The 57671-nt window shown below is 66.7% G+C and carries 45 protein-coding genes and 2 tRNA genes; 33 read left to right on the forward strand and 14 right to left on the reverse strand.

Annotation, left to right across the window (positions count from 1 at the left end; translation table 11 throughout):
- On the forward strand, window positions 1–403 hold a 403-nt coding region (locus DIE11_RS06120), incomplete at its 5' end, for an aminotransferase class III-fold pyridoxal phosphate-dependent enzyme (protein ID WP_124622273.1).
- A gap of 160 nt (window positions 404–563) precedes the next feature.
- Here DIE11_RS06120 and DIE11_RS06125 read toward each other — a convergent pair.
- Window positions 564–638, reverse strand: a tRNA-Val gene (locus DIE11_RS06125).
- Window positions 639–721: 83 nt separating this feature from the next.
- Window positions 722–1204, reverse strand: coding sequence for an Lrp/AsnC family transcriptional regulator (locus DIE11_RS06130; protein WP_124622276.1), 483 nt, complete (start codon window positions 1202–1204; stop codon window positions 722–724).
- A 191-nt stretch (window positions 1205–1395) separates the two neighbouring features.
- On the opposite strand from DIE11_RS06130, the gene DIE11_RS06135 reads away from it, so the two are divergent.
- The 4 genes from DIE11_RS06135 to DIE11_RS06150 all read left to right on the forward strand — a co-directional run bounded on the left by DIE11_RS06135 (window position 1396) and on the right by DIE11_RS06150 (window position 5708).
- Window positions 1396–2610: an amino acid aminotransferase gene (locus DIE11_RS06135; RefSeq protein WP_124622677.1), complete on the forward strand. Its 1215-nt coding sequence runs from the start codon at window positions 1396–1398 to the stop codon at window positions 2608–2610.
- Window positions 2611–2640: 30 nt separating this feature from the next.
- Window positions 2641–3027 carry a RidA family protein gene (locus tag DIE11_RS06140; protein WP_124622277.1) on the forward strand — a complete coding sequence of 129 codons (387 nt, stop codon included), beginning with the start codon at window positions 2641–2643 and terminating at the stop codon, window positions 3025–3027.
- 102 nt (window positions 3028–3129) lie between these two features.
- A complete protein-coding gene (locus tag DIE11_RS06145) occupies window positions 3130–4197 on the forward strand; it encodes a porin (RefSeq protein ID WP_226115657.1) in 1068 nt (355 codons plus the stop codon).
- A gap of 92 nt (window positions 4198–4289) precedes the next feature.
- Window positions 4290–5708, forward strand: coding sequence for an amino acid permease (locus tag DIE11_RS06150; protein WP_059608434.1), 1419 nt, complete (start codon window positions 4290–4292; stop codon window positions 5706–5708).
- Between the two features lie 21 nt (window positions 5709–5729).
- Here DIE11_RS06150 and DIE11_RS06155 read toward each other — a convergent pair whose 3' ends face one another.
- Window positions 5730–6632: a LysR family transcriptional regulator gene (locus tag DIE11_RS06155; RefSeq protein WP_059608433.1), complete on the reverse strand. Its 903-nt coding sequence runs from the start codon at window positions 6630–6632 to the stop codon at window positions 5730–5732.
- Window positions 6633–6805: 173 nt separating this feature from the next.
- On the opposite strand from DIE11_RS06155, the gene DIE11_RS06160 reads away from it, so the two are divergent.
- The 3 genes from DIE11_RS06160 (at window position 6806) to DIE11_RS06170 (ending at window position 11366) form a co-directional block, all read left to right on the forward strand.
- Window positions 6806–8560 (forward strand): acyl-CoA dehydrogenase family protein, encoded by a 1755-nt coding sequence (locus tag DIE11_RS06160; protein ID WP_124622281.1) that lies wholly within the window; start codon window positions 6806–6808, stop codon window positions 8558–8560.
- 14 nt (window positions 8561–8574) lie between these two features.
- On the forward strand, window positions 8575–9777 hold the full coding sequence (locus tag DIE11_RS06165) for a CaiB/BaiF CoA-transferase family protein (protein WP_124622679.1): 1203 nt from the start codon (window positions 8575–8577) through the stop codon (window positions 9775–9777).
- Between the two features lie 176 nt (window positions 9778–9953).
- On the forward strand, window positions 9954–11366 hold the full coding sequence (locus tag DIE11_RS06170; RefSeq protein ID WP_124622283.1) for an MFS transporter: 1413 nt from the start codon (window positions 9954–9956) through the stop codon (window positions 11364–11366).
- A gap of 170 nt (window positions 11367–11536) precedes the next feature.
- Here the strand turns inward: DIE11_RS06170 and DIE11_RS06175 are convergent, their stop codons facing one another.
- Both DIE11_RS06175 and argA read right to left on the reverse strand, forming a co-directional pair.
- Window positions 11537–11812 (reverse strand): oxidative damage protection protein, encoded by a 276-nt coding sequence (locus DIE11_RS06175; RefSeq protein WP_006478357.1) that lies wholly within the window; start codon window positions 11810–11812, stop codon window positions 11537–11539.
- 53 nt (window positions 11813–11865) lie between these two features.
- Complete coding sequence (gene argA / locus DIE11_RS06180; protein WP_044847668.1) at window positions 11866–13245, reverse strand: amino-acid N-acetyltransferase; 1380 nt, start codon at window positions 13243–13245, stop codon at window positions 11866–11868.
- Window positions 13246–13268: 23 nt separating this feature from the next.
- On the opposite strand from argA, the gene hrpA reads away from it, so the two are divergent.
- The 5 genes from hrpA (at window position 13269) to DIE11_RS06205 (ending at window position 21354) form a co-directional block, all read left to right on the forward strand.
- On the forward strand, window positions 13269–17453 hold the full coding sequence (gene hrpA, locus DIE11_RS06185) for an ATP-dependent RNA helicase HrpA (RefSeq protein ID WP_124622285.1): 4185 nt from the start codon (window positions 13269–13271) through the stop codon (window positions 17451–17453).
- Between the two features lie 169 nt (window positions 17454–17622).
- Window positions 17623–18612, forward strand: coding sequence for a beta-propeller fold lactonase family protein (locus tag DIE11_RS06190; protein ID WP_059608430.1), 990 nt, complete (start codon window positions 17623–17625; stop codon window positions 18610–18612).
- Window positions 18613–18628: 16 nt separating this feature from the next.
- Window positions 18629–19603: a sterol desaturase family protein gene (locus DIE11_RS06195; RefSeq protein WP_124622287.1), complete on the forward strand. Its 975-nt coding sequence runs from the start codon at window positions 18629–18631 to the stop codon at window positions 19601–19603.
- Between the two features lie 111 nt (window positions 19604–19714).
- Window positions 19715–20542: an EI24 domain-containing protein gene (locus DIE11_RS06200; protein ID WP_124622289.1), complete on the forward strand. Its 828-nt coding sequence runs from the start codon at window positions 19715–19717 to the stop codon at window positions 20540–20542.
- Window positions 20539–21354: a molybdopterin-binding protein gene (locus tag DIE11_RS06205; protein WP_124622291.1), complete on the forward strand. Its 816-nt coding sequence runs from the start codon at window positions 20539–20541 to the stop codon at window positions 21352–21354. The genes DIE11_RS06200 and DIE11_RS06205 overlap by 4 nt, the downstream gene beginning before the upstream one ends.
- A gap of 137 nt (window positions 21355–21491) precedes the next feature.
- Here the strand turns inward: DIE11_RS06205 and DIE11_RS06210 are convergent, their stop codons facing one another.
- Complete coding sequence (locus DIE11_RS06210) at window positions 21492–21956, reverse strand: rhodanese-like domain-containing protein (protein WP_124622293.1); 465 nt, start codon at window positions 21954–21956, stop codon at window positions 21492–21494.
- 406 nt (window positions 21957–22362) lie between these two features.
- On the opposite strand from DIE11_RS06210, the gene glnA reads away from it, so the two are divergent.
- The 4 genes from glnA (at window position 22363) to DIE11_RS06230 (ending at window position 28864) form a co-directional block, all read left to right on the forward strand.
- The gene (glnA, locus tag DIE11_RS06215) at window positions 22363–23778 is read left to right on the forward strand and encodes a type I glutamate--ammonia ligase (protein ID WP_059678739.1); all 1416 of its coding nucleotides are present in this window, start codon (window positions 22363–22365) and stop codon (window positions 23776–23778) included.
- Between the two features lie 161 nt (window positions 23779–23939).
- Complete coding sequence (gene glnL, locus DIE11_RS06220; RefSeq protein ID WP_059608424.1) at window positions 23940–25082, forward strand: nitrogen regulation protein NR(II); 1143 nt, start codon at window positions 23940–23942, stop codon at window positions 25080–25082.
- A 46-nt stretch (window positions 25083–25128) separates the two neighbouring features.
- Entirely contained in the window at window positions 25129–26658 is a 1530-nt protein-coding gene (gene ntrC / locus DIE11_RS06225; RefSeq protein ID WP_124622295.1) for a nitrogen regulation protein NR(I), read from the forward strand.
- Between the two features lie 79 nt (window positions 26659–26737).
- On the forward strand, window positions 26738–28864 hold the full coding sequence (locus DIE11_RS06230; RefSeq protein WP_124622297.1) for a prolyl oligopeptidase family protein: 2127 nt from the start codon (window positions 26738–26740) through the stop codon (window positions 28862–28864).
- Window positions 28865–28891: 27 nt separating this feature from the next.
- Here the strand turns inward: DIE11_RS06230 and xth are convergent, their stop codons facing one another.
- Window positions 28892–29668 carry an exodeoxyribonuclease III gene (gene xth / locus DIE11_RS06235; protein WP_221622450.1) on the reverse strand — a complete coding sequence of 259 codons (777 nt, stop codon included), beginning with the start codon at window positions 29666–29668 and terminating at the stop codon, window positions 28892–28894.
- A gap of 181 nt (window positions 29669–29849) precedes the next feature.
- Here xth and DIE11_RS06240 point away from each other — a divergent pair.
- A tRNA-Met gene (locus DIE11_RS06240) sits at window positions 29850–29926 on the forward strand.
- An 82-nt stretch (window positions 29927–30008) separates the two neighbouring features.
- Here the strand turns inward: DIE11_RS06240 and DIE11_RS06245 are convergent.
- On the reverse strand, window positions 30009–30701 hold the full coding sequence (locus tag DIE11_RS06245) for an aspartate/glutamate racemase family protein (protein WP_124622301.1): 693 nt from the start codon (window positions 30699–30701) through the stop codon (window positions 30009–30011).
- A 166-nt stretch (window positions 30702–30867) separates the two neighbouring features.
- Here DIE11_RS06245 and dinB point away from each other — a divergent pair, with 166 nt between their 5' ends.
- The gene (gene dinB / locus DIE11_RS06250) at window positions 30868–32073 is read left to right on the forward strand and encodes a DNA polymerase IV (RefSeq protein ID WP_124622303.1); all 1206 of its coding nucleotides are present in this window, start codon (window positions 30868–30870) and stop codon (window positions 32071–32073) included.
- Window positions 32074–32136: 63 nt separating this feature from the next.
- Here the strand turns inward: dinB and DIE11_RS06255 are convergent, their stop codons facing one another.
- The 4 genes from DIE11_RS06255 to fixL all read right to left on the reverse strand — a co-directional run bounded on the left by DIE11_RS06255 (window position 32137) and on the right by fixL (window position 38731).
- Window positions 32137–34224, reverse strand: a complete 2088-nt coding sequence (locus DIE11_RS06255) for a M3 family metallopeptidase (RefSeq protein ID WP_124622305.1) — start codon at window positions 34222–34224, stop codon at window positions 32137–32139.
- A 254-nt stretch (window positions 34225–34478) separates the two neighbouring features.
- Window positions 34479–35336: a bifunctional methylenetetrahydrofolate dehydrogenase/methenyltetrahydrofolate cyclohydrolase FolD gene (gene folD / locus DIE11_RS06260; protein WP_124622307.1), complete on the reverse strand. Its 858-nt coding sequence runs from the start codon at window positions 35334–35336 to the stop codon at window positions 34479–34481.
- 243 nt (window positions 35337–35579) lie between these two features.
- Window positions 35580–36218, reverse strand: coding sequence for an oxygen response regulator transcription factor FixJ (fixJ, locus tag DIE11_RS06265; RefSeq protein WP_006493245.1), 639 nt, complete (start codon window positions 36216–36218; stop codon window positions 35580–35582).
- Window positions 36215–38731, reverse strand: a complete 2517-nt coding sequence (fixL, locus tag DIE11_RS06270) for an oxygen sensor histidine kinase FixL (RefSeq protein ID WP_124622308.1) — start codon at window positions 38729–38731, stop codon at window positions 36215–36217. Before fixL ends, fixJ begins: the two co-directional genes overlap by 4 nt.
- A gap of 273 nt (window positions 38732–39004) precedes the next feature.
- Between fixL and aceE the strand changes: the two genes are divergently transcribed.
- The 3 genes from aceE (at window position 39005) to lpdA (ending at window position 45465) form a co-directional block, all read left to right on the forward strand.
- Window positions 39005–41701 (forward strand): pyruvate dehydrogenase (acetyl-transferring), homodimeric type, encoded by a 2697-nt coding sequence (gene aceE, locus DIE11_RS06275; protein ID WP_124622310.1) that lies wholly within the window; start codon window positions 39005–39007, stop codon window positions 41699–41701.
- A 70-nt stretch (window positions 41702–41771) separates the two neighbouring features.
- A complete protein-coding gene (gene aceF / locus DIE11_RS06280; RefSeq protein ID WP_124622312.1) occupies window positions 41772–43418 on the forward strand; it encodes a dihydrolipoyllysine-residue acetyltransferase in 1647 nt (548 codons plus the stop codon).
- 277 nt (window positions 43419–43695) lie between these two features.
- Window positions 43696–45465, forward strand: a complete 1770-nt coding sequence (gene lpdA / locus DIE11_RS06290) for a dihydrolipoyl dehydrogenase (protein WP_124622314.1) — start codon at window positions 43696–43698, stop codon at window positions 45463–45465.
- A gap of 207 nt (window positions 45466–45672) precedes the next feature.
- Here lpdA and DIE11_RS06295 read toward each other — a convergent pair whose 3' ends face one another.
- Entirely contained in the window at window positions 45673–46239 is a 567-nt protein-coding gene (locus DIE11_RS06295) for a phasin family protein (RefSeq protein ID WP_059608412.1), read from the reverse strand.
- A gap of 655 nt (window positions 46240–46894) precedes the next feature.
- On the opposite strand from DIE11_RS06295, the gene pbpG reads away from it, so the two are divergent.
- The gene (gene pbpG / locus DIE11_RS06300) at window positions 46895–48043 is read left to right on the forward strand and encodes a D-alanyl-D-alanine endopeptidase (protein ID WP_124622316.1); all 1149 of its coding nucleotides are present in this window, start codon (window positions 46895–46897) and stop codon (window positions 48041–48043) included.
- Window positions 48044–48144: 101 nt separating this feature from the next.
- Here pbpG and DIE11_RS06305 read toward each other — a convergent pair whose 3' ends face one another.
- Entirely contained in the window at window positions 48145–48954 is an 810-nt protein-coding gene (locus tag DIE11_RS06305) for an IclR family transcriptional regulator (protein WP_059608410.1), read from the reverse strand.
- 183 nt (window positions 48955–49137) lie between these two features.
- On the opposite strand from DIE11_RS06305, the gene DIE11_RS06315 reads away from it, so the two are divergent.
- The 10 genes from DIE11_RS06315 to hscA all read left to right on the forward strand — a co-directional run bounded on the left by DIE11_RS06315 (window position 49138) and on the right by hscA (window position 57599).
- Window positions 49138–49860: a (Fe-S)-binding protein gene (locus tag DIE11_RS06315; protein WP_059535864.1), complete on the forward strand. Its 723-nt coding sequence runs from the start codon at window positions 49138–49140 to the stop codon at window positions 49858–49860.
- Window positions 49861–49894: 34 nt separating this feature from the next.
- A complete protein-coding gene (locus tag DIE11_RS06320; RefSeq protein WP_124622318.1) occupies window positions 49895–51307 on the forward strand; it encodes a lactate utilization protein B in 1413 nt (470 codons plus the stop codon).
- Window positions 51308–51434: 127 nt separating this feature from the next.
- Window positions 51435–51662, forward strand: coding sequence for a hypothetical protein (locus tag DIE11_RS06325; protein WP_059608408.1), 228 nt, complete (start codon window positions 51435–51437; stop codon window positions 51660–51662).
- Between the two features lie 101 nt (window positions 51663–51763).
- On the forward strand, window positions 51764–52246 hold the full coding sequence (locus DIE11_RS06330; protein WP_124622320.1) for a low molecular weight protein-tyrosine-phosphatase: 483 nt from the start codon (window positions 51764–51766) through the stop codon (window positions 52244–52246).
- A 117-nt stretch (window positions 52247–52363) separates the two neighbouring features.
- Window positions 52364–52903 carry a Fe-S cluster assembly transcriptional regulator IscR gene (gene iscR / locus DIE11_RS06335; protein WP_009691731.1) on the forward strand — a complete coding sequence of 180 codons (540 nt, stop codon included), beginning with the start codon at window positions 52364–52366 and terminating at the stop codon, window positions 52901–52903.
- Between the two features lie 63 nt (window positions 52904–52966).
- Entirely contained in the window at window positions 52967–54190 is a 1224-nt protein-coding gene (locus DIE11_RS06340; protein ID WP_124622322.1) for an IscS subfamily cysteine desulfurase, read from the forward strand.
- 68 nt (window positions 54191–54258) lie between these two features.
- A complete protein-coding gene (gene iscU, locus DIE11_RS06345) occupies window positions 54259–54666 on the forward strand; it encodes a Fe-S cluster assembly scaffold IscU (RefSeq protein ID WP_009691729.1) in 408 nt (135 codons plus the stop codon).
- Between the two features lie 64 nt (window positions 54667–54730).
- A complete protein-coding gene (iscA, locus tag DIE11_RS06350) occupies window positions 54731–55054 on the forward strand; it encodes an iron-sulfur cluster assembly protein IscA (RefSeq protein ID WP_011885413.1) in 324 nt (107 codons plus the stop codon).
- Between the two features lie 94 nt (window positions 55055–55148).
- Window positions 55149–55676: a Fe-S protein assembly co-chaperone HscB gene (gene hscB / locus DIE11_RS06355; RefSeq protein WP_034176899.1), complete on the forward strand. Its 528-nt coding sequence runs from the start codon at window positions 55149–55151 to the stop codon at window positions 55674–55676.
- A 54-nt stretch (window positions 55677–55730) separates the two neighbouring features.
- Complete coding sequence (gene hscA / locus DIE11_RS06360) at window positions 55731–57599, forward strand: Fe-S protein assembly chaperone HscA (RefSeq protein WP_124622324.1); 1869 nt, start codon at window positions 55731–55733, stop codon at window positions 57597–57599.
- Window positions 57600–57671 lie beyond the last annotated feature (72 nt).

Below are 57671 nucleotides of genomic sequence, written 5' to 3' on the forward strand. Positions count from 1 at the left end.
CCATCCGGTCGCGGCGGCGGTGGCGGTCGCGAACCTGAAGCTGCTGCGCGACGAAGGGATCGTCGAGCGCGTGAAGCGTGACATCGGGCCGTATTTCCAGCGTCGGCTGCGGGAAGCGCTCGGCGATCATCCGATCGTCGGCGAGATCGCGGGGGCGGGGCTGGTCGCGGGGGTCCAGCTCGCACGCGATCGCTCGCGGCGCGAGCGGTTCGACGCCAGCGTCGACGTCGGCACGATCTGCCGGGACTTCTGCTTCAACGGCAATCTGATCATGCGTGCGACCGGCGACCGGATGCTGCTGTCGCCGCCGCTCGTGATCCGGGAGGCGGAGGTCGACGAGATCGTCGACAAGGCGAAGCGCGCGTTCGATGCGACGGCGCAGCGGGTGAGGCGGGCAGGGTAGTCAGTCGTCGCGACGCTTCGATTGCATGTGGTCGAAGCGTCGCTGCCCGTCGAACTTGTTCGCGAGCGCAAGGAAGCGTGCAGGGGAGGCGCGCCGCAGCAGAAAGGCGGCCGCAAAACGAAAAGGGCCTGCGTCGTGAGACGCAGGCCCTTGAATTCTTTGGTGGGCGGTACTGGGATCGAACCAGTGACCCCTGCCGTGTGAAGGCAGTGCTCTACCGCTGAGCTAACCGCCCAAAGAAGCTGAAATTATGTCAGAGCTTTTCGGGTTCGTAAAGCACTTTCTTCAAATATTTTTCAGGCCGGTGCAAACAGTTCGTCAGCCGGCCGTCGACGGTTCGACGAGATCGAGGATCGAGCCGTCGCGCTTGAGCGTCGCGAGCACGATGCTCGAATTGATCGACATCACACCTGTCGCGCGGTGCAGGCGGTTGATCACGAAGTCGGAGTAGTGGTCGAGGTCGCGCGCCCGAACTGTCAGCACGTAGTTCGAGCCGCCCGTCACGATCTGCGCGGCGATGACTTCCGGCCACTGCTGGATCGCCTCCACGAACCGGTCGTGCCATTCGGGTACGTCCGGCCGCATCGACACATGCACGAGCGCCTCGAATGCGACGCCGACCTTCTTCGGCTCGATCGTGCAGCGGTAGCCCGAAATGACGCCGCGTTCCTCGAGCAACTTCACGCGCCGCAGGCACGCCGACGGCGACAGCGCGACCGCGTTCGCGAGGTCCTGATTGCTGATGCGTCCGTCCCGCTCGAGATGCCGGAGGATTCGCATGTCGGTTCGATCCAGATTCATTTCGCAGAATCCCGTAATTTTTGAGATGACAAGCGCAGACTCTACTGCAATGGCGGCGATTCGTCATCGAAAAGTGAAGCTCATTCTATTTCGTCCTCGATAACATGCGCCCCATGCCTCGACCGCACGGCCTGACGCGCTGTCACGCCGCCGGCCGTATCGCCGCCTTCAACTCCTACCGTCATTGCATCATGTACGAACACATTCCCGCCTATCCGGGCGACCCGATCCTGTCGCTGTTCCAGGCGTTCCAGCAGGATGCCCATCCGCACAAGGTCAACCTCAGCATCGGTCTCTACTACGACGACGCGGGCCGCATCCCCGTGCTGGAGAGCACGCGTCTCGCGGCCGAGCGCGTGCGCGAAGCCGGTGCGCCGCATACCTACCTGCCGATGGAAGGGCTTGCCGCGTATCTGCAGGGCGTGCAGCGCCTCGTGTTCGGCGCCGACTGCGCGGCGCTCGCGCAAGGGCGCGTCGCGACGCTGCAGACGCTCGGCGGCTCGGGCGCGCTGCGGCTCGGCGCGGAATTCGTGAAGCGCTATTTCCCCGACAGCGCGATCTGGGTCAGTGATCCGACGTGGGACAACCATCGCGTGATCTTCGCGGCGGCCGGCCTCGACGTGCACACGTATCCGTATTACGACGCAGCGCGCAACGACCTGCGCGTCGACGCGATGCTCGCAGCGCTCGACGCGCTGCCCGCGCGCAGCATCGTGCTGCTGCAGCCGTGCTGCCACAACCCGACGGGCCTCGATCTCGGCCGCGACGCGTGGAACGCGGTGATCGACGTGCTCGCGCGCCGCGGACTGATTCCGTTCCTCGACATGGCGTACCAGGGCTTCGGCGACGGGCTCGACGACGACGCATGGGCCGTGCGCGCGATCGTCGAGGCGGGACTGCCGGCGATCGTCAGCAACTCGTTCTCGAAGAACTTCTCGCTGTACGGCGAGCGCGTCGGGGGGCTGTCGATCGTCTGCGCGAGCGCGGGCGAAGCGGCGACGGTGCTGAGCCAGTTGCAGGCCGGCGTGCGCCGCACCTATTCGAGCCCGCCGCTGTTCGGCGCGCAGCTCGTGTCGGCCGTGCTGAACGACGACGTCCTGCGTGCGTGCTGGGAAGACGAGGTGGCCCAGGTGCGCACGCGCATCAAGCGGATGCGCGGCGCGCTGAAGGCGCGGCTCGACGCGCGCCTACCGGCGCCCGCGTTCGATGCGCTCGTCACGCAGCGCGGCATGTTCAGCTACACGGGCATCGCCGCGGGCGACGTGGACCGGCTGCGCGCGTCACACGGCGTCTACCTGCTGCGCTCGGGCCGTATGTGCATCGCGGGCCTGAACGACGCGAACGTCGACCACGTCGCGAACGCGATCGCCGACGTGCTCGGCGGCACGTCGCGCCAGGCCGCTTGAGCGGCCGATCCCGAACCGAAGGAGGACACGATGGCAGACACCATTCCCGTCGACTTGCCCCAGCTCGCGCAGCCGTTCTCGTGGGCGACCCGCGCAGGCGGGCTGATGTTTACCGGCCATGGGCCGGTCGATGCGTCCGGCGCGATCGCCGGCGACACGATGGCCGAGCAGGCGCGCATCACGCTCGGCAATCTCGCGAAGGCCGTCGCGGCGGCGGGCGCGACGATGGACGACGTCGCGCAGGTGCTCGTCTACCTGTCCGACGTGAAGGCGATGCCCGAATTCGATGCCGAATACCGGCGCCACTTCCACGAACCGTACCCGAACCGCACGTGCGTGGGCGTGCAGGGCTTCGCGCACCCTGACATGCGCGTCGAACTCGTCGCGTATGTCGCGCTGCCGGCGGCACGCGGCTAGCCGGCACGCGACTTCGCGACGATTGCAGCACCCACGATTACCGACAAGCACCAACCCCCCCGACAAACATCAAATATTCAGACAAGGATGGAGACGAAGAAGATGAGTATCAATCGATTCGCACTACCGACGATAGCGGGCCTGCTCGCCGCAAGCGGCGCGATGGCGCAGAGCAGCGTGACGCTGTACGGCATCGTCGACCAGAGCATTCGCTACACGACGCATGCGAACGCGTCGAATGACGCGAGCGTGCAGATGACCAACGGCGCGATCACCAACAGCCGCTGGGGCCTGAAGGGCAGCGAAGCGCTCGGCGGCGGCCTGAAAGCGATCTTCCAGCTCGAGAGCGGCTTCGAGCCGCAGAACGGGCAGCTCGACGGCGCGCTGTTCGGCCGCTATGCGTATGTCGGCCTGGCGAGCGACTGGGGCACCGTGAGGCTCGGCCGGCAGGCGACCGAGGCGTTCAACCTGTTCGGCGATCTCGATCCGCTGACGGTCGGCAACTACACGGCCAACATGTGGCCGTACTTCCTCACGCAGGGCCGTGCGAGCAACGTGGTCAGCTACGACGGCACGTTCGGCGGGCTGAACGTCGGCGCGAGTTACGGCTTCGGCGGCGTCGCGGGCAGCCTCGGCGCGAATGCGTACTGGGGTACGCACGTGTCGTACACGCTCGGCGGGCTCATGGTCGGCGCGACCTACCAGCAGGTGCGCGACCTGAACAGCCGTGCGCAGCAGGCATGGGGCGCGGGCGCGCGCTACGCGTTCGGCGCGGCGACGCTGTACGCGGGCTATCTCGGCGGCATCGATCGCACGGGCATGCTCGACCGGCAACTGCTGAACGCGCCGGGCCGCGACGTGACCTACGGTTCGTTCGCCGACAATCCGCGCCGCGACGCGATCTTCTATACCGGTGCGAGCGTGAAGGTCACGCCAGCGGTGTCGGTGACCGGCGTCGCGTACTACGACGACATCCGCAACGTCAACGGCATCGCAGGTAACGGCGGCAAGCGCTATACGGGCGTGCTCGAGGCCGAGTACGCTCTGTCGAAGGCCACGCAGGTCTACGCGACGGTCGACTACAACCGCGTGACCGGCGGCGCGTTCACCGAAATGCCCGGACGCGGCAACCAGACGGGTATCGCGGCCGGCTTGCGCCACATGTTCTGAGCACGCGGCGCGCGGTGGCCGGTGCGGTCCGGCACCGGTCCGTGCGCCGTCGACGTTTCGACCGGACACACGCTTTCGAACGAGGTCATTCGATGCAACCAGAAGGGCAATTCCAGCACATCGCGGCGCGCGAGCAGGGTCTGCGCCGCACGCTTTCCGCACGGCAGATGGCGATGATCGCGATCGGCGGTGCGATCGGCACGGGTCTCTTTCTCGGCAGCGGGTTCGCGATCGGCTTTGCCGGCCCGAGCGTGCTCGTCAGCTACGCGATCGGCGCGTTCATCTCGCTGTTGCTGATGGGCTGTCTCGCGGAGATGACGGTCGCGCACCCGACCTCCGGGTCGTTCGGCGCGTACGCCGAACATTACGTGAGCCCGTGGGCCGGGTTCCTCGTGCGCTATGCGTACTGGGCGTGCATCGTGCTTGCGGTCGGCACCGAAGTCACCGCGATCGCTTTGTACATGAAGTACTGGTTCCCGGGCGTGCCGGGCTGGCTGTGGATCGTCGGCTTCTCGGCGCTGCTCGTGTTCGTCAACGCGCGCAGCGTCGACGTGTTCGGCGCGGTCGAATACGGCTTCTCGGTCGTGAAGATCGCGGCGATCGTCGGCTTCATCGTGCTGGGCGCTTACGTCGTGTTCGGTAATCCGGCGCTGGTCGGCGACGGCGCGGCCGGCGCGGGCTTCCACCATTACACCGAGCATGGCGGCTTCTTCCCGAAGGGGATGTGGGGGATGTGGGTCGCGGTGATCGTGTCGATCTTCAGCTACCTGAGCATCGAGATGATCGCGGTCGCGGCGGGCGAGGCGGAAGATCCCGAGCGTGCGGTGACGCGCGCGTTCCGCTCGACGATCGTGCGGCTCGTGCTGTTCTACCTCGTCACGCTCGCGCTGATGCTCGCGATCGTGCCGTGGACGGCGGCGGGGCGCGACGAGAGCCCGTTCGTGAAGGTGATGGAGGCGATCCACCTGCCGGGAGCGGCCGGGCTGATCAACTTCGTCGTACTGATCGCCGCGCTGTCCGCGATGAACAGCCAGCTCTACATCACGACGCGGATGATGTTCAGCCTGTCGCGCGCGGGTCACGCGCCGAAGGCGCTCGGCGAGGTGAACGCGCGCGGTGTGCCGTTCGGCGCGCTGATGCTGTCGACGCTTGGCATCGCGCTCGCGACGGTCCTGAGCGTGCTGTATCCGGACGCGTCGTTCACGATCATGATGTCGGTGTCGATGTTCGGCGCGCTGTTCACGTGGATGATGATCTTCGTCACGCATTACTGCTTCCGGCGGCGTCGCGCGGCGCTCGGCCTGCCGGCGCCCGCGTTCCGGATGCGCGGCTTTCCGCTGCTGACGCTGCTCGGCGCGGCGCTGATGCTCGCGGTGATGGTGACGACCTACTTCACGGCCGAATTCCACATGACGCTGATCTTCGGCATTCCGTTCCTTTTCGCGCTGTCCGTCGTGTACGCGGTGTGGTATCGGCGCGCGCAGCCGGTGCTGCAGCCGGAAGCGAAGTAGCGGAGAAGTGCCGGCGCCTGCTCAGCCCGCGAGCGCGGGCAGCGCGTCGATCGACGCGCGCACGTAGTCGGCGAAGCGCAGCGCGACCGGTTCGGCGGTGCCGCTGCGCTTCAACTCCAGCGTGCGCGATTCGAGCGACGCATCCTTCAGCGGCCGGAACACGAGCCGGTCGCTCTTCACCTGCTGCAGCACGCGCGGCACGAGCGCGATGCCCATCCCGAATTCGATCATCGACAGGATCGTCTGCCACAGCCGCGCCTCATGACGGATCAGCGGGCTGAATCCCGCGTTCACGCATTGCGCGATGATCAGGTCGTGATAGTGCGGCGCCGCGTCGCGCGGAAACAGGATGAACGGTTCCGCGGCCAGCGCGGCGAGTGTGACCTGCCGGCGCCGCGCGAGCGGATGCGCGGCCGGCAGGCAGCACACGAACGGTTCGGCGTAGACGGGCGCCGATTCGACCTCGGGCGGGCAGTGGCCCCAGTGCGCGTAGCCGAGATCGATCTGGCCGCGCTGGATCGCCTGCACCTGCGCCTGCGTGTTCATCTCGCTCAGCACGATCTCGACGCTCGGATAGTCGGCCTCGAAGCGCCGCACCGCATCGGGCAGCCCGCGATACAGCATCGAATGGACGAAGCCGATCCGCAGCCGGCCGGCGAGACCGGACGCCGAGCGCACCGTGAGACGCTCGGCCTCGGCCGCCTGCAGCAGCAGCCGGCGCGCTTCGCCGAGCAGCACGGCGCCCGCGTTGGTCAGTGCGACCGTCTTGTTGGTGCGGGAAAAAAGCTGCACGCCGAGCGCATCCTCGAACTTGCGGATGTCGAAGCTCAGCGCCGGCTGCGAGATGAACAGGCGCTTCGCCGCGCGCCCGAAATGCAGTTCCTCGGCGACCGCCACGAAGTAGCGCAACTGCCTCAGTTCCATGGTGTCTCCTCCCCGCATCGGCATCGATAAGCGTCGTCTATCGTACCGGATAAATCCTGTATTGGACGCTTATCGATCGCGCGCCTACGCTCTGCTGAACGTCTGGCACCCGCCGGCCGCGCCGCCACGGCGCGGGCACCGGCCGGCAGCCGGGCCACCATGGAGACGCACGCATGAACGACACCGCTCGCACGCCGGACACCGGCGCGGCCAACAACATTCCCGATAGCCGGGGCATCAATTTCTTCACGGCCGATCCCGACCTCGGCGCATTGCTGAAGCTGCATCTCGGCGCGGCCCGATACGCGGAACTCGAACCGCAACTGCACGCGCTCGGCGCGCGCGTGGCGGGCGAACTCGACGCGTGGGCGTCGCGCGCGGACAAGCATCCGCCCGTGCTCGAGCATCGCAACCGGCGCGGCGAAGCCGTGCAGCGGATCGACAAGGATCCCGCGTATGTCGCGCTCGAACGGGTCGCCTATTCGGAACTCGGGCTCGCGGCGCTGAGTCACCGGCCCGAGGTGGTGGCGCCGCTCGTCAAGTACGCGCTGACGTTCCTGTTCGTGCAGGCGGAATTCGGGCTGTGCTGCCCGGTCAGCATGACCGATTCGCTGACGCGCACGCTGCGCCGTTTCGGGGATCGGGCGCTCGTCGAGCAGTATCTGCCGATGCTCGCGTCGCGCGATTTCGACACGCTGTTCCAGGGCGCGATGTTCATGACCGAGCAGGCGGCCGGTTCCGACGTCGGCCGCATCGCGACGCGCGCCGTGCGCGAAACCGACGCGCAGGGCGAGGCGGTGTGGCGCCTGTACGGCGACAAGTGGTTCTGCTCGAACGCGGACGCCGACCTGGCGATGGTGCTCGCGCGGCCCGACGGCGCGCCGGACGGCATCAAGGGCCTCGCGTTGTTCCTGTTGCCGAAGACGCTGCCGGACGGCTCGCGCAACAGCTACCGGATCGTGCGACTGAAGGACAAGCTCGGCAGCCGCTCGATGGCGAGCGGCGAGATCGCGCTCGAAGGCGCGCAGGCTTACCTGATCGGCGAGATCGGCCGCGGTTTCCACCAGATGGCCGACATGATCAACATGTCGCGGCTGTCGAACGGCGTGCGCGCGGCCGGACTGATGCGGCGCGCGCTGAACGAGGCGCTGCACGTCGCCGCGCATCGCGAGGCGTTCGGCCGCAAGCTGATCGAGATGCCGCTGATGCAGCGCCAGCTGATGAAGATGCTGCTGCCCGCCGAGGCCGCGCGCGCGATGTTCATGCAGATCGCGATGCTGCTGCCGCAGGCCGACGCGGGCGACGAGCAGGCCGCGCGCTCCGTGCGCATCCTGACGCCGCTGATCAAGTTCCGCGCGTGCCGCGATGCGCGTCGCGTGACGGGCGACGCGATGGAGGTGCGCGGCGGCACCGGCTACATCGAGGAATGGAGCGATGCGCGTCTCGTGCGCGACGCGCATCTCGGCTCGATCTGGGAAGGCACCAGCAACATCGTGGCGCTCGACGTCGCGCGCGCCGCGCAGCGCGAGCAGGCGCTCGACGCGCTGCGCACGTTCCTCGGCGACCGGCTCGGCGCGGCGCCGCTGCCCGACGCGAGCCGCGCGGCGCTGCGGCGCATACTCGTGCGCGCGTGCGATGCGCTCGCACGGGTTGCGGCTGAAGGCGACGACGCGCGCGTGCGGCAGGCTGCGTCGGCGCTTTACTACGCGAGCGCGGCCGTGCTGATGGCGTGCGAGGGCGCACAGCTCGCACCCGATTACCGGCGCCTCGCGCTCGCGCACTTGATCGTGCGTCACAAGCTGCTGCCGGTCGACCCGCTCGCACCGGCGTCGCGCGACGACGAAGCGGCGGCGTTCGACGCGCTGCTGCGCGGCACGACGGTGCCGCTCGACATGGCGCTCGACCTGCTGCCGGAGGTCGAACGATGAGCGCGATGGAAGCGATGAACGCGCCGCGCGGCGCACTTGACGGCCTGAAGATAGTCGACTTGAGCCGCGTTCTCGGCGGTCCGTACTGCACGCAGGCGCTCGCCGATCACGGCGCGACGGTGATCAAGATCGAGCCGCCGGGCGGCGACGAGACGCGCGGCTGGGGGCCGCCGTTCCTCGGCGACACCGCGTGGTACTTCATGGGCGTGAACCGCAACAAGGAAGGGCTCGCGCTCGACCTGTCCCGCGACGAAGGGCGCGCGATCCTGTGGCGCCTGCTGGAGGACGCCGACGTGCTCGTCGAGAACTTCAAGCCAGGCACGCTCGCGCGCTGGGGGATGGACTATGCGCGCGACCTGCAGCCGCGTTTCCCGCGCCTGATCCACTGCGCGGTGACGGGCTTCGGCGAGGACGGCCCGCTCGGCGGGTTGCCCGGCTACGACGCGGTGATCCAGGCGATGGCCGGGCTGATGAGCGTCAATGGCGAGCGCGACGGCGACGCGATGCGCATCGGGTTGCCGATCGTCGACATGGTCACGGGGCTCAACGCGCTTGCCGGCATCCTGCTGGCGCTCGCGGAGCGCGAGAAGAGCGGGCTGGGGCAGTCGATCGACATCGCGCTGTACGACTGCGGCGTGTCGCTGCTGCATCCGCACTTGCCGAACTTCTTCGGATCGGGGCGCGTGCCCGAGCGCAGCGGCAACGCGCATCCGAACATCGCGCCGTACGACAGCTACCGCACGGCGACGGTGCCGATCTTTCTCGCGGTCGGCAACGACCGGCAGTTCGCGCGCCTCGTCGCGTATCTCGGCGCGCCGGCGCTCGCGGGCGATCCGCGCTTCGCCGACAACCGCAGCCGCTGCGCGCACCGGCTCGAGCTGAAGGTCGAGCTCGAGGCACGGCTCGCCGCCCATCCGTGCGAGCCGCTGGCGCGCGACCTGATGGCGGCGGGCGTACCGTGCGGGCCGGTGCGCACGGTCGCCGATGTCGCGCGCGACCCGCATGCGCTGCACCGCGCGTTGTTCGTCGAGATCGGCGCATATCGCGGCACCGCCTCGCCGGTGAAGCTGTCGCGCACGCCGGCGACCTATCGTTCGCCGCCACCCGCGCTCGGCCGCGACACGCGCGCGGTGCTCGACCGCCTCGGCGTCGATCCCGCGCTCCAGCAGCAACTGCTCGACGCCGGCGTGCTGAAGGTCGCGCCGGACCCGGCGTGACCGGCCGGGTGGCGCTCGCACGCGAGCATCCTCGGCCGACGTATCGCAGGGAAAAGCAGCGCAACGCAAGGCAACTCAAAGCGCAGTAAAGCACCACCGCCAGCCGGCGGCGCAAGGCCGGCCATCCGGCAAGGCGCGCGACAGTCGCGCCGCCGATCACGAACATGGAGACATCGATGAGCCGTCCGCAATCCCCATCCGCCGCGCAGCCGCGGCCCGGCCGTGCCGCCCTCGCGGCGTTCGTCGGCACCACTATCGAGTGGTACGACTTCTACATCTACGGCACGGCCGCGGCGCTCGTGTTCGGCAAGGTGTTCTTTTCCCGCACGATGGATCCGGGCGTCGCGACGCTGCTCGCGTTCGTCACGTTCTGGGCCGGCTTCGCCGCGCGGCCGCTCGGCGGCATCGTATTCGGGCATCTCGGCGACCGCGTCGGCCGCAAGACGGCGCTCGTGATCACGCTGGTGATGATGGGGCTCGCGACGACGGGCATCGGCCTGTTGCCCGGCTATGCGTCGATCGGCGTGTGGGCGCCCGCGGGCCTCGTCGTGCTGCGCGTGCTGCAGGGCATCGCGGTCGGCGGCGAGTGGGGCGGCGCGGTGCTGATCGCGAGCGAGAATGCGCCGAAGCATCGCAGCATCCTCTATGCGGCGTTCGCGCAGCAGGGCTCGCCCACCGGCAACCTGCTCGCCACCGCCGCGTTCTTCGCGCTGAGCGCGCTGCCGACGCCGTCGTTCCTGATGTGGGGCTGGCGCATTCCGTTCCTGCTGTCGGCCGTGCTCGTGATCATCGGCATGGTGATCCGGCTGCGGCTCGAGGAGTCGATCGACATGCAGCGCGTGCTCGCGCGCAAGCGCACGGTGAAGCTGCCGCTGCGCGACGTCGTGCGCGACCACTGGCCCGTCGTGCTGCTCGCGGCCGGCACGCTGCCGGTGATCAACGTCACGTATTTCCGCAGCACGTTCGCGCTGTCGTGGGCGACGAAGGAGCTCGGCTACGCGCAGGGCACGTTCCTCGGCATCCTGTCGATCTCGCTCGTCGTGCAGTTCCTGATGCAGCCGGTCGGCGCGTGGTTCGTGTCGAAGGTCGACATGCGGCGCGCGATGTGCTGGATCCTGATTCCCGAGATCGTGCTGATGCCCGTGATGTTCCATGCGCTCGCGACGCGTTCGTACTGGGTCGCCGTCGCGGGCATGTGCATCTCGACGATTCCGTCGGCGATGTTCTACGGCGCGGTCGGCGGCGTGCTCGCGCGCGTGTTTCCGGCCAATATCCGCTATACGGGCCTGTCTCTCGCGTATCAGTTGAGCGCGCTCGTCGTCGGCGGCGGCACGCCGGTGCTCGCGCAGGCGATCCTCAATGCGACGGGCAGCATCGTCGGCGTCGCGATCGCATCGGGGCTGTACGCGCTCGTGTCGCTCGCGTGCATGCTGGCGCTGCTGAATCGCACCGGGTATCGCGCGGACGAGCTGTCGAGCGCCGAGCGCAGCGACGCGGCCGAATGGGGCACCGAAGGCGCGAGCGCTGAAAGTCCGGCCGGCGAGACCGCGCAGGCGGGCGACCGCAGTGCGTTGAAACCGGCGGGTTGAATCCGCCGGGCCGGCGTGACGTGCCGATTCGGCGGCAGCGAACGCGCCGGCCGGATCGCATCGACCCGATTCCGCCCTCCCAAAAGCAAACGGCACCGTGCGATACACGGTGCCGTTTGCTTGGCTTCTCGTCGCTGCCGGTGCGACCGGCCTGCGCGATTCGCGGTGCTTCAGCCTTCCGTCGGCGGCACGTAGCCGGACGCCTGGTCCGCGCCGTCGCCGAAGAAGTACTTCTCGGTCTGCTTCATCAGGTACTGGCGCGCGCGCGGGTCGGCCATGTTCAGGCGGTTTTCGTTGATCAGCATCGTCTGCTGCTTCAGCCAGCCTTGCCACGCTTCCTTCGAGACGCTCTCGTAAATGCGCTTGCCGAGTTCGCCCGGCAGCGGCGGGAAATCGAGGCCTTCGGCTTCCTTGCCGAGCTTCGCGCATTGGATCATTCGAGCCATCGTGTACTTCTCCTGTAATCGGTGTCTGGGGGGAAGGGCAGTCGTGCCTGCGCTCAGAGCTGCTTCATCAGCACGAGCGACTTGCGCTGCCAGTTATAGAGTTTGCGACGGTCTTCCGGCAGGTCATCGACGCTGACCTTGACGAAGCCGCGCTTGAGGAACCAGTGCTCGGTGCGCGTCGTGAGCACGAAGATGTGCGTGAGGCCGCGCGCGCGGGCGCGCTGCTCGATGCGCTTGAGCAGGCGTTCGCCGTCGCCCGAGCCCTGTGCTTCCGGCGCGACCGTCAGGCACGCCATCTCGCCGATCTTCTCCTGCTGGTACGGGTACAGCGCTGCGCAGCCGAACAGCACGCCATCGTGCTCGATCACCGAGAAGTGGTCGATGTCGCGTTCGATCTGGTGGCGGCCGCGCCGCACCAGCGTGCCGTCCGACTCGAGCGGCTCGATCAGCGACAGGATGCCGCCGACGTCGTCCGGCGTCGCTTCGCGCAGGCTCTCGAGGTTCTCGTACGAGATCATCGTGCCGACGCCGTCGTGCAGGAACAGTTCGAGCAGCATGCTGCCGTCGAGCGACTGCGGAATCAGGTGGGCGCGGGTCACGCCGCCGCGGCATGCACGGATCGAGTGCTTCAGGAAGAACGCATCGTCGCCCTGGATGTTGCCGGAATCGAGCAGCTCGGCGGCCGCGTCGAGCGACATTTCGCGGATCAGCCCGCCTTCGTCGTCGACGATGCCGGGCGCTTCGGTCAGGAAGATGATCTTGTCGGCGCGCAGCGCGATCGCGGCGGCCGACGCGACGTCTTCCATCGACAGGTTGAACGCCTCGCCGGTCGGCGAGAAGCCGAGCGGCGACAGCAGCACGAGCTTGCGGCTCGCGAGCGAATGACGGATCGATTCGGCGTCGATCTTGCGCACGATGCCCGTGTGCGCGAAATCGACCCCGTCGAGAATCCCCACGGGCCGTGCGGTCACGAAGTTGCCGGACACGACGCTGATGTGCGCGTGCGCCATCGGCGAGTTCGGCAGCCCCTGGCTGATCGCGGCCTCGATGTCGAGACGCACTTCGCCGGCCGCTTCCTTCGCGGATTCGAGCGCGCGCGCATCGGTGATGCGCAGCCCGTGCGAAAACTCGGATTCGACACCGTGCAGGCTCAGCTGCTCCTCGACCTGCGGCCGCGAGCCGTGCACGAGCACGATCTGGATGCCCATCGCCTGCAAGAGCGCGATGTCGGACACGAGCGCGTTCAGCAGCCCCTGCTGCACCACCTCGCCGCCGAACCCCACGACGAACGTGCTGTTGCGGAACTTGTGGATATAGGGCGCGACGGAGCGCATCCAGTCGACGAACTGCGCGTGGCTGGCGGCCGAATCGTCGGCGGCCGGCGGCGTCGCGGCGCCGGTCTGGGCGGGTGGGAGGTCGGTTTGGGAATTCATGGGCGGGATTATAATGCGCCCCCATGTCGAATGTACCTAAAAGTCCCGCGCCGACGCGGGCCAAAGCGCCGTCGGCCCGGCACCCGGAGGGTGCGGCCGATGCGCGCCAGCAGCAGGGCCAGCCGGCGCGCCAGCAGCAACAGCGGGCGGGTCAGCCGCCGCGCGGCGACGAGCGGCGCCGCGAACCGGGCCAGCCGGCCCCGCAGGGCGCACCACAGGCCGCCGGCGAGCGCGCGCCGCGCCGCGAACGTCCGCCGCGCGCCGCCGTCGCGCCCAATCCCGTTCCGCCGATCACCTACCCCGAAAGCCTGCCCGTGTCGGGCAAGCGCGACGAAATCGCGCGCGCGATCGCCGGTCATCAGGTTGTCATCGTCTGCGGTGAAACGGGTTCGGGCAAGACCACCCAGCTGCCGAAAATCTGTCTCGATCTCGGCCGCGGCCTCGGCGCCGGCGGCACCGGGCTGATCGGCCATACGCAGCCGCGGCGCCTGGCCGCGTCGTCGACCGGCCGGCGGATCGCCGAGGAGCTCGGCACGCCGTTCGGCGAGGTGGTCGGCTACAAGGTGCGCTTCACCGACAATCTCGCGCCGGGCGCGTCCGTCAAGCTGATGACGGACGGGATCCTGCTCGCCGAGACGCAGACCGATCCGCTGTTGAAGGCGTACGACACGCTGATCATCGACGAGGCGCACGAGCGCAGCCTGAACATCGACTTCCTGCTCGGCTACCTGAAGGAAATCCTGCCGAGGCGGCCGGACCTGAAGCTGATCGTCACGTCCGCGACGATCGACGCCGACCGCTTCGCGCGCCATTTCGGCACCGACGAGCGCCCAGCGCCCGTGATCGAGGTGAGCGGGCGGCTGTATCCGGTCGAGATGCGCTACCGGCCGGTGGCCGAGGATCGCCCGGCCGTGAAGAACGCCGAAGGCACGGGCGGCCGCGATCGCGTGAAGACCGCGCGCGAGGCCGAACGCGACCTGATGGACGCGATCGTCGACGCGGTCGACGAACTGTGCCGCGAAGGCCCCGGCGACGTGCTGGTGTTCCTGCCCGGCGAGCGCGAGATCCGCGAGGCGGCCGAGGCGCTGCGCAAGCATCATCCGCCGCATACCGAGATCCTGCCGCTGTTCGCGCGGCTGTCGGCGGCCGACCAGGACAAGGTGTTCAAGGCGTCGAACGCACGCCGCATCGTGCTCGCGACCAACGTGGCCGAAACGTCGCTGACGGTGCCGGGCATCCGCTACGTCGTCGACACCGGTCTCGCGCGGGTGAAGCGCTATTCGTACCGGAACAAGGTCGAGCAGTTGCAGGTGGAGTCGATCTCGCAGGCCGCCGCGAACCAGCGCGCGGGCCGCTGCGGCCGGGTGGCCGACGGCGTCTGCATCCGCTTGTACGAGGAAAGCGACTACCAGGCGCGCGCGCGTTTCACCGATCCGGAAATCCTGCGCTCGTCGCTCGCGTCGGTGATCCTGCGGATGAAGTCGCTGCACCTGACGGCGATCGAATCGTTCCCGTTCCTCGAGCCGCCGCCCGGCCGCGCGATCGCGGACGGCTACCAGCTGCTCAACGAACTCGGCGCGGTCGACGACGACAACGCGCTGACGCCGCTCGGCCGCGAACTCGCGCGGCTGCCGCTCGATCCGCGCGTCGGCCGGATGATTCTCGCCGCGCGCGACCAGCAGTCGCTGCGCGAGGTGCTGATCATCGCGAGCGCGCTGTCCGTGCAGGACCCGCGCGACCGTCCGATCGAGGCGCAGGAGCAGGCCGACCAGGCGCACCGCCGGTTCGCCGACGAGCGCTCCGAATTCCTGCAGTGGCTGAAGATCTGGGCGTGGTTCGAAGAAGCCGTCGCGCACAAGAAGTCGAACCGCCAGCTGGTCGACGCGTGCCGGCAGAACTTCCTGTCGCACCTGCGGCTGCGCGAATGGCGCGACGTCCATTCGCAGCTGCTGACGGTCGTGCGTGAGCACGGCTGGCGGCTCAACGAGGTCGAAGCGACCTATGAACAGGTCCATCTGGCCCTGTTGACGGGCCTGCTCGGCAACCTCGGCATGAAGGCCGACGACGATCCGCACTACCTCGGTGCGCGCGGGATCAAGTTCTACCTGTGGCCGGGTTCGGCGCTCGCGAAGAAGGCCGGCCGCTGGGTGATGGCGGCCGAACTCGTCGAGACGAGCCGGCTGTATGCGCGCTGTCTCGCGAAGATCGAGCCGGAGTGGGTCGAGAAGATCGGCGCGCACCTCTTGAAGAAATCGCTGTCGGAGCCGCACTGGGAAAAGCGTCCCGCGCAGGTCAGCGCGTTCGAGCGCGCGACGCTGTACGGGCTGCCGATCTACCACCGCCGGCGCGTCGCGTTCGGCAAGCAGGATCCGGCGCGGGCGCGAGAGCTGTTCATCCGCGGCGCGCTGGTCGAGGGCGAGTTCGACACGAAGCTGCCGTTCTTCGCACACAACCGCAAGCTGCTCGCCGACATCGAGCAGCTCGAGCACAAGTCGCGCCGCCAGGACGTGCTGGTCGACGACGAGCTGATCTACGCGTACTACGACCAGGCGATTCCGGAGGGAATCCACACGGGGGCCGCGTTCGAGCGCTGGTATCGCGACGAGGCGAAGAAGGGCGGTCAGGCAGAGGAGAAGCAGCGCCTGCTGTACCTGTCGCGCGACGACCTGATGCGCCACGAGGCGGCCGGCGTGACGACCGAGCTGTTCCCGAAGCGCGCGACGATGGCCGGTGTCGAGATGGCGCTCACGTACCATTTCGAGCCAGGCACGCCGCGCGACGGCGTGACGCTCGCGGTGCCGCTGTACGCACTGAACCAGGTCGACGCGCGCCGCTGCGAATGGCTTGTGCCGGGGATGCTGAAGGAAAAGGTGCAGTTGCTCCTGAAGTCGCTGCCGCAGAAGCTGCGCCGGCACTGCGTGCCGCTGCCCGAATACGCGGCCGGCTTCGTCGAGCGGACGGGCCGCGAGCGCTTCGGCGCGGGCGGCCTCGTCGAGGCGCTGATCGCCGACGTGCGCGGCGAGACCCAGGTCGCGATGAAGACGGCCGACTTCAAGCTCGAGACGTTGCCCGCGCACCTGTTCATGAACTTCAAGGTGATCGACGAGCACGGCCGCCAGCTCGCGATGGGGCGCAATCTCGCGCAACTGCGCCAGGAGCTCGGCGCGCAGGCGCAGCAGCAGTTCCAGAAGATCGCGGCGGCATCGACGATCGCGCCTGGCGGCGAAGCGGGCGAGGGCGATGCGGGTGACGCGCCCGCGCTCGCCGCGGTGCCGGGTTCGGCGGCGAAGGGCGGCAAGCCGGGCAAGGGCGCGGCGCCGGACACGGCCGCCCCGGCGGAAGCCGGCGCGACCGCGCTGTACGAGAACCTGACGACGTGGAACTTCGGCAAGCTCCCCGAGCTGCTGGAGATCCGCCGCCGTGGCCAGACACTGTACGGCTATCCCGCGCTCGTCGATCGCGGCACGCATTGCGACGTCGAGGTGTTCGACTCGCCGGAGGAGGCCGCGCGGATCCACCGGGCCGGTTTGCGGCGACTGTTCGCGCTGCAGCTGAAGGAGCCGATCAAGTTCCTCGAGAAGAACCTGCCGGGGCTGCGCGAGATGGCGATGCAGTACATGTCGCTCGGCACGCAGGACGAGTTGCGCGACCAGCTGATCGACACGGCGCTCGACCGCGCGTGCCTTCAGGATCCGCTGCCCGACGACGACGCGAGCTTCCACGCGCGCCGCGACGAGGGCCGGAGCCGCCTGAACCTGCTCGCGCAGGAGATCGCGCGGCTCGTCGGGCAGATCCTCGCCGAGTATGCGGGGCTTGCGAAGAAGCTCGCGCAGGCGAAGCCGTTCGCGCAGGCTCACGCCGATCTGCAGCAGCAGCTCGCTGCGCTGGTCGGCAAGCGCTTCGTGATCGACACGCCTTACGTGCAGCTTGCACACTTCCCGCGCTACCTGAAGGGCATCGCGCTGCGGATCGACAAGCTGAAGGCCGACCCGGCGCGCGACGCGAAGCAGTCCGGCGAGCTGCTGCCGCTCGTCCAGCAGTATCAGCGCGCGGTGTCGCAGCGCGGCGGCGTCGCCGATCCACGCCTCGCGGAATTCCGCTGGCTGCTGGAGGAGCTGCGAATTTCGCTGTTCGCGCAGGAACTGCGCACGCCGATGCCTGTCTCTGTCAAGCGTCTGCACAAGGTGTGGGAGTCGATGCAGCGCTAGTGCAACGGCGATCGGCCGGGCCCGCACCGGTTGCAGGTCCCGGCCGCTCCAAGGCGCCGGCCGCATGGCAGCCGCGACCTGCGTCGAAGTGGCGCAATGCCGCCTTAGGTCAACCGGTGGGGCCTGCCGAGCGTTCTACAATGACTGCTGTTCCACGACGTGAGTCTTCATGCGCACTTTCCTTTCCTTCGGCCGCACGCTTGCGCTGGCCGCCGCCGTGCTGGCGCCCGCCGCACACGCGAATAACGTGATCATCCTCAATTCGGCCGAGGCGACGCTTTCCCTGATCGACCAGCAGACCCGCGAAGTCGTTTCCACGCTGCCGACCGGCAAGGAACCGCACCATCTGATGGCGACGCCGGACAATTCGTCGCTGATCGTCGCGAATTCGGTCTCGAACAGCCTGATGTTCCTCGATCCGAAGACGGGCAAGCTGCAGCGCACCGTCGAGGGGATCGACGATCCGTACCAGCTCGGCTTCTCGCCCGACCGCAAGTGGTTCGCGGCGGCGGGGTTGCGGCTCGACCGCGTCGACATCTACAGCTACGACGGCCACGACGTGCATCTCGCGAAGCGCGTGCCGCTCGCGGTGATGCCGAGCCACCTCGCATTCACGAAGGACAGCAAGACGCTGCTCGTGTCGCTGCAGGTGTCCGGCGAGATCGCGGCGATCGATCTGCCGACGCAGACGGTCAAGTGGAAGATGAAGGTCGGCAAGGTGCCGGCGGGCCTGTGGCTCACGCCGGACGACAAGTTCCTGCTGGTCGGAATGACCGGCGCGGATTACGTCGCGGTGGTCGACTGGCGCAACCAGAAGGTCGTCAAGCAGATCCATACGGGCAACGGCGCGCACAACTTCCGCTCGCTTGCCGACGGCACGCACGTCGCGGTCACGAACCGGGTCGCGAACACGATCAGCATCATCGACGAGAACACGCTCACCAACGTCGGCGACATCACCGGCCTGCTGCCGGGGCCGGACGACATGGAATTGTCCGCCGACAAGAAGACGCTGTGGGTGACGTTCCGTTTCGCGAAGAAGGTCGGTATCATCGATCTCGCATCGCGCAAGCTGGTGCAGACGATCGCCGTCGGCCGTTCGCCGCACGGGATCTACTTCTACGACCGCGCGCCGTGGAAGGCTGCGAACGGCGCGTGACGGGCGGAGGCGAGCGATGCTGCACCTGATCGATGCGTTCGTGTCGGACATCCAGACCTGGCTGTACGTCGATGTCGTGCAGCCGCTCCTCTTCAAGTTCAACCTGATGGGCTATGACGAGGACACCTACGACGCGCTGTACTGGGTGATCATCGGCGCGCTGCAGATGGTGCTGATGTTCGCGCTGCTGCGCCCGCTCGAGGCGCTGCTGCCGGTCGAGCGCTGGCAGAACCGCCGCGCGGTGCGGGTCGACGTGATCTATACGGCGATCTCGAAGCTCGGCATCTATACGCTGTTCTTCTTCTTCGCGCTGCAGCCGGTGTTCGACAGCTTCCAGGCATGGCTGCGCCTGCACGGCGTCGCGAACGTCAACCTCGACTATCTGTGGCCGGGCGTGACCTCGCGGCCGATCGTCGCGTTCGCGATCTACCTCGTCGTGCTCGACTTCGCCGGCTACTGGTATCACCGCTGGCAGCACAAGTTCGGCATCTGGTGGGAACTGCACGCGGTACATCACAGCCAGCGGCAGATGTCGCTGTGGTGCGACGACCGCAACCACCTGCTCGACAACGTGATCCAGTCGTGCTTCTTCGCGGCGATCGCGCTCGTGATCGGCGTGACGCCGTCGCAGTTCGTCGTGTTGACCGCCGTCACGAACTTCATGCAGAGCATCCAGCATACGAATGCGCGGCTGTCGTTCGGCTGGCTCGGCGAGCGCCTGCTCGTGAGCCCGACCTTCCACCGGCGCCACCACGCGGTCGGCTACGGCCACGAAGGCACCAAGTACGGGTGCAACTTCGGCGTGCTGTTCCCGTGGTGGGACATGATGTTCGGCACCGCGTCGTGGAACCGCACGGTCGAGCCGACCGGCATCCGCGAGCAGGTCGAAGGCGTGTCCTACGGCGACGGCTTCTGGGCGCAGCACGGCCTCGCGTTCGTGCGCATCTTCCGGCGCCTCGTTCCCGCGAAGCGTGGCGCGGCGTCGGCCTGACCCCGTCGCTTTCCCGTTGAACGGCTCTCCTGCACGGCCCGCATGCGCTTTGGCGCATGCGGGCCGTGTGGTTTATCCTTTCCCCGTTTTTCATCGTCGATACAGGTTCGCATGAACGACTTGCTGCGCTCCTTCGTCCGGGCCTTCGTCAGCGCGCTGCACCCGCGCATGCTGTGGCTCACCCTGATGCCGTTCGTCGTCTCGGCGCTGCTGTGGGGCGTCGTGCTGTGGTTCTCGTGGCAGACGCTGATCGATGCCGCGCGCGGTGCGCTCGACGGCTTCGTGCTCACGGCCGTGCTGTACCGCATGTTCGACGCGGTCGGGATGTCGCAGCTGCATGCGGTCGTCGCGCCGTTCGTCGTCGTCTCGCTCGCGATTCCGCTGATCGTGCTGACCGTGCTGCTGCTGATCGCGACGATCTCGATGCCGGTCGTGATCAAGCACCTGTCGAACCGGCAGTTCGCTACGCTCGAGGCGAAGCGGGGCGGCACGTTCTTCGGCAGCGTGTTCAATTCGCTCGGCGCGGCCGTCGTCGGCGTCGTGCTGCTGGTCGTCACGATCCCGCTGTGGCTGATTCCGCCGTTCTTCGCGCTGCTGCCGCCGGTGATCTGGGGCTGGCTGACCTACCGCGTGATGACCTACGACGCGCTCGCGCAGCACGCGAGCCGCGACGAGCGCCGTGCGCTGGTGCGGCAGCATCGTTGGCCGCTGATCGGCATCGGCGTCGCGACGGGGCTGCTCGGTACCGTGCCCACCTTCGTGTGGGTGTCGTCGGTCTGGATGATGGTGCTGTTTCCGTTCGTGGCGGCGGCAATGATCTGGGTTTACGCTTTCATCCTCGTCTTCTCGGCGCTGTGGTTCGGGCACTATTGCCTGCGCGCGCTGGACGACCTGCGCGCGAGTTCGCGCGCCACCGCAATCGACATGGGGCAGGCATGAGCATCGGCATCATCATCATCGGCGACGAAATCCTTTCGGGCCGCCGGCAGGACAAGCACCTGACCAAGGTCATCGAGCTGCTCGGCGCGCGCGGCCTCGCGCTCGACTGGGCCGAATACGTCGGCGACGATCCGGCGCGGATCACCGCCACGCTCGCTCGCGCGATCGCGTCCGGCGACATCGTGTTCTCCACGGGCGGGATCGGCGCGACGCCGGACGACCACACGCGCCAGTGCGCGGCCGCCGCGCTCGGCGTGCCGCTCGAGCTGCACCCGGAAGCAAAGGCGCTGATCTCGGAGCGAATCCGCGAGACGCACACCGATCCGGCCAGGCCAGTCGATTTCGAATCGCCGGAAAACCAGCATCGCTTCAACATGGGCGTGTTCCCGGCGGGCGCGACGATCATCCCGAACGGCTACAACCGGATTCCCGGGTTCTCGGTCGGCGATCTCCATTTCGTGCCGGGCTTCCCGGTGATGGCGTGGCCGATGATCGAATGGGTGCTCGACACGAAGTACGGGCATCTCCATCACGCGACGCCGCACGCGGAGCGCTCGCTGTACGTGTTCGAGCTGCCGGAATCGACGCTCACGCCGCTGATGGAGAGGATCGAGCGCGATTTTCCGGGCGTGCGCGTGTTCAGCCTGCCAAGCGTGGGCGACGCCGAGCGCGGCGGGATCTACGCGCGCCGGCATATCGATCTCGGCGTGAAGGGCGAGCCGGAGGCGGTCGCGGCCGCGTTCGTGAAGCTGCGCGAAGGCGTGCACCTGCTCGGTGGCGACGTGGTCGAGCCGGACGTGCCGCGCGCCTGAGGGCCGCGCATCGGTTACCGATGCGGGCCGCGGAGAGGCCGCGCAAAAACCACGGGCCGCGCAACGCGGCCCGTCATCGGGATGTCATCGCCCGCCTCGACGATGTCGCAATCGGGCGTGCTTCGGCGGATGCGCCGTCAGGCGCCGATCCACGGCAGTTTCCGGAAGCACCAGCCGTCGACCGTCTTGCGGTGGCCTTCCGCATCCTTGCCGCCCTCGAAGCCTTCGAGCAGATCGAAGGCCTTCGTGAACCCGGCCTGCGTCGACGCGACCGCGGCGAGCTTCGAGCGCGCGGCGCTGCGGCACAGGAACAGGATGGGCGTATCGGCCGGGAGGGCCGCTTTCAGCTGATCGACGAATTCGGCGTTCGGCACGCCGCCCGGGTAGCGCGTCCATTCGAGGTGCAGGTACTGGCCGTCGCCGACGAGCGGGCGGCCGATCCAGTCGAGCTCGGCGCGGGTGCGCACGTCGACGAGGCGTGCCGACGGGTCGAGCTGCAGCAGTTCGAAAGCCTCGACCGGCAGCAGTGCGCCGGCATAGGGGAGCGCGCCCTGGGCGCGGCGTTCTTCGGCCTTCGCGTAAAGCTGGTCGAGCGTACTCATGGCAGGAGGTCTCCGTATCGGTCAAACAATCATTCTAGCGCGGTGCCGCCGCGCGGATGTCCGCTTGTCCGGCAGGGTATGCACCGCCCACGTGTTCACCAAAAAAGTGCAGAATGGCACGCATGCACCAGAATGATTCCATGGCATCGGCGTGCTTCGCCATTTGCACCATGGAGGTGCGGTCAGGCGATCGCCGATGCGGCGCCCGGCCCCGGAATCGCGCAGCTGGGCCCTGCCGTGGCGCGGGCTGGCGCGATTCATGTCGCTTCTGTGCATGGCTGGCACGGTTGCTGCTATATAGAATTCGGTCGACCCGGGGCGCGCTGCGCCAAAGCCAGACTCCGGGCAGCTCGATAAACGAGGCGGTTCCCAGTCCGCCGGAATTGTTCAATCAGGAGAAGAGGTTATGAGTAAAACCGTCGCCGACGTCATGCAGCTCGTGAAGGACGAGGACGTCAAGTTCGTCGATTTCCGCTTCACGGATACGCGCGGCAAGGAACAGCACGTGTCGGTGCCGGTTTCGGCGTTTGACGAAGACAAGTTCGAAAGCGGTCATGCATTCGACGGCTCGTCGATCGCCGGCTGGAAGGGCATCGAGGCGTCGGACATGCTGCTCATGCCGGACCCGAGCGCTGCGTTCATCGACCCGTTCTACGAAGAGTCGACCCTCGTGCTGACCTGCGACGTGGTCGAGCCGGCCGACGGCAAGGGCTACGAGCGCGATCCGCGTTCGCTCGCGAAGCGCGGCGAAGCGTACCTGAAGAGCACGGGCATCGGCGACACGGCCTACTTCGGTCCGGAACCGGAATTCTTCATTTTCGACTCGGTCCAGTGGAACACGGACATGTCGGGCTGCTTCGTGAAGATCAACTCGGAAGAAGCACCGTGGTCGGCAGGCAAGGAATTCGAAGGCGGCAACACGGGCCACCGTCCGGGCACGAAGGGCGGCTACTTCCCGGTCGCGCCGGTCGACACGTTCCAGGACATGCGTTCGGAAATGTGCCTGCTGCTCGAACAGCTCGGCATCCCGGTCGAAGTGCACCACCACGAAGTGGCGGGCCAGGGCCAGAACGAAATCGGCACGAAGTTCTCGACGCTGGTGCAGCGCGCGGACTGGACGCAATGGTCGAAGTACATCATCCATAACGTCGCGCACTCGTACGGCAAGACGGCGACGTTCATGCCGAAGCCGGTCGTCGGCGACAACGGTTCGGGCATGCACGTTCACCAGTCGATCTGGAAGGACGGCCAGAACCTGTTCGCGGGCAACGGCTATGCCGGCCTGTCGGAACTGGCGCTGTTCTACATCGGCGGCATCATCAAGCACGCCCGTGCACTGAACGCGATCACGAACCCGACGACGAACTCGTACAAGCGTCTGGTCCCGCACTTCGAAGCACCGGTCAAGCTCGCTTACTCGGCGCGTAACCGTTCGGCATCGATCCGCATTCCGCACGTGTCGAACCCGAAGGGCCGCCGTATCGAAACGCGCTTCCCGGATCCGATGGCGAACCCGTACCTGTGCTTCACGGCACTGATGATGGCCGGCCTCGACGGGATCCAGAACAAGATCCACCCGGGCGAAGCCGCGGACAAGAACCTGTACGACCTGCCGCCGGAAGAGGATGCAAAGATCCCGACCGTCTGCGCAGGCCTCGACCAGGCACTGGAAGCGCTCGACAAGGATCGCGAGTTCCTGACGCGCGGTGGCGTGTTCACCGACGGCATGATCGATGCATACCTCGCGCTGAAGGAGCAGGAGCTGGCGAAGTTCCGCATGACGACGCATCCGATCGAGTTCGAGATGTACTACTCGCTGTAATCGGCGATGGCGCTTCGATTCAGCGCCGTCATGCCGGTTCGTTCCCGTCGCGCGGCTTGCGGCGGGAACCGCGGAGTCTGAAAGGGGACGGCGTCCAGCCGTCCCTTTTTTGTTCCGAGCATTTCCATTTTTCGACCCGGTGAGGCGCGACGACACGCACGATGGCTCTGAAGAATCTGATCAAGGCGAAGACGGGGCAGCCCGAGCGACTGACGGAAGACGAGCGGCTCACGCGCTCGGGCCTGCTTGCGGGGCTGGAAGCGCTGCCGACGGTCGTGATCGTGCTCGACCGCAAGACGCTGCGGGTCGCGTACGCGAACCCATCCGCGGAGGCGATGCTCGACATCTCGCGCCGGCAGCTCGCGCAGCGGCCGTGGGGCGAGATTTTCCCGAACGCGAACGAGCTCGCGTCGACGATCACCGCGATCGGCGAGGAGCGCTTTCACGCGACGCATCTCGATACCGTGCTCGATCGGCCCGGCCGAGAACCGCTGCACGTGCATGCGATCGTCGGCTTCCTCGAGACCGCGCCCGATTTCGTACTCGTCGAGCTGTTCGAGAACGAACGGCAGTCGCGCACCGATCGCGAGGAACGCATCCACGACCTGACCGCGGTCAACAAGCAACTGATCCGCAACCTCGCGCATGAAATCAAGAACCCGCTCGGCGGCATTCGCGGCGCAGCCCAGCTGCTCGAATTCGAACTGAGCGAGCGCGAGCGCGGCGAGTTGCGCGAATACACGCAGGTGATCATCAAGGAGTCCGACCGCCTGCAGACGCTCGTCGACCGGTTGCTGGAGCCGCATCGGCATCCGCACATCGTCGGCGACGTCAACATTCATGAAGTGTGCGAACGCGTGCGCGCGGTGATGCTCGCGGAATTTCCGCGCGGGCTCTCCATCGAGCGCGATTACGACGTGAGCGTGCCGGACCTGCGCGGCGACAAGGAGCAGTTGATCCAGGCGCTGCTGAACATCGTGCGCAACGCCGCGCAGGCGCTGCGCGAACGGATCGCGCAGGGCGACGCGAAGATCGAGCTGCGCACGCGCGTCGCGCGCAAGGTGACGATCGCGAAGCGCCTGTACAAGCTGGCACTGGACTTGCACGTGGTCGACAACGGGCCCGGCATTCCGGAGGAGATCCGCGACCGGATCTTCTACCCGCTCGTGTCCGGGCGCGACGACGGCAGCGGCCTCGGTCTCACGCTCGCGCAGACCTTCGTGCAGCAGCACGACGGGATGATCGAGGTCGAGAGCCGGCCCGGCCGTACCGAATTTCAGATCCTGCTGCCGCTCGATCACTGAGCGACGGCATGGCGATTCACCGGATTCACCCATACCTGACCGACCTATGAAGCCGATCTGGATAGTAGACGACGACCAATCGATCCGCTGGGTGCTCGAAAAGGCACTCGCTCGCGACAGCTTCGCGACGAAGAGCTTCGCGAACGTGCGCGACGCGCTGGCCGCGCTCGACCACGAGACGCCGCAGGTGCTCGTGTCCGACATCCGGATGCCGGGCGGCTCCGGCCTCGAGTTGTTGCAGGCGATGCACGAGCGCTTGCCGGGCCTGCCCGTCATCATCATGACGGCGTTCTCCGATCTCGACAGCGCCGTCGCGGCGTTCCAGGGCGGCGCGTTCGAATATCTCGCGAAGCCGTTCGACGTCGACAAGGCCGTCGAGCTGATTCGCCGCGCGGTCGAGGAGAGCCTGCGCGGCGGTGCGCCGCAGGACGAGCGCATCGCCGAGGCGCCCGAGATGCTCGGCCAGGCACCCGCGATGCAGGACATGTTTCGCGCGATCGGCCGCCTGTCGCATTCGGCCGCGACCGTGCTGATCACCGGCGAATCGGGCACCGGCAAGGAACTCGTCGCGCGGGCGCTGCACCGTCACAGCCCGCGGGCGAACGGCCCGTTCATCGCGCTGAACACCGCGGCGATTCCGAAGGATCTGCTGGAGTCCGAACTGTTCGGCCACGAGCGCGGCGCGTTCACCGGCGCGCAGACGACGCGCCAGGGCCGCTTCGAGCAGGCCGAGAACGGCACGCTGTTCCTCGACGAAATCGGCGACATGCCGTTCGATCTGCAGACTCGCCTGTTGCGCGTGCTGTCGGATGGCCAGTTCTATCGCGTCGGCGGCCACAACCCGCTGCGCGCGAACGTGCGCGTGATCGCCGCGACGCATCAGAATCTGGAGGCGCGCGTGCGGCAGGGGCTGTTCCGCGAGGACCTTTACCACCGGCTCAACGTGATTCGGCTGCGGCTGCCGCCGCTGCGCGAACGCAGCGAGGACATCGCGCTCCTCACGCGCCACTTCCTGCAGAAGAGTGCACGCGATCTCGGCGTCGAGCCGAAGCGCGTGTCGGACGAAGCGCTCGCGTATCTGACGTCGTTGCCGTTTCCCGGCAATGTGCGGCAGCTCGAGAACCTCGCGAACTGGCTGACCGTGATGGCGCCGGCGCAGACGGTCGAGATCAAGGACTTGCCGCCCGACCTCGTGCCGGCAGGCGCAACGGTGACCGCGATGGCCGATGGCGCGGATGCGCCCGGCGGTATGAGCGGCGGCGTTGCGGGCGACGCGGCGCGCGCGCAGCTGGCGGCGGGTGGCGTGCCGTTGACGGCGGCGCCCGTCGCGGCCGCGCCGAACGGTGCGCCGGCCGGCTATCCGATGTGGGAAAGCGGGCTGCGCACCGAAGTCGCGCGGCTGCTGCGCGAGAATTCGTCCGACGTGATGGACGAGCTCGCGCGCCGCTTCGAAGCGGCCGTGATTCGCGAGGCGCTCGACTTCACGCGCGGCCGCAAGGTCGAGGCGGCGGAGCGGCTCGGCATCGGCCGCAACACCATCACGCGCAAGATCCAGGAACTGCATCTGGAGCCGTAAGCCTCTATCGCGGCATGCGCGGGTGTCGCGCATGCCGCGATCGGACATAATCGCGGTTTGCCGTCAGGTGCGTTCCGTCATGTCCGATTCCTTCCGCTGGCCCGCCGGGGCCGATCCCTTCCGTTTTCTCGAAGCGCTCGACAGCAAGCGCGCCCGCGCGTGGGTCGACGAGCAGAACGCGCGCACGCGTATCGCGCTGCGCGACGACGATGCGTATCGCGCGCTCACCGCGCGGCTCGCGCAAGCGTATCTGCCGCGCGAACGCCCGGTGATTCCGACCCGCTGGCGCGACTGGGCGTACGACCTGTGGCAGGACGATCTCCATCCGAAGGGACTGTGGCGCCGCGCGCGCTGGGACGACTGGCGCGCCGGCCGGCCCGAGTGGGAAACGCTCCTCGACGTCGACGCGCTCGGCGCGCAAGAGGGCGAGTCGTGGGTGTTCGAGCAGGACGCAATCCTGTATCCCGACGGTGACCGCGCGCTGCTGTCGCTGTCGCCGGGCGGTGCCGACGCCGTCGTCGTGCGCGAGTTCGATCTCGTGCAGCGTCGTTTCGTCGACGGCGGTTTCACGATCGACGAGCCGGGGCATCACACGGTCGGCTGGATCGACCGCGATACCGTCTACGTGAGCTGGGATCGCGGCGAAGCGCATGCGACCGCGGCCGGCTATCCGTACGAAGCGCGCCGCTGGGTACGCGGCACGCCGCTCGCCGATGCGCCGGTCGTGTTTCGCGGCGAACCCGACGACATCAGCGCCGGCGCGTGGTTCGACCCGATCGATGGCCGTCACGTCGCGTGGCGCAACGTGGATTTCTTCGACGCACACGCGTACTGGCTGACCGACGCGGGCGAGTGGGTGCGCTACGACGTGCCGACGCATGTCGAGGTCGGCTTCTGGGAAGGCTGGCTCGTGCTGGAGCCGCGGCTCGACTGGGACTGCGGCGGCGTGCATCACGCGGGCGGCTCGCTGCTCGCGATCCGCGAGCAGGCGTTCCTGGCAGGGTCGCGCGAGCTCACGACGCTGTTCGCGCCGCGGCCGTCGACGTCCGCCTGCACGTGGACGCACACGCGCACGATGCTGATCGCGAGCTGGCTCGACGACGTGCACAACCGCACGATGCTGTGGCAGCCGCGCCAGGGCGAGGACGGCGCATGGACGTGGGACGCGCGGCCGTTCGACTGGCCGGGCGATGCGCAGATCGACGTCGAGCCGGTCGAGTCGACGCTGAACGACGACGTGTACGTGGACGTCGATACCTATCTCGATCCGCCCGAATGCTGGCTCGCCGACCTGGCCGATCGCGCGGCCGATGCGCCGTCGCGCCGCGTGCTGCTCGATCGGCCGCCGGTGCGGTTCGATGCGGCCGGGCTCGTCGTGCGTCGCGCGAATGCCCGTTCGCGCGACGGCACGATGGTGCCGTACACGCTGATCGGGCCGCGTGACGCGCTCGATGCGCGCGATGCGACGGATTGCGCCGACGGCAGCGCCCGCGTCGCGCGCCCGTGCCTGCTGTCAGGCTATGGCGGCTTCGCGATTCCGAACCTGCCCGGCTACAGCGATGCACTCGGCATTGCGTGGCTCGAACGCGGCGGTGTCGCGGCGTTCGCGCACATCCGTGGTGGCGGCGAATTCGGGCCGGGCTGGCACGTCGACGCGCAGCGCGAACATCGGCAGCGCTCGTTCGACGACTTCATCGCGGTGGCCGAGGACCTGATCCGCACCGGCGTGACGACGGCCGCGCAACTCGGCATCGAGGGCGGCAGCAACGGCGGGCTGCTGGTGGGCGCCTGCATGGTGCAGCGTCCGGAACTGTTCGGCGCGGTGCTGTGCCGCGTGCCGCTGCTCGACATGCGGCGCTATCCGAAACTGCACGCGGGCGCCGCGTGGCTCGACGAGTATGGCGATCCGGACGATTCGCGCGAGGGTGCGGCGCTCGCCGCGTACTCGCCGTATCACCGCGTGCGCGAAGGTGTCGTGTATCCGCCGCTGCTGCTGACGACGTCGACGCGCGACGACCGTGTGCATCCGGCGCATGCGCGCAAGATGGCCGCGCGCATGCATGCGCTCGGCCACGAACGGGTGTGGTACTGGGAGAACACCGACGGCGGCCACGGCAGTGCCGACGATCTGGAGCGCGCCGAATCGGATGCGGCGGAGTTCGGTTTCCTATGGGCCCATCTCGGGCCCGCGCCCGCGCGCGGTTGAGCGCGCGCGTGAGAGTAGGCAAGGGGCTCAGCCGACGATCGCGACGACAGGTGTGTGGTCGGACGGCTGGTCCCACGTGCGCGGCACGCGGTCGACTTCGCACGACGTGCAGGTGGCGGCGAGCGCCGGCGACAGCAGGACGTGGTCGATGCGCAGCCCCGCGTTGCGGCGGAACGCGAACATCCGGTAGTCCCACCACGTGAAGGTCTTCTCCGGCTGTTCGAAACGGCGGAACGCATCGACGAAGCCGAGCTCGATCAGCTTCGCGAAGTGCGCGCGCTCCTGCGGCGACACGAGGTTCTGGCCTTCCCATTTCGCCGGGTCGTGCACGTCGCGGTCTTCGGGCGCGATGTTGTAGTCGCCGAGCAGCGCGAGCTTCGGGTAGCGCTGCATCTCGGTGGCCAGCCACGCATGCAGTGCGTCGAGCCACTGCATCTTGTAGACGAACTTGTCGGAGTCGGGCGCCTGGCCGTTCGGGAAATAGGCGGACACGATGCGCACACCGTCGACCGTCACGGCGATCACGCGCTGCTGCGGATCGTCGAAGCCGGGGATGTTGCGCACGACGTCCGATTCGTCGACGGCGAGCGTGTCGCGCACGAGGATCGCGACGCCGTTGTAGGTCCTCTGGCCCGCGAACCAGCTGCGGTAGCCGGCAGCCTCGAGATCGGCGCGCGGATACTTCTCGTCGGGCAGCTTCAGTTCCTGCAGGCACAGCACGTCGGTTCCGCTTTGCGCGAGCCAGTCGAGCACATGCTGCTTGCGGACGTTGAGCGAGTTGACGTTCCAGGTGGCGATTTTCATGAACGGGAATGCGTGCGGGGTGAATGCGAAGGCCGCCATCTTACCGCGAGCAAGGGGCGCGAACGCGCGCGACGCGCGGCGCGAAGCAGGGGCGATGCATCGCGTGATCGACGACCTGCAAAGAAATTGTGACAAAAGTGTTGACGTGAGTACTTCATCACCCTATAATTTATTTCTCTGACGCGGGGTGGAGCAGTCTGGCAGCTCGTCGGGCTCATAACCCGAAGGTCGTAGGTTCAAATCCTACCCCCGCAACCAAGCACACCAGACGATGTGCAGCGCAAGTGACCGATGCGCGCTTCGTCGACAGGAACCCGGCCTCGTGCCGGGTTTTTTGTTTTCAGCCCGCCGCCCACTCGACCGCCGCCTTCGCATGCAGCGCGGTCGTATCAAATACCGGCAGCGGCGAATCGTCTGCGCCGATCAGCAGCGTGATTTCCGTACAGCCGAGTATCACCGCCTGCGCGCCGCGTTTCGCCAGTTCGTCGATGATCGCTACGTAGGTCGCGCGCGACTCGGCATCGATGACGCCATGACACAGCTCGTCGTAGATGATCCGGTGCACGTCGCTACGCGCGGATTCGTCCGGCACCAGCACGTCGAGGCCGAATTTGTCGTGCAGACGCTCCGTATAGAACGGCAGTTCCATCGTGTAGCGCGTGCCGAGCAGCGCGACGCGCTCGACGCCCGCTGCTCGCAGTGCGGTGCCGGTCGGATCGGCGATGTGCAGGAATGGCAGCGCCACCGCAGCCTCGATCGCGTCGTGCACGCGGTGCATCGTGTTGGTCGTCAGCACGACGAGATCGGCGCCGGCCGCTTCGAGCCGGCGCGCGGCATCGGCCATCCGTTCACCGAGCGCGGCCCAGTCCTGCGCGCGCTGCAATGCTTCGATCTCCGCGAAATCCACCGTGACCAGCACGCTCATCGCATTGTGGTGGCCGCCGTGCAGCGCCTTCGAATGGCGATTGATCATCCGGTAGTACTCCGCCGACGATTCCCAGCTCATCCCGCCGATCAGTCCGATCGTCTTCATCCGTCACCCGTGCGTTTCTTGAACTGTGGCAGACGAGTATAGGGGGCGGTCCTTGCGCGCGGCGGTACGATCCGCGCGAAGCGGACCGGTACGGTGCCGCCGGAACGTGCCGGAACTGCGCGGAGGCGACCGAACGCGACATCACGCGACAGTTGAAACGGGCACTGTGTTTTTGTACAGTATTGGCACCGTGAATCCGACCATCATCCCGCCTGCCGATCCGCGCGTGCCGCCACCCGGCGACGCACCGTCACGCGTGCGCAAGATCATCCATTGCGACTGCGACTGCTTTTACGCGTCGGTCGAGATGCGCGACGACCCGTCGCTGCGCAACCGGCCGCTCGCGGTCGGCGGCCGGCCCGACCAGCGCGGCGTGATCGCGACCTGCAACTACGAGGCGCGGCGCTATGGCGTGCATTCGGCGATGTCGTCGGCGCTGGCGATGCGCAAGTGCCCGGACCTGCTGATCCTGCCGTCCGCGATGGACAAGTACCGCGCGGCGTCGCGGCAGATCATGGCGATCTATCGCGACTACACGCGTGACGTCGAGCCGCTGTCGCTCGACGAGGCGTACCTCGACGTCAGCGGTTCCGAACTGTGCCAGGGCAGCGCGACGCTGATTGCACGGGAGATTCGCCGGCGCGTGTACGACACGGTCGGCGTGACGGTGTCGGCGGGCGTCGCGCCGAACAAGTTCATCGCGAAGATCGCGTCCGACTGGAACAAGCCCGACGGCCTGTTCGTCGTGCGTCCGCATGAGGTCGACGCATTCGTCGCGGCGTTGCCGGTGCGCAAGCTGCACGGCGTCGGGCAGGTGACGGCCACGCGGCTCGACCGGCTCGGCATCCAGACCTGCGCTCAGTTGCGCGACTGGTCGCTGATCGATCTGCATCGCGAGTTTGGCGCATTCGGCCGGCGGCTGTATCAGCTCGCGCGCGGAATCGACGAGCGGCCCGTGCAGGCCGACCAGGAGCGCAAGTCGGTCAGCGTCGAGACGACCTACGTGACCGACCTGACGACGCTCGAGCAATGCGCGGACGAGATTCGTCGCCTGGTCGTGCAGCTCGACGCGCGGATCGCGCGCGCGGGCGCGGCCCGCACGATACGCAAGCTGTACGTGAAGATCCGCTTCGCGGATTTCCAGCGCACGACGGTCGAGTGCGTGGCCGACGCGACGAATGCGCAGACGGCCGTCACGCTGCTCGCGAAGGGGCTGCAGCGGCGCGCGCAGGCGGTGCGGCTGCTCGGCGTCGGCGTGCGCATCGACGAGGGCACGGCCGAGCGTCACGGGCAGTTTTCGCTGTTCGACGACGAGGCCGACCTCAACACCGACAACACGGACGAAGCAGGCGGCGAAACGCCGGCACCATGATGAAAAAAGGCACCGCCGAAGCGGTGCCTTTCGATGCAGGCGGACGAGCCGGGCAGGGCATGCTCAGTGCGCGGGGGACGCCATCCCGTTGTGGCGCAGCAGCGCGTCGATTTCCGGCTCGCGGCCGCGGAACGCCTTGAACGAATCCATCGCCGGCCGGCTGCCGCCGACTTCGAGGATCTCGCGGCGATAGCGCGTGCCGGTCGCCGCGTCGAGCACGCTGCCGCTCGCGGCAGCCGCTTCCTCGAACGCCGCGTACGCGTCGGCCGACAGCACCTCGGCCCACTTGTAGCTGTAATAGCCGGCCGCATAGCCGCCCGCGAAGATGTGGCTGAACGTATTCGGCCAGCGCGAGAACGCCGCCTGCGGAATCACGTGGTAACGCTCGTTGATCTCGCGCGCGAACGCGTTCACGCCGGTCGTGCCGGCCGGGTCGAAGTCGACGTGCAGCAGCATGTCAAACATCGAGAACACGATCTGGCGGAGCGTGCCGAGACCGCTCTGGAAGTTCTTCGCGGCGATCATCTTGTCGAACAGCTCGCGCGGCAGCGCGGCGCCCGTCTCGACGTGCGACGACATCGACGACAGCACGTCCCATTCCCAGCAGAAGTTTTCCATGAACTGCGACGGCAATTCGACCGCATCCCATTCGACGCCGTTGATGCCCGACACGCCGAGTTCGTCGACGCGCGTAAGCATGTGATGCAGCCCGTGGCCGAATTCATGGAACAGCGTGATGACTTCGTCGTGCGTGAAGCATGCGGGCTTGCCGCCGACCGGCGCCGAGAAATTGCAGGTCAGGTACGCGACCGGCGTCTGCACGGCGTTGCCGCGCTTCGCGCGCGCACGCGCATCGTCCATCCACGCGCCGCCGCGCTTGCCTTCGCGTGCATACAGGTCGAGATAGAACTGCGCGACGAGCGAGCCGTCGCGGTTCTCCACGCGGAAGAAGCGCACGTCCTTGTGCCACACCGGTGCGTCGTCCGGCTTGATCCGCACGCCGAACAGCGTTTCGGTGACCGTGAACAGGCCCTTCAGCACGGCCGGTTCCGGGAAGTACTGCTTGACCTCGTTTTCCGAGAACGCGTAGCGCTGCTGGCGCAGCCGCTCGGCCGAGAACGCGACGTCCCACGGCGCGAGCTCGGCCAGACCGAGTTCCTTCGCGGCGAACGCGCGCAGTTCGTCCCAGTCCTTGTCAGCGTGCGGTCGCGCGCGCGTCGCGAGATCCTCGAGGAACGCGATCACCTGCTGTGGCGATTCGGCCATCTTCGGCGCGAGCGACACTTCGGCGAAGTTGCGGTAGCCGAGCATCTGCGCTTCTTCGCGGCGCAGCTTCAGTTCGTCGGCGACGATCGCCGTGTTGTCCCACTCGGCCTTGCCGCCGCCGTACTGCGGGCCGAGTTCCGATGCGCGGGTTGCATACGCGCGGTACAGCGTCTCGCGCATCGCGCGGTTCTCGGCGTACTGCAGTACCGGGAAGTAGGACGGGAAGTGCAGCGTGAACTTCCAGCCTTCCTTGCCTTCCTTCTGCGCGGCTTCGCGGGCCGCTTCGATCGCGTCGCCCGGCAGGCCGGCCAGCTCGGCTTCGTCGTGCGCGAAATACGCATACGCGTTGGTTGCGTCGAGCACGTGGTCGGAGAACGCCTTCGACAGCGCGGCCTGCTGCTCCTGCAGTTCCGCGAAGCGCGGCTTCTGGTCCTCGGGCAACTCGGCGCCCGACAGGCGGAAATCGCGCAGCGCGTTGTCGAGGATCTTCTTGCGCTCGGCGGACAGCGTCGCGTATTCGGCGCTCGCGGCGATCGCCTTGTACTTCTCGTACAGCGCGAGGTTCTGGCCGACGCTCGACCAGAACTCGGTCACGCGCGGCAGGTTTTCGCCGTAGGCGGCGCGCAGCTCCGGCGTATCGGCGACCGCGTTCAGGTGGCCGACGACGCCCCATGCACGCCCGAGCGGCTCCGTCGCCTGCTCGACCGTCTCGACGATCGCGGCCCATGTCGCCGGCGTCGCTGGCGCGCTCGCGGTGTCGACCGCGCGGTTGGCGGCATCGAGCAGCGTGTCGAGCGCGGGCGTCACGTGTTCCGGACGAATCTCGCCGAAGCGGGGCAGGCCGGAGAAATCGAGGAGCGGATTGGTGTTGGCGCTGGCGGACATTAAGACTCCCTGTCTGTTGCCGGATGAACCGGGGTGAAAAGGGTGAGGCGCGATGCGGCGGCGCCCGATACCGACATTATTGGGGCGCATCGCGCGCTTTCCAATCGTTAGTTTCTAACGACGCGATTGGATGCGCTCGGTACGGGGTCGGATACGGGGGAATTCAGTGCGACGGCGCGGCCACGGCGGGCGACCGGCGAGACGCCGGCGCGCGAATGCGCGCCGGCTGGGCGGGCAGAGCAATCGGGCGGCGCTCAGGCGGCCGCGGCAGCGCGCTCGGCGGCTTCGATCGTGTTGATCAGCAGCATCGTGATGGTCATCGGGCCGACACCGCCCGGCACCGGCGTGATGTGACCGGCAACTTCCTTCACGCCGGCGAAGTCGACGTCGCCACACAGTTTGCCCGCATCGTCGCGGTTCATGCCGACGTCGATCACCGTCGCGCCGAGCTTGACCATGTCGGCCGTCAGGACGTTGCGCTTGCCGACCGCGGCGACCACGATGTCGGCCTGGCGCGTGTGCGCGGCGAGGTCGCGCGTCTTGCTGTGGCAGATCGTCACGGTCGCGCCGGCTTCGAGCAGCAGCATCGCCATCGGCTTGCCGACGATGTTCGAGCGGCCGATCACGACCGCGTTCGCGCCCTGCAGCGGGATGTCATGCGCCTCGAACATCTTCATCACGCCGTACGGCGTGCACGGGCGGAACAGCGGCTTGCCCGTCATCAGCGCGCCGGCGTTCGCGACGTGGAAGCCGTCGACGTCCTTCTCCGGCGCGATCGCCTCGATCACCTTGTGGCTGTCGATGTGTTTCGGTAGCGGCAGCTGGACCAGGATGCCGTGGATCTTCGGGTCGCGGTTCAGTTCGTCGATGCGCGCGAGCAGGTCGGCTTCCGACAGGGTGTCCGGGTACGCATCCTTCTGCGAGAAGAAACCGTTGTCCTCGCACGCCTTGATCTTGTTGCGCACGTAGACTTCGCTCGCGGGGTTCGCGCCGACGAGGATCACCGCGAGACCAGGCTGGTGGCCGCGTGCGGTCAGGGCGGCGGCGCGTTCGGCGGCCTGTGCGCGCAAGGTCTTCGAAAGGGCGTTGCCGTCGATGAGGAGGGCTGTCATGGTGGTGGTTTTGCCGGGAAGTTGGAATGCGGGCGTGCGGCGCACGAAACGCCGCAGCAAAGCACGCAATTATACCGGTCGCCTGCCGTCGTCCGACAGCGAATACAAGGAAAGCGTCATGGCGGCAGTGCCGGCGCCCCGGGAGGCGGCGCCGGGCACGTGCCGTGCGAGCGGGCCGCATCGCGCGGCGCAGTCGTGCGGTGGGGCGGCCGGCGGGGCAGGTGCCCCGCGGCCGCGCAACGTTCAGGCCTGCTTCTTCGACAGGGCGAGGCGCAGCAGGTCGGCGACCGTGTTGACGTTGAGCTTTTCCATGATGTTCGCGCGGTGGGCTTCGACTGTCTTGATGCTGATCCCGAGATCGTCGGCGATCTGCTTGTTCAGCCGGCCGGCGATGATCCGCTCGAGCACCTGCTGCTCGCGCGCGGTCAGCTTCGACAGACGCTCGCTCGCGGCGCGCTGTTCCTGGACGCTCTTGCTTTCGCTTCGGGCCTTGTCGAGCATCCGCTCGACGAGCTTGCGCAGCTCGGCCTCGTCGAACGGTTTCTCGATAAAGTCCATCGCACCCTTTTTCATCGTCGACACCGCCATCGGCACGTCGCCGTGGCCCGTGACGAAGATGATCGGCAGCGCGGCGTTGTCCGCGATCAGGCGCTCCTGCAGCTCGAGGCCGCTCATGCCCGACATCCGCACGTCGAGGATCAGGCAGGCGATCTGGCCGGCCTGCTGCGCCGGCTGATAGGCATCGAGGAACTGCTCCGCGCTCGAGAAGCATTGCACGCGATAGCCGTTCGCCTCCAGCAGCCAGCGCAGCGAGTCCCGTACGGCTTCGTCGTCGTCGACGACGAAGACTGTTTCCTGAGTGGTGGTGACAGGGCTATTCATAGTTCTCCCGTAACGGTATGTGATGCCGATGCCTCGCGCCCCCCTTGGCCGAGATCAGCGGGTTCCCCAATGGGCAGGCTGCAGTGGAACGTCGCGCCGGAAATGCGGCCATCCGGCTCGACGTTGTTGACCACCCACAGACGCCCCCGATGCGATTCGATGATCGAACGGCAGATGTTCAGCCCCATGCCCATGCCATCGGACTTGGTGCTGTAAAACGGTTCGAACAGGCGCTCGGCGGTCGCTTCGTCGACGCCCGGGCCCTGGTCGATCACGCGGATGTCGACGAAACCCGCGTCGATGTCGGCGACCACGCGGATCACGCCGTCCGCCGACGCCGGCTTCACGTCGGCCATCGCCTCGGCCGCGTTCTTCAGCAGGTTCATCAGCACCTGCTCGATCAGCACGGGGTCGACATAAATAATAGGCATTCTTGCGAGGATTTCCGTGACGATCCGGATTCTGCGCTTCCTGGCCTCGATTTCGGCGAGCCCGACGGCGTCGGCGACGATGTCCGCGACGCGCGCCGGCTGGCGCTTCGGCTCGCTGCGCTTCACGAATTCGCGGATCCGCTTGACGATCATCCCCGCGCGCAGCGCCTGCTGTGCGGTCTTTTCCAGCGCGGGCTGCAGCGTCTCGGGCGTGCCGCGGCCGCTCTTGACGAGCGCGAGCGTGCCCGAGCAGTAGTTGTTGATCGCGGCGAGCGGCTGATTCAATTCGTGTGCAATCGACGACGCCATTTCACCCATCGTCATCAATCGGCTCGTGAACTGCAGCTTCTCTTCCTGCTGGTGCGCGAGTTCCTGCGCCTTCTTGCGGGTCGTGATGTCGGTCGCGATCTGCATCTGCGCGAGGTGGCCGTCCACCCACTGGATGTACTGGCGCCGCACCTCGAACCACTTCTGGATGCTCTCGACGTACACCTCCTGCGCATCGGCCGTGCTGCTCGTCAGCGCGGCGGCCGGCAGGCCCGCGAACGCGTCGACCATGTCGATCGAGTCGGACGACGCCTGCGCGCGGTCGAAGCCGCCGCCGGACAGCTCGAGGTGGCCGTCCGGACGGATGCCGAACAGGTGGCGGTAGTAGCGGTTCGCGAACAGCAGCTCGGCTTCGTCGGCGGCGAGCACCGACACGGCGGCGTCGAGGCTTTCGAGCACCGTCGTGAAGCGCTCGTGCGCGGCCGCGAGTTCCTCGCGTGCGCGCTTCGGCTCGGTGATGTCGGTCATCGACGACATCCAGCCGGTCTGGCGGCCCGAGCTGTCGATCAGCGGCGACACGTAGAGGCGCGCATGGAACAGCGTTCCGTTCTTGCGCCGCACGCGCAACTCGAAGCCCGAGCTCGGCGCCTTGCCACGCAGGGTCATGTCGAGCTGGCGCTGCATTTCCGGGTAGGTGTCGCGCGGCCAGTACGGGAACGGCGCGACCTTGCCGACGAGGTCGGTTTCGTCCCAGCCCGTCATCCGGCAGAACGCGGGGTTCACGTGCGTGATGCGGCCGTGCATGTCGAGCACGCGCATGCCGATCAGCACCGAGTTTTCCATCGCGCGGCGGAAGAACGCTTCCGCGTACAGCGCCTGCTGCGCCTCGAAACGCTGGCGCGTGTGCTTCCACAGGCTCCAGAGGCTCCACAGCACGAAGCACGACAGTCCGGCGACGAGCCACACGAGCGTATTGTTGGTCAGGTTCGTGAGCTGCGGGAATGCGTACACGCGCACGGTCAGCCCCTGGCCGGGCGGATCGAGCGGCAGGTCGTAGTGGGAGTCGCGCGGCAGGCGCGGGCGCGTCGACGTGGACGACAGCTCGCGGTTGTTCGAGTCGGTGATCGAGATCTTGTACTTCGACGACAGCTCCTGCGGGATGTCGTGCTTCAGGATCCCTTCGACCGAGAACACCGCGGCGATCGAGCCGAGATATTCGCGGTCGCCGCGCATCACGGGCGTCTGCAGCGTGATGAAGCCGTTGCCGAAGTCGTCGTAGATCAGCGGCGAATAGGCCTGGCGGCGCGTGCTGCGCGCTTCGTCGTACGCGCCGCGCACGGCGTCCTGCATCTGCGCGTCGCCGGGCTTCGCGAGCCGCTGGCCGAGCAGCGGCGGGTGCACGGTCGGCCAGCGCTGCACGCCGGGCGCGGTGTACCAGTTCAGGTAGAGGATTTCCGGATGCGTCTGCATCACGTCCGCGACGGCCATCTGGAATGCATTCTGGTCGAGGCGGCCGGACGCGAGATCGCGCGACAGCGCCTGCAACTGCTCCTGCGCGCCCGTCATCGACAGGCGGATCTGCTGCTGCGCCCACGCGACGTTACGGAACAGGGTGTCTTCCTGCTGCTGCTGTTCGCGGCGATTGAGGCTCCATAGAATCAGGCTCATCACCACGAGGAACACGAGGATCGACAGCAGCGGCGTCAGCAAATAGGAGTTGGACCACCACGGTCCGTGGTGCCAGCGGGACGGCTGCGACTCCGCCGGCGGGCCCGACGGTCGCGCCGAGCGTGCGAAAAGCCGATCGGTCAACATGGCAGGATTGTAGCGCAGCGCAATACATGGAAAACCCATACCGGATATGTTGAACGGAAACGGATTTGTCCTTGCGACGCGTGCCGGAGAGGCCCGAAGCGAGGGTGCAGCGCAGCAATATTCCGCATTACGAGAAAAGATCTCATAATTCGAAAATTTTGTTGCGCGTGGTCGTACACGCTCATTACAATCCGTCGGAGCTTGCCCGCAGCCGGCCGCGTCGCGGCGTCTGCACAAGAGCGATCCTCACATTCCAGGACCCAGGAGACGAGAATGTCCGCTGTACCGAACGAAGTGATGAAATATGTCGCCGCCGATCGTGACGACGACCCGCAAGAAACCGTTGAATGGCTCGAGTCGCTCGACGGCGTGATCTCCTCCGTGGGCACTGGCCGCGCGCACTACCTGATCGAAAAGCAGATCGAATTCGCCCGCATGCACGGCGAACACCTCCCGTTCTCTGCCAACACCCCGTACATCAACACGATCCCGGTCGAAGCCCAGGCGAAGATTCCTGGCGACCAGGATATCGAGCACCGCATCCGTTCGTACACGCGCTGGAATGCGCTGGCGATGGTGCTGCGCGCAGGCAAGGATACGAACGTCGGCGGTCACATCGCATCGTTCGCGTCGGCCGCGACGCTCTATGACGTCGGCTACAACCACTTCTGGCACGCGGCGTCCGACCAGCACGGCGGCGATCTCGTGTTCGTGCAGGGTCACTCGTCGCCGGGCGTGTATTCGCGCGCGTTCCTGCTCGGCCGCCTGAAGGAAGAGCAGCTCGACAACTTCCGCCAGGAAGTCGACGGCAACGGCATTTCGTCGTACCCGCACCCGTGGCTGATGCCGGACTTCTGGCAGTTCCCGACCGTGTCGATGGGTCTCGGCCCGATCATGGCGATCTACCAGGCGCGCTTCATGAAGTACCTGGAATCGCGCGGCATCGCGAAGACCGCCGGCCGCAAGGTCTGGGCGTTCCTCGGCGACGGCGAGACGGACGAGCCGGAATCGCTCGGCGCGATCGGCATGGCGAGCCGCGAGAAGCTCGACAACCTCGTGTTCGTGATCAACTGCAACCTGCAGCGTCTCGATGGCCCGGTGCGCGGCAACGGCAAGATCATCCAGGAACTGGAATCGGAATTCCGCGGCGCCGGCTGGAACGTGATCAAGGTCATCTGGGGCAGCCGCTGGGATGCGCTGTTCGCACGCGACAAGACGGGCGCGCTGATGCGCCGCATGATGGAATGCGTCGACGGTGAATACCAGACGTACAAGTCGGAGTCGGGCGCGTACGTTCGCGAGCACTTCTTCAACTCGCCCGAGCTGAAGGCGCTGGTCGCCGACTGGTCGGACGACGACATCTGGGCGCTGAACCGCGGCGGCCACGATCCGCACAAGATCTACGCGGCGTTCCACGAAGCCAGCAACACGAAGGGCGCGCCGACCGTCATCCTCGCTAAGACCATCAAGGGCTACGGGATGGGCGAGTCGGGCCAGGCGATGAACATCACGCACCAGCAGAAGAAGCTGCCGGTCGAGCAACTGAAGAAGTTCCGTGACCAGTTCCGCCTGCCGATCACCGACGAGCAGATCGCCGACGTGCCGTACCTGAAGTTCGAGGAAGGCTCGAAGGAACTCGAATACATGCGCCAGAAGCGCATGGATCTCGGCGGCTACCTGCCGCACCGCCGCGAGAAGGCGACGTCGCTGCCGGTACCGGCGCTCGACGCATTCGAGCCGCTGCTGAAGGGCACGGGCGAAGGCCGCGAGATCTCGACGACGATGGCGTTCGTGCGGATCCTGAACATCCTGCTGAAGGACAAGGCGCTGGGCAAGCGCGTCGTGCCGATCGTCCCGGACGAATCGCGTACGTTCGGCATGGAAGGCCTGTTCCGCCAGATCGGTATCTGGAACCAGGAAGGCCAGAAGTACGTGCCGGAAGATTCCGACCAGCTGATGTTCTACAAGGAATCGGAAACCGGCCAGATCCTGCAGGAAGGCATCAACGAAGCGGGCGGCATGTGCGACTGGATCGCGGCGGCGACGTCGTATTCGACGCACGGCGAGATCATGGTGCCGTTCTACATCTTCTATTCGATGTTCGGCTTCCAGCGGATCGGCGACCTGGCATGGGCGGCGGGCGACATGCGCTCGCGCGGCTTCCTGCTCGGCGGCACCGCGGGCCGCACGACGCTGAACGGCGAAGGCCTGCAGCACGAAGACGGTCACTCGCTCCTGTGGGCGGCATCGGTGCCGAACTGCGTGAGCTACGACCCGACGTTCGGCTACGAACTCGCGGTGATCATCCAGGACGGTCTGCGCCGCATGGTGCAGGACCAGGAAGACGTGTACTACTACATCACGGTGATGAACGAGAACTACGAGCACCCGGCGATTCCGCAGGGCGAGCACGTGGCGGTCGACATCATCAAGGGCATGTACGCGTTCAAGAAGGCCGACGCCGACCAGAAGGCGCCGCGCGTGCAGCTGCTCGGCGCAGGCACGATCTTCAACGAAGTGATCGCTGCCGCCGACCTGCTGAAGAACGACTGGGGCGTCGCGGCCGACCTGTGGAGCGTGCCGAGCTTCACCGAACTCGCGCGTGAAGGCCACGAAGTCGAGCGCTGGAATCTGCTCCATCCGACCGAGGAGCGTCGCCTGTCGCACGTGCAGAAGTGCCTGAAGGACACGCAGGGTCCGGTCATCGCATCGACCGACTACGTGCGCGCGCTGGTCGACCAGATCCGCGGTCAGGTCGATCGCCGCTTCGTCGTGCTGGGCACGGACGGTTTCGGTCGTTCGGACACCCGCGAGAAGCTGCGTCACTTCTTCGAAGTCGACCGTCACTGGGTCACCGTCGCCGCGCTGAACGCGCTGGCCGACGAAGGCACGATCGAGCGCAAGGTGGTCGCGGATGCGATTGCCAAGTACAACCTCGATCCGTCGAAGCCCAACCCGATGACCGTTTAACGCACACGCGCCGTGTGATGCCGCGCGCCGCTTCCGGGAGGGGCGCGCGCGGCCATGGAGACACAAAAAGATGAGTCAAGCGATCGAAGTGAAGGTGCCGGATATCGGCGATTACAAGGACGTGCCCGTCATCGAGGTGCTCGTGAAGGTGGGCGACACGGTCGAGCCCGAGCAGTCGCTCGTCACGCTCGAATCGGACAAGGCGACGATGGACGTCCCGAGCCCGGCAGCCGGCACGGTCAAGGAAGTGAAGATCAAGGTGGGCGATTCCGTGTCGGAAGGCTCGTTGATCATCCTGCTCGAAGGCGGCGCCGCGGCGCAGGTGAACGGCGCGGCCGCGCCGGCAGCAGCTCCCGCACCGGCGGCAGCGCCGGCACCGGCTGCAGCAGCGTCGGCTGCCGCACCCGCCGCTGCGGGTGGCACGCTCGAGGTGAAGGTACCCGACATCGGCGACTACAAGGACGTCCCGGTGATCGAGATCGGCGTGAAGGTCGGCGACACGGTCGAGAAGGAGCAGTCGCTCGTCACGCTCGAATCGGACAAGGCGACGATGGACGTGCCGAGCCCGGCCGCCGGCGTCGTGAAGGAAATCAAGGTCAAGGTGGGCGATTCGGTGTCGGAAGGCACGCTGATTGTGCTGCTCGACGCCGCCGGCGCAGCGCCTGCCGCCGCGCCGCAAGCGAGCGCGCCGGCACCGGCCGCTGCCGCGCCGGCTCCCGCCGCCGCACCGGCACCCGCGAAGGCTGCGCCGGCTCCGGCTGCTGCCGCGCCGGCCGCCGCACCGTCGGGCGAGTATCGCGCGAGCCACGCATCGCCGTCCGTGCGCAAGTTCGCGCGCGAACTCGGCGTCGAAGTCGCACGCGTGCAGGGTAGCGGTCCGAAGGGCCGTATCACGAAGGATGACATCACGGGCTTCGTGAAGGGCGTGATGACGGGCCAGCGCGCAGCGCCGGGCGCAGCAGCCGCGCCGGCAGGCGGCGGCGAGCTGAACCTGCTGCCGTGGCCGAAGGTCGACTTCTCGAAGTTCGGCCCGTTCGAGGCGAAGCCGCTGTCGCGCATCAAGAAGATCTCGGGCGCGAACCTGCATCGCAACTGGGTGATGATCCCGCACGTCACGAACAACGACGAAGCGGACATCACCGAGCTCGAAGCGCTGCGCGTGCAACTGAACAAGGAGCACGAGAAGGCCGGTGTGAAATTCACGATGCTCGCATTCGTGATCAAGGCGGTCGTCGCCGCGCTGAAGAAGTTCCCGACCTTCAACGCCAGCCTCGACGGCGACAACCTGGTGTTCAAGCAGTACTACCACATCGGTTTCGCCGCGGACACGCCGAACGGTCTCGTCGTGCCGGTGATCCGCGACGCGGACAAAAAGGGCCTCGTCGACATCGCGAAGGAAATGGCCGAGCTGTCGAAGGCCGCGCGCGACGGCAAGCTCAAGCCGGACCAGATGCAGGGCGGTTGCTTCTCGATCTCGTCGCTCGGCGGGATCGGCGGCACCAACTTCACGCCGATCATCAACGCGCCGGAAGTCGCGATCCTCGGGTTGTCGCGCGGCCAGATGAAGCCGGTGTGGGACGGCAAGCAGTTCGTGCCGCGTCTGACGCTGCCGCTGTCGCTGTCGTATGACCATCGTGTCATCGATGGCGCGGAAGCCGCGCGGTTCAATGCGTATCTCGGTGCGTTGCTTGCCGATTTCCGTCGCATCATTCTTTGATGAGCGGGGAGTTTGCTCGCGGGGGCGTGGTTTTTTGTCGGTTATCCATGCCTCGTCGTTGAACTGGCTTTCTTGACGGTCTGCTAGCGTCGCCCCTGCGCGGGGCGGCGGTCACTTTTCTTTGTCTTCCAAAGAAAAGTAACCAAAAGAAAGGCGCGTCCTTGGGCGGACGGCAAAGGTGGTCCTGCCCACGTGCGCGTTCTCTTCTCTTGCCAGGCCGTAGTTCTTCCGCGAGCAGCTCCCTCTCTGTCTGCAGCTAATCAAGAAGGGGACAGTAATGAGTCTCATCGAAGTCAAGGTTCCGGATATCGGCGATTTCAGCGGCGTCGATGTCATCGAAGTCAACGTGAAGCCGGGCGACGTGATCGAAAAAGAGCAAACGCTCATCACGCTCGAATCGGACAAAGCCTCCATGGAAGTGCCCAGCGACGTCGCCGGCACGGTCAAGGAAGTCAAGGTCAAGGCCGGCGAGAAAGTCTCGCAAGGCACGGTCATCGCCATCGTCGAAGCAACGGCCGGCGCCGCCGCCCCCGCGAAAGCAGCCGAACCCGCGAAGGCCGCAGCACCGGCCTCGGCCGCTGCACCCGCAGCCGCTCCTGCACCCGCGCCGCAAGCCGGCAGCTACGCAGGTGCCGCCGACATCGAGTGCGACATGCTCGTGCTCGGCGCCGGCCCCGGCGGCTACTCGGCCGCGTTCCGCTCAGCCGACCTCGGCATGAAGACGGTGCTGGTCGAACGCTACTCGACCCTCGGCGGCGTGTGCCTGAACGTCGGTTGCATCCCGTCGAAGGCGCTGCTGCACACGGCACTCGTCATCGACGAAGCCGCGGCGCTGGCGTCGCACGGCATCACGTTCGGCAAGCCGGAGGTCGATCTCGACAAGCTTCGCGACTTCAAGGGCGGCGTCGTCAAGAAGCTGACGACGGGCCTCGCCGGCATGGCAAAGGCGCGCAAGGTCGACGTGGTCACGGGCGTCGGCGCATTCGTCGATCCGTATCACATGGAAGTGCAGGGCGAAAACGGCAAGAAGGTCGTCAAGTTCAAGCAGGCGATCATCGCCGCCGGCTCGCAGGCAGTGAAGCTGCCGTTCATGCCGGAAGACCCGCGCGTCGTCGATTCGACGGGCGCGCTCGAACTGCGCCAGCTGCCCAAGCGCATGCTCGTGATCGGCGGCGGCATCATCGGCCTCGAAATGGCAACGGTGTACGCGACGCTCGGCGCCGAGATCGATGTGGTCGAAATGATGGACGGCCTGATGATGGGCGCGGACCGCGATCTCGTGAAGGTCTGGGAAAAGTACAACGCGAAGCGCTTCGGCAACGTGATGCTGAAGACCAAGACGGTCGGCGCGGAAGCGAAGGAAGACGGCATCTACGTCAAGTTCGAGGGCGAGAAGGCGCCGGCGGAAGCGCAGCGCTACGACCTCGTGCTCGTCGCGGTGGGCCGCAGCCCGAACGGCAAGAAGATCGGTGCCGACAAGGCCGGCGTCGCGGTCACCGACCGCGGCTTCATCGACGTCGACAAGCAGATGCGCACGAACGTCCCGCACATCTTCGCGATCGGCGACGTCGTCGGTCAGCCGATGCTCGCGCACAAGGCCGTGCATGAAGGCCACGTCGCAGCGGAAGCCGCGCACGGCGAGAAGGCATACTTCGATGCGCTGCAGATCCCGTCGGTGGCGTACACGGATCCGGAAGTGGCTTGGGCCGGCAAGACGGAAGACCAGTGCAAGGCCGAAGGCATCAAGTACGGCAAGGCCGTGTTCCCGTGGGCCGCATCGGGTCGCGCGATCGCGAACGGCCGCGACGAAGGCTTCACGAAGCTGATCTTCGACGAGGAAACCCATCGCGTGATCGGCGGCGGCATCGTCGGCCTGAACGCGGGCGACCTGATCAGCGAAGTGTGCCTCGCCGTCGAGATGGGCGCGGACGCGGAAGACATCGGCAAGACGATCCATCCGCACCCGACGCTCGGCGAATCGGTCGGCATGGCCGCCGAGCTGTACGAAGGCGTCTGCACGGACCTGCCGCCGCAACGCAAGAAGTAACGCGACCGGCATGGCCGGCCTTGTGTCGGCCTTGTGCCGGCCACGAAAAACGCCGCCGCCCGGGATATCCGGACGGCGGCGTTTTCTTTTGCCCGCAACCGACCGCAAATGCGCCACCGCAACGGCGACGACCGGATGACCGGATGTTCCGACGCCGGAAACGAAAAAAGCCGCGCAGTGCGCGGCTTTTTCAGGAGCAGGGGACGCTTACGCGGCCGGCTTGCTCGAACGGCGCGATGCAGCAGCGCTCGCAGCCTTCGTCGCGACAGCGGCAGCCGCGTTGAAGTTCGTTTCGGCGATCTCGACGGCTTGCTTGGCAGCCTTCTGGACCGTTTCGTACGTCGTGTTCGCTGCGTTCAGTGCCGACTTCAGTGCGGCGACAGCCGTTTCCGAACCGGCCGGGGCGTTCTTCGCGACGTTGTCGACGAGTGCCTGGACCTTCTTGTTCTGCTCATCGAATTGCGCTTCGGCAACCTTCGCGAACTCGGCTTGCGTCGACGAGGCGATTTCATACAGGTGACGGCTGTACGAGAGCACCTTTTCCGCGACCGGCTGCGACAGGCTCGCTTGCAGCGCGATCAGTTCCTGCGCGTCCTTCACCGACAGCAGGCGCTGCGCGTTTTCCTGGCTTTCCGCCAGCGACGACTTCACGACCTGCAGGTTGAGTTCGATCAGCTTTTCGACGCCTTCGAACGCCTTGGTCGTCAGACCGAACAGGCTTTCGAGGTTGGCTTTCTGTGCGGCGGCGATTTGCTCGGGGGTCAGCAAGGACATGTCAAGCTCCTGAAAAGCGATCGCGTCGATCGCAGGGGGTAAGGGGCACTACGCTGGGGAACCTCGGAGCCGCGTGCTTTGTGCAACGCAGCAATGTGTCGTATTTTAGGGCAGAGAAAACGCTTGTCAAGTATTTTTTGTGCGTTGCACAATCGCGACAAATTATCGATAAAACAACGAGTTATCATGACGATTCGGAATCGGTTTCAGGCGTGTTCCCACATGGTGCGCACCTGGCTGGGGAAGGCGCGGCGCACAATGATCATGCACAGGTAAACCTGACAGGCATGTGGAACGTTATGCTTCTGCTCCTGTCGAAAAGCGCGCCGTTTCAATGCGCGTGCCGTGGTGACGTGCCGCCGCCGCGGTCGACACCGGTGCCGCTGGCACACCGAGCGCCGGGTACGTACTTTCCCCGCTTTATTTCGTCGCCAAAGTGACGTTATCTCAATTAACCGCGTGGTAATCGGGAGACGGGTGCTGTCGGGCAGCGCATCTCATCAATTTTTTCGATGGGAGCGGGAGGGTTGATCGACTCGTCGTTGGTCAACTCTTACATTCCGGTTTAACGACGATCGGTAAGTGCCTAATATTGCTCTTTTTTTCAGCTTTAACTACACTTGCGGAAACTCCCGCCCGCTTTGTCCAGACCCCAATGAAAGCCGAATCGTTTTCACCGCGCAGATTGTTGCAGAGCATGACGCTCGGCACGGCTGTGTCGGTCGCCGTCGCCTTGCTGGCGACCGCTGCGTCCGTCGCACCCGCTGACGCCTTTGCCGCCACTGCGAAGACTCACCAGGCCGCCAAGAAAGCCGCTTCCACTTCCTCGGCGAAGAAGAAGACGGTGAAGGCCGCCTCCGCGAAATCCGCCAACGTCGCGGCCGATGCGCCGAAGGCCACGCGCAAGCGCGCGACGCTCGCGTCGAACGTACACGGCCACCGTGGTGCGGTGCGCAAGGTCGCGTTCCAGCCGCGTCGCCCGACGGTCGGCCAGGCATTCGGCCTGCACGACACGCCGGACGCGCTCGCGCTGCGCTCGAGCGTCGCGTACGTCGTCGACCAGAACACCGGCGAGCCGCTGTTCGACAAGAATTCGCACGCCGTCGTGCCGATCGCGTCGATCTCGAAGCTGATGACGGCGATGGTCGTGCTCGACTCGAAGTCGCCGATGACCGACCAGATCGAAGTCACCGACGAAGACCGCGACTACGAGAAAGGCACGGGTTCGCGCCTGTCGGTCGGCTCGGTCCTGTCGCGCGAGGACATGCTGCACATCGCGCTGATGGCGTCGGAAAACCGTGCCGCTGCCGCGCTGTCGCGCTACTACGCGGGCGGCCGTCCGGCGTTCATCGCCGCGATGAACGCGAAGGCGAAGTCGCTCGGCATGAACGACACGCACTTCGAGAATTCGACGGGCCTGTCGAGCTCGAACGTGTCGAGCGCGCGCGACCTCGTGAAGATGGTCAATGCGGCGTACCAGTACCCGATGATTCGCCAGTTCTCGACCGATCGCACGTACGAAGTCAATACGGGCAAGCGCAACCTGATCTACAACAGCACGAACGCGCTGATCCGCGGCAACGGCTCGTGGGACATCGGCCTGCAGAAGACGGGCTTCATCAACGAGGCCGGCGAATGTCTCGTGATGCAGGCGACTATCCACGGCCGGCCGATGGTGATGGTGTTGCTGGATTCGTTCGGCAAGTACTCGCGCTTCGCCGACGCGGCGCGCCTGCGCAACTGGCTCGACGCCGGCGGCGGCGAGCGCCTGACGGCGGCCAATACGGCGAACGGCGGTACCTGATCGCGCCACGGCGGTTCGCCGCCGTGCCGTTGCCGCAAACGAAAAGCCCCGCAATCGCGGGGCTTTTTTTCGTCCGGCCGTCGAACGGCGGGCGGTGCGGGTCATGCGTGCCGTTGCAGCCCTTCGGCGTCCTTCGTGGGCTCCGGCCGGTAGCCGAGCGATTCCGAAATGGTGAGGGCGGTGCGGCTCAACTGGCCGAGCCACGCGTCCTGCAGGCGATCGGCCGGTGCCGACAGCGACAGGCCCGCGACGAGCTTGCCCGAGTCGTCGTAGATGCCGGCCGCGATACAGCGCACGCCCAGCTCCAGTTCCTCGTTGTCGCGCGCGCACGATTGCTGGCGCACGAGCGTCAGTTCGCGCTCGAGCTTCGCGATGTCGGTAATGCTGTTCTGCGTATGGCCGGACAGCCCGGTGCGCGTCGCGTAGGCGCGCACGCGCGACGTTTCGTCGACCGCGAGAAACAGCTTGCCGACCGATGTCAGGTGCAGCGGCGCGCGGCCGCCGATCGCGCGGACGACCTGCATCCCCGAGCGCTCCGAATACGCGCGCTCGATATAGACGATTTCGTCGCCCTGGCGTACCGACAGGTTCACGGTCTGGCCGGTCAGGCGATGCAGTTCGCGCATCGGCATCAGCGCGGCGTCGCGTACCGACAGGCGCGCCTTCACGAGGTTGCCGAGCTCGAGCAGCCTCATGCCGAGCCGGTAGGTGCCGGGGTCGGAGCGGTCGACCAGGCGGCAGGTCACCATGTCGTTGAGGATACGGTGCGCGGTCGACGGATGAAGTTCGGTGCGCTGCGCAAGCTCCTTCAGGCTGACGGGGTCGCTGTGCGCGGCGAGCGCGTCCAGCAGCCGCATCATGCGTTCGATCACCTGGATCGACGTTTTGGAATCCGGGGTGGGTTGGCTCATGTCGGGGGGGGAATCGGTTGACGCATCAAGCGGTGTTGCGTCGATTGTATCTCGTATCGTGAAAAAAGCGAACGCCGTTCGAGGAAGTCCTCGTTTCCGGCCGTGCGCGCTTGCATACGCGCCGGCGTTGGTCTCGCCGGCCAAACGGCGGATAATGAGAGCCGTTTTCTCGAAGGAGCGCATATGCGAGTCGGTTTGTTCGTGACCTGCCTGGTCGACCTGATGCGTCCGGAAATCGGTTTTTCCGCGCTGAAACTGATTCGCGAAGCCGGCTACGAGGTATTCGTGCCGCCCGCGCAAACCTGCTGTGGCCAGCCGGCCTACAACTCGGGCGATCGCGCGCTCGCACGCGATCTCGCCGAAAAGACGCTGCGCGAGTTCGAGCAGTTCGACTACGTCGTCGCGCCGTCGGGCTCGTGCGGCGGCATGATCCGCACGCACTACGGCGACCTGTTCCGCGACGACCCCGAACTGATGGGGCGCTATGCGCGATTTCAGCAGAAAGTCTATGAACTGACCGATTTCCTTGCGAACGTCGCGAAGGTGACGCTCGCGCCCGGCGAATTCACGGGGCCGGTCACCTATCACGACTCGTGCTCGGGCCTGCGCGAGCTCGGCGTGAAGGCGCAGCCGCGCGCGCTGCTCGCGCAGCGTGGCGTGGCCGTCACCGAGATGAAGGATTGCGAGCACTGCTGCGGCTTCGGCGGCACGTTCGCGGTCAAGTACGGCGACATTTCCGCGGCCATCGCGGACGAGAAATGCGCGAATGTCCGCGCATCCGGCGCGGGCGCCGTCGTGCTCGGCGATCTCGGCTGCATGCTGAACATCGAAGGGCGGTTGCGCCGCACGGGCGACCGCGACACGCGCGTGCTGCACGTCGCGCAGGTGCTGGCGGGCGACGTCTGACGCCCGGTTCCGCTCACTTTTCCCCGATACCGCGATGCAAGTCCAATCGATGCATTTCAAGGCCCGTGCCGGCCAGAAGCTGGCCGACCAGCGCCTGCAGCAGAACCTGAAGAAGCTGTCGACGAAGTTCGTGTCCGCACGCGCCGACGCGATGACCGAGATCGACTTCCAGGCGACGCGCGCCGCGCTGAAGGCGCGCCGCAACCGTGCACTGGAGAATCTCGACGTGTGGCTCGAGGCGTTCGAACGCGAGGCGACGCGGCGCGGCACGACGGTGCTGTTCGCGGAAACGACCGCCGACGCCGCGCGGCTCGTCGCCGATATCGCGCGACGCCACGACGTGAAGAAGGTCATCAAGACGAAGTCGATGGTGTCCGAGGAAATGCGCCTGAACGCGGTGCTCGCCGAGATGGGCGTGCAGTCGATCGAGACGGACCTGGGCGAATACATCCTGCAGATCAACGACAACGAGCCGCCGAGCCACATCATCGCGCCCGTCGTGCACAAGGACAAGGACGAGATCGCGGACCTGTTCGCGCGCACGCACCACCGCGAGCGGCTGACCGAGATTCCCGACATGACGCGCGAGGCGCGTGAGGTGCTGCGCCCGCATTTCCTGTCGGCCGACATGGGGGTGACGGGCGGCAACTTCGTGATCGCCGAGACGGGGTCGGTCGCGGTCGTCACGAACGAAGGCAACGAAGGGATGTGCACGGTGATGCCGCGCGTGCATGTCGCGGTGACGGGCATCGAGAAGGTGCTGCCGACGCTCGAGGATCTCGCGACCGCGATGCGTCTGCTGCCGCGCTCGGCGACCGGGCAGAAGACCTCGAACTATTTCTCGCTGCTCACCGGGCCGCGCGGCCCCGGCGACGAGGACGGCCCGGAGCACAACTACGTGGTGCTCGTCGACGGCGGTCGGACGGGACTGATCGGCGGCGAATTCCAGGAGATGCTGCGTTGCATTCGCTGCGGCGCATGCATGAACCACTGCCCGGTATATCAGAAGGTCGGCGGGCACGCGTACGGATGGGTCTATCCGGGCCCGATGGGCTCGGTGCTGACACCGAGCTACGTGGGGATCGACCGTGCACTCGACTTGCCGCAGGCCGCGACGCTGTGCGGCGAATGCGACAGCGTGTGCCCGGCCGGGATCCCGTTGTCGCACTTGCTGCGTACGCTGCGCGAGAAACAGGTCGAGCGGCATCTGCGGCCGTGGCGCGAGCGCGCCGCGCTCGCCGCGTGGGGCTTCGTCGCGCGCCGGCCGATGCTGTATGCGCTGACGACCAAGCTCGCGGTGCGCATCCTCGAGCGGCTGGGCGGCAATGGCGGTACGCTGCGGCGCCTGCCAATGATGGGCGGCTGGATGGATACGCGCGACATGCCGACGCCGACCGGGCGCACGTTCCGCGAGCTGTACGCGGCATCCCAAAGCCACCTCGGCTGACCACTGTTCATCGAGCGACAACAGTGCGTTCGCTATTCATGTATTTATCTCGATAGATGCGGTCTATAGAATCCTGCCTGTAGTCCCCGGAATCGGGTTTCGGGGCATGAGGTCAAGGAGCCGCATCATGAGAAAGACAATATCGATGTACTGGCCGCTGGCAATCGTCGTCCCGCTCGCCGCGGTCGCTTATTTGCACGCGATGGCCGACGCACCGTCGCGTGGCCCGATCGCCGTTCATCAGGCATCGGCCGAACTCGCGCGCGCGGTGTCGTTCGGGCTGGTCGGCGACGCGGCGAAGCCGTTGCCGGCCGTATCCGGCGACGTCGCGCTCGCCGCACCCAAGGCGCTGTAAGTCACGCCGCCGTCGCTTTGCGCGGCGGCGCGATTCCGGGCGCCTTTGTATAATGGCGCGTTCTTCTTCCACGCGGTTCACCGCGGCTTTTCGAGAGTGCGATGTCCCGCGTTGCGATCTGTTTCGTCTGTCTCGGCAACATCTGCCGTTCGCCCACGGCGGAAGGCGTGATGCGCCACCAGGTCGACGCGGCCGGGCTGGCCGACCGGATCGCGATCGATTCGGCCGGGACGGGCGACTGGCACGTCGGCGAGCCGCCCGACACGCGCGCGCAGGCGGCGGCGCGTACGCGCGGCTACGACCTGTCGGCGCTGCGGGCGCGGCAAGTGAGCGCGGTGGATTTCGAGCGGTTCGATCTGCTGCTGGCGATGGACGAGGCCAATTTCGCGGAATTGCGGCGGCGCTGCCCGCCCGAGCATCGCGACAAGGTGCGCCTCCTGATGGAATTCGCGCCGGGCGCGACCGAGATCGAAGTGGCGGATCCTTATTTCGGCGGCGCGCAGGGCTTCGAACAGGTGCTCGACCAGGTCGAGCGCGCGTGCGCGGGCCTGCTCGATACCCTCCGCAGCGGCGCCGCACACTGATCGCGGCGAGGTATTCAGCGATCTGCGAATACCCTGTCGAAGACATGGATACTTGACTAAATTCGTCAAATATTTATACTTGACCAAAATCGTCAAGATTGCAGTCCCCTAGACACCATGAGACTCACCACCAAAGGCCGTTTCGCCGTCACGGCGATGATTGACTTGGCACTGCGCCAGGAGCAGGGCCCGGTGACGCTTGCAGGCATCAGCCAGCGCCAGCGGATTTCGCTCTCGTATCTCGAACAGCTGTTCGGCAAGCTGCGCAGGCATGAAATCGTCGAATCCGTGCGCGGCCCGGGCGGCGGCTACAACCTCGCGCGCCGCGCGCAGGACGTCACCGTCGCCGACATCATCATCGCGGTCGATGAACCGCTCGACGCCACGCAGTGCGGCGGCAAAGGCACGTGCGACGGCTCGAAGCAGCCCGACGGCCATTGCATGACGCACGAGCTGTGGTCGACCCTGAACCAGAAAATGGTCGAATACCTCGATTCGGTATCGCTGCAGGATCTCGTCGATCAGCAGCGCGCACGCGAGGGCGCACCCGCGGTGCTGCGCGACCGGCGCACGCCGGAGCCCGTCGCGGCACCGGCCGAACCGGTGCGCACGATGCCGCTCGGTCCCAATTCGGTGTTCAACATCGCGAGTTCGTGAGCGCGAACGCGCCGCACACCCCATAACGCACATAGTCCCTGCACAGAATTCCCGGAGCGACAGATGACCCAAGAGACTCTCCACCTGCCCATCTACATGGATTACAGCGCGACGACGCCGGTCGACCCGCGCGTGGTCGACAAGATGGTGCCGTACCTGCGCGAGCAGTTCGGCAACCCGGCGTCGCGCAGCCACGCATACGGCTGGGACGCGGAACGCGCGGTCGAGGAAGCGCGCGAGCAGGTGGCTGCGCTCGTGAACGCGGATCCGCGCGAGATCATCTGGACGTCCGGCGCGACGGAATCGGACAACCTCGCCATCAAGGGTGCCGCGAACTTCTACAAGGGCAAGGGCAAGCACATCATCACGGTGAAGACCGAGCACAAGGCCGTGCTCGATACCTGCCGCGAGCTCGAGCGCGACGGCTTCGAAGTCACCTATCTCGACGTGAAGGAAGACGGCCTGATCGACCTCGACGTGTTCAAGGCCGCGCTGCGCCCGGACACGATCCTCGTGTCGGTCATGCACGTGAACAACGAGATCGGCGTGATCCAGGACATCGAGACGATCGGTGAAATCTGCCGCGAGAAGGGCATCGTGTTCCACGTCGACGCCGCACAGTCGACCGGCAAGGTCGAGATCGACCTCGCGAAGCTGAAGGTCGACCTGATGTCGTTCTCGGCGCACAAGACCTACGGCCCGAAGGGCATCGGCGCGCTGTACGTGCGCCGCAAGCCGCGGGTGCGCATCGAAGCGCAGATGCACGGCGGCGGCCACGAGCGCGGGATGCGTTCGGGCACGCTGGCGACGCACCAGATCGTCGGCATGGGTGAAGCGTTCCGCATCGCGCGTGAAGAAATGGCGACCGAGAACGAGCGCATCCGCATGCTGCGCGACAAGCTGCTGCGCGGCCTGTCGCAGATCGAGGAAACGTACGTGAACGGCGACATGGAGCACCGTGTTCCGCACAACCTGAACATCAGTTTCAACTTCGTCGAAGGCGAGTCACTGATCATGGCGATCAAGGACGTCGCGGTGTCGTCGGGCTCGGCGTGCACGTCGGCGTCGCTCGAGCCGTCGTACGTGCTGCGTGCACTCGGCCGCAACGACGAACTCGCGCACAGCTCGATCCGTTTCACGGTCGGCCGCTTCACGACGGAGCAGGAAGTCGACTTCGTGATCGCACTGCTGAACAGCAAGATCGCGAAGCTGCGCGAACTGTCGCCGCTCTGGGAAATGCACCAGGAAGGCATCGATCTGTCGACGATCGAATGGGCTGCACACTGAACACCGCATTGAATACATTCGCGGGCGGATTTGCGCACGCAGACGTAACGAGTCAAGGAGTCTGAGTCATGTCATACAGCAACAAGGTTCTGGATCACTACGAAAACCCGCGTAACGTCGGTTCGTTCGCGAAAGACGACGACGCGGTCGGCACGGGCATGGTCGGCGCGCCGGCCTGCGGCGACGTGATGAAGCTGCAGATCCGCGTCGGCGCGGACGGCGTGATCGAAGACGCGAAGTTCAAGACGTACGGCTGCGGTTCGGCGATCGCGTCGAGCTCGCTCGTGACCGAATGGGTGAAGGGCAAGACCCTCGACGAGGCGCTGTCGATCAAGAACACGCAGATCGCCGAAGAGCTGGCCCTGCCGCCGGTGAAGATTCACTGCTCGATTCTTGCGGAAGACGCGATCAAGGCAGCCGTGGCCGACTACAAGAAGCGCCACGACACGAAGGAAGGCGATCAGGCAGCGGCCTGAGCGCCATCGAGCGGCTTGTGAAGGAACGCGGCGGGCCCGGGTGGCGCGCCGCGGCAAGGACATCATGGCAATTACACTGACCGAAAAAGCAGCACAGCACGTCCAGAAATACCTCGTCCGTCGCGGCAAGGGTGTGGGCCTGCGGCTTGGCGTTCGCACGACCGGGTGCTCGGGGCTCGCGTACAAGCTCGAGTATGTCGACGAGCTGGCCCCCGAGGATCAGGTGTTCGAGAGCCATGGCGTGAAGGTCGTCGTCGACCCGAAAAGCCTCGCGTACATCGACGGCACCGAGCTCGACTTTGCACGCGAAGGCCTGAACGAAGGGTTCAAGTTCAACAACCCGAACGTGAAGGACGAGTGCGGTTGCGGCGAATCGTTCCGCGTGTGACGCGGGTATCCGCGCGATGCGGGCAAGAGGCGGCACGAGCCGCCTTTTTAATGTGCGGCGTTTGCCGCGCGACGAACCGGAATTGAACGCGACGATGGTTTCGCTGAAAGACAGCCACTTCGATCTGTTTCACCTGCCGGCGCAATTCGCGCTCGACGAGGCTGCGCTCGACAGCGCGTATCGCACGGTGCAGACGCAGGTCCACCCGGACCGCTTCGCGGCGGCCGGCGACGCGCAAAAGCGCATCGCGATGCAATGGGCGACCCGTGCGAACGAAGCCTACCGCACGCTGCGCGATCCGCTGAAACGCGCGACCTATCTGCTGTCGCTGCGCGGCGTCGACATCGGTGCCGAAAACAACACCGCGATGGAGCCCGCGTTCCTGATGCAGCAGATGGAGTGGCGCGAAGGCATCGAGGATGCCGCTGCCGCCCGCAACGTCGATGCGCTCGATGCGCTGCTCGCCGAATTGCGCGACGAAAAGCGCGTGCGCCTCGAGCGCCTCGGCACGCTGCTCGACAGCGCAGCCGACCAGGCCGCCGCCGAAGCCGTGCGCCAGCTGATGTTCATCGAACGGGTCGCGTCGGAAGTGGGCGCGCAGATCGAGCGCCTCGAAACTTAACCGCGTGCCTCGCGGCACGCGCAGCAAACGGGCCGAGCGCCCGAACGAACCAAGATGGCTTTACTGCAAATTTCCGAACCGGGCATGGCGCCGGCGCCGCACCAGCGGCGACTCGCTGTCGGGATCGATCTCGGCACGACGAACTCGCTCGTCGCGGCCGTGCGCAACAGCGTGCCCGAAGTGCTGCCGGACGAGGCGGGCCGCGTACTGCTGCCGTCGGTGGTCCGTTATCTCGAGAAGGGCGGCCGCCGCATCGGTCACGAAGCGAAGGAGCAGGCCGCGACCGATCCGCGCAACACGATCGTGTCGGTCAAGCGCTTCATGGGCCGCGGCAAGGCCGAGGTCGAAGGCGCGGCGAACGCGCCTTACGAATTCGTCGATGCACCGGGCATGGTGCAGATCCGCACGATCGACGGCGTGAAAAGCCCGGTCGAAGTGTCGGCCGAGATTCTCGCGACGCTGCGTTACCGTGCGGAAGACACGCTCGGCGACGAACTGGTCGGCGCGGTGATCACGGTGCCCGCGTACTTCGATGACGCGCAGCGCCAGGCGACGAAGGACGCCGCGCGTCTCGCGGGCATCAACGTCCTGCGCCTGCTGAACGAACCGACCGCGGCCGCGATCGCCTATGGTCTCGACAACGCGGCCGAAGGCCTCTACGCGGTGTACGACCTCGGCGGCGGCACGTTCGACCTGTCGATCCTGAAGCTGACCAAGGGCGTGTTCGAAGTGCTGGCCGCGGGCGGCGATTCCGCGCTCGGCGGCGACGATTTCGACCACGCGCTGTTCGGCCACGTGCTCGCGCATGCCGGCATCGATGCGAAGGCGCTTGCGCCCGAGGACGTGCGCCTGCTGCTCGATCGCGTGCGCGTGCTGAAGGAAGCGCTGTCGTCCGCGCCGCAGGCGTCGCTCGACGTGACGCTGTCGAGCGGTGCCCGGCTCGAGCAGACGATCTCGCACGACACGTTCGCCGCCCTCGTCGAGCCGCTCGTGCAGCGTACGCTGACGCCGACCCGCAAGGCATTGCGCGACGCGCAGGTAACGCCGGCCGACATCAAGGGTGTCGTGCTCGTCGGCGGCGCGACGCGCATGCCGGTGATCCGCGAGGCGGTCGCGAAGCATTTCGGCCAGCCGCCGCTCGTCAATCTCGATCCCGACCAGGTTGTCGCGCTGGGCGCGGCGATCCAGGCCGACCTGCTCGCCGGTAATCGCGGCAGCGGCGACGACTGGCTGCTGCTCGACGTGATCCCGCTGTCGCTCGGCGTCGAGACGATGGGCGGTCTCGTCGAGAAGATCATTCCGCGCAATTCGACGATTCCGATTGCGCGTGCGCAGGAATTCACGACCTTCAAGGATGGCCAGACCGCGATGGCGATCCACGTCGTGCAAGGCGAGCGCGAGCTCGTCGCCGACTGCCGGTCGCTCGCGCGCTTCGAGCTGCGCGGCATCCCGCCGATGACGGCCGGTGCGGCGCGCATCCGCGTGACTTACCAGGTCGATGCGGACGGGTTGCTGTCGGTGTTCGCGCGCGAGCAACATTCGGGCGTCGAGGCGTCGGTCGTCGTGAAGCCGTCGTACGGCCTCGCCGACGACGACATCGCGAAGATGCTCGAAGACAGCTTCAAGACCGCCGAGATCGACATGCGGGCGCGCGCGCTGCGCGAAGCGCAGGTCGAGGCCGAGCGGATGATCGAGGCGACGCAGGCGGCGCTGGCGACCGACGGCGAATTGCTCGATGACGCCGAACGCACGCAGGTCGACGCGCTCGTCGCGGCGCTGCGCACGATCGCGCAGGGCGACGACACGGACGCGATCGAAACCGCGACCAAGACGCTGGCCGACGGCACCGACGAATTCGCGGCGCGCCGGATGGACAAGAGCATCAAGCGCGCACTGTCGGGCCGACGGCTCGACGAGATCTGAACGAACTGCACGCGGGCCGGCGACGGCCCGCGCGATATTGAACCGTGCGGCGCCAGCCGCCGCACCCTGACT

It is taken from the genome of Burkholderia sp. Bp9012 (assembly GCF_003853825.1).
In the GTDB taxonomy this organism is placed as follows: Bacteria; Pseudomonadota; Gammaproteobacteria; order Burkholderiales; family Burkholderiaceae; genus Burkholderia; species Burkholderia diffusa.

Excerpts from the sequence above, each read along its gene's own strand:
- DIE11_RS06130 (WP_124622276.1), bottom strand. The coding sequence starts at position 1,204 with ATGAATCTGGATCGAACCGACATGCGAATCCTCCGGCATCTCGAGCGG.
- DIE11_RS06135 (WP_124622677.1), top strand. The coding sequence starts at position 1,396 with ATGTACGAACACATTCCCGCCTATCCGGGCGACCCGATCCTGTCGCTG.
- DIE11_RS06140 (WP_124622277.1), top strand. The coding sequence starts at position 2,641 with ATGGCAGACACCATTCCCGTCGACTTGCCCCAGCTCGCGCAGCCGTTC.
- DIE11_RS06145 (WP_226115657.1), top strand. The coding sequence starts at position 3,130 with ATGAGTATCAATCGATTCGCACTACCGACGATAGCGGGCCTGCTCGCC.
- DIE11_RS06150 (WP_059608434.1), top strand. The coding sequence starts at position 4,290 with ATGCAACCAGAAGGGCAATTCCAGCACATCGCGGCGCGCGAGCAGGGT.
- DIE11_RS06155 (WP_059608433.1), bottom strand. The coding sequence starts at position 6,632 with ATGGAACTGAGGCAGTTGCGCTACTTCGTGGCGGTCGCCGAGGAACTG.
- DIE11_RS06160 (WP_124622281.1), top strand. The coding sequence starts at position 6,806 with ATGAACGACACCGCTCGCACGCCGGACACCGGCGCGGCCAACAACATT.
- DIE11_RS06165 (WP_124622679.1), top strand. The coding sequence starts at position 8,575 with ATGAACGCGCCGCGCGGCGCACTTGACGGCCTGAAGATAGTCGACTTG.
- DIE11_RS06170 (WP_124622283.1), top strand. The coding sequence starts at position 9,954 with ATGAGCCGTCCGCAATCCCCATCCGCCGCGCAGCCGCGGCCCGGCCGT.
- DIE11_RS06175 (WP_006478357.1), bottom strand. The coding sequence starts at position 11,812 with ATGGCTCGAATGATCCAATGCGCGAAGCTCGGCAAGGAAGCCGAAGGC.
- argA (WP_044847668.1), bottom strand. The coding sequence starts at position 13,245 with ATGAATTCCCAAACCGACCTCCCACCCGCCCAGACCGGCGCCGCGACG.
- hrpA (WP_124622285.1), top strand. The coding sequence starts at position 13,269 with ATGTCGAATGTACCTAAAAGTCCCGCGCCGACGCGGGCCAAAGCGCCG.
- DIE11_RS06190 (WP_059608430.1), top strand. The coding sequence starts at position 17,623 with ATGCGCACTTTCCTTTCCTTCGGCCGCACGCTTGCGCTGGCCGCCGCC.
- DIE11_RS06195 (WP_124622287.1), top strand. The coding sequence starts at position 18,629 with ATGCTGCACCTGATCGATGCGTTCGTGTCGGACATCCAGACCTGGCTG.
- DIE11_RS06200 (WP_124622289.1), top strand. The coding sequence starts at position 19,715 with ATGAACGACTTGCTGCGCTCCTTCGTCCGGGCCTTCGTCAGCGCGCTG.
- DIE11_RS06205 (WP_124622291.1), top strand. The coding sequence starts at position 20,539 with ATGAGCATCGGCATCATCATCATCGGCGACGAAATCCTTTCGGGCCGC.
- DIE11_RS06210 (WP_124622293.1), bottom strand. The coding sequence starts at position 21,956 with ATGAGTACGCTCGACCAGCTTTACGCGAAGGCCGAAGAACGCCGCGCC.
- glnA (WP_059678739.1), top strand. The coding sequence starts at position 22,363 with ATGAGTAAAACCGTCGCCGACGTCATGCAGCTCGTGAAGGACGAGGAC.
- glnL (WP_059608424.1), top strand. The coding sequence starts at position 23,940 with ATGGCTCTGAAGAATCTGATCAAGGCGAAGACGGGGCAGCCCGAGCGA.
- ntrC (WP_124622295.1), top strand. The coding sequence starts at position 25,129 with ATGAAGCCGATCTGGATAGTAGACGACGACCAATCGATCCGCTGGGTG.
- DIE11_RS06230 (WP_124622297.1), top strand. The coding sequence starts at position 26,738 with ATGTCCGATTCCTTCCGCTGGCCCGCCGGGGCCGATCCCTTCCGTTTT.
- xth (WP_221622450.1), bottom strand. The coding sequence starts at position 29,668 with ATGAAAATCGCCACCTGGAACGTCAACTCGCTCAACGTCCGCAAGCAG.
- DIE11_RS06245 (WP_124622301.1), bottom strand. The coding sequence starts at position 30,701 with ATGAAGACGATCGGACTGATCGGCGGGATGAGCTGGGAATCGTCGGCG.
- DIE11_RS06255 (WP_124622305.1), bottom strand. The coding sequence starts at position 34,224 with ATGTCCGCCAGCGCCAACACCAATCCGCTCCTCGATTTCTCCGGCCTG.
- folD (WP_124622307.1), bottom strand. The coding sequence starts at position 35,336 with ATGACAGCCCTCCTCATCGACGGCAACGCCCTTTCGAAGACCTTGCGC.
- fixJ (WP_006493245.1), bottom strand. The coding sequence starts at position 36,218 with ATGAATAGCCCTGTCACCACCACTCAGGAAACAGTCTTCGTCGTCGAC.
- fixL (WP_124622308.1), bottom strand. The coding sequence starts at position 38,731 with ATGTTGACCGATCGGCTTTTCGCACGCTCGGCGCGACCGTCGGGCCCG.
- aceE (WP_124622310.1), top strand. The coding sequence starts at position 39,005 with ATGTCCGCTGTACCGAACGAAGTGATGAAATATGTCGCCGCCGATCGT.
- aceF (WP_124622312.1), top strand. The coding sequence starts at position 41,772 with ATGAGTCAAGCGATCGAAGTGAAGGTGCCGGATATCGGCGATTACAAG.
- lpdA (WP_124622314.1), top strand. The coding sequence starts at position 43,696 with ATGAGTCTCATCGAAGTCAAGGTTCCGGATATCGGCGATTTCAGCGGC.
- DIE11_RS06295 (WP_059608412.1), bottom strand. The coding sequence starts at position 46,239 with ATGTCCTTGCTGACCCCCGAGCAAATCGCCGCCGCACAGAAAGCCAAC.
- pbpG (WP_124622316.1), top strand. The coding sequence starts at position 46,895 with ATGAAAGCCGAATCGTTTTCACCGCGCAGATTGTTGCAGAGCATGACG.
- DIE11_RS06305 (WP_059608410.1), bottom strand. The coding sequence starts at position 48,954 with ATGAGCCAACCCACCCCGGATTCCAAAACGTCGATCCAGGTGATCGAA.
- DIE11_RS06315 (WP_059535864.1), top strand. The coding sequence starts at position 49,138 with ATGCGAGTCGGTTTGTTCGTGACCTGCCTGGTCGACCTGATGCGTCCG.
- DIE11_RS06320 (WP_124622318.1), top strand. The coding sequence starts at position 49,895 with ATGCAAGTCCAATCGATGCATTTCAAGGCCCGTGCCGGCCAGAAGCTG.
- DIE11_RS06325 (WP_059608408.1), top strand. The coding sequence starts at position 51,435 with ATGAGAAAGACAATATCGATGTACTGGCCGCTGGCAATCGTCGTCCCG.
- DIE11_RS06330 (WP_124622320.1), top strand. The coding sequence starts at position 51,764 with ATGTCCCGCGTTGCGATCTGTTTCGTCTGTCTCGGCAACATCTGCCGT.
- iscR (WP_009691731.1), top strand. The coding sequence starts at position 52,364 with ATGAGACTCACCACCAAAGGCCGTTTCGCCGTCACGGCGATGATTGAC.
- DIE11_RS06340 (WP_124622322.1), top strand. The coding sequence starts at position 52,967 with ATGACCCAAGAGACTCTCCACCTGCCCATCTACATGGATTACAGCGCG.
- iscU (WP_009691729.1), top strand. The coding sequence starts at position 54,259 with ATGTCATACAGCAACAAGGTTCTGGATCACTACGAAAACCCGCGTAAC.
- iscA (WP_011885413.1), top strand. The coding sequence starts at position 54,731 with ATGGCAATTACACTGACCGAAAAAGCAGCACAGCACGTCCAGAAATAC.
- hscB (WP_034176899.1), top strand. The coding sequence starts at position 55,149 with ATGGTTTCGCTGAAAGACAGCCACTTCGATCTGTTTCACCTGCCGGCG.
- hscA (WP_124622324.1), top strand. The coding sequence starts at position 55,731 with ATGGCTTTACTGCAAATTTCCGAACCGGGCATGGCGCCGGCGCCGCAC.